The 49052-nt window shown below is 61.9% G+C and carries 40 protein-coding genes and 2 pseudogenes; 23 read left to right on the top strand and 19 right to left on the bottom strand.

Going from position 1 to position 49052, the window contains the following annotated elements:
• The first annotated feature begins 333 nt into the window (after nucleotides 1-333).
• A complete protein-coding gene (locus DYL59_RS25505; RefSeq protein WP_135291675.1) occupies nucleotides 334-1647 on the top strand; it encodes an IS4 family transposase in 1314 nt (437 codons plus the stop codon).
• 189 nt (nucleotides 1648-1836) lie between these two features.
• Here the strand turns inward: DYL59_RS25505 and DYL59_RS25500 are convergent, their stop codons facing one another.
• The 6 genes from DYL59_RS25500 to DYL59_RS25475 form a co-directional block, all read right to left on the bottom strand.
• Nucleotides 1837-2400, bottom strand: a complete 564-nt coding sequence (locus DYL59_RS25500) for an NUDIX hydrolase (protein WP_135291674.1) — start codon at nucleotides 2398-2400, stop codon at nucleotides 1837-1839.
• Nucleotides 2401-2402: 2 nt separating this feature from the next.
• On the bottom strand, nucleotides 2403-3155 hold the full coding sequence (locus DYL59_RS25495; RefSeq protein ID WP_135291673.1) for a GntR family transcriptional regulator: 753 nt from the start codon (nucleotides 3153-3155) through the stop codon (nucleotides 2403-2405).
• 115 nt (nucleotides 3156-3270) lie between these two features.
• Nucleotides 3271-3756, bottom strand: a complete 486-nt coding sequence (locus tag DYL59_RS25490) for a flavin reductase family protein (protein ID WP_135291672.1) — start codon at nucleotides 3754-3756, stop codon at nucleotides 3271-3273.
• 12 nt (nucleotides 3757-3768) lie between these two features.
• Nucleotides 3769-5250, bottom strand: a complete 1482-nt coding sequence (locus DYL59_RS25485; RefSeq protein ID WP_135291671.1) for an aldehyde dehydrogenase — start codon at nucleotides 5248-5250, stop codon at nucleotides 3769-3771.
• Nucleotides 5247-6080, bottom strand: a complete 834-nt coding sequence (locus DYL59_RS25480) for an alpha/beta fold hydrolase (RefSeq protein WP_135291670.1) — start codon at nucleotides 6078-6080, stop codon at nucleotides 5247-5249. The genes DYL59_RS25485 and DYL59_RS25480 overlap by 4 nt, the downstream gene beginning before the upstream one ends.
• Before the next feature lie 43 nt (nucleotides 6081-6123).
• Nucleotides 6124-6714, bottom strand: coding sequence for an amino acid synthesis family protein (locus DYL59_RS25475; RefSeq protein ID WP_135291669.1), 591 nt, complete (start codon nucleotides 6712-6714; stop codon nucleotides 6124-6126).
• Between the two features lie 229 nt (nucleotides 6715-6943).
• Between DYL59_RS25475 and ltnD the strand changes: the two genes are divergently transcribed.
• From ltnD to otnI, 5 genes are all read left to right on the top strand, one after another.
• Nucleotides 6944-7849: an L-threonate dehydrogenase gene (gene ltnD / locus DYL59_RS25470; RefSeq protein ID WP_135291668.1), complete on the top strand. Its 906-nt coding sequence runs from the start codon at nucleotides 6944-6946 to the stop codon at nucleotides 7847-7849.
• A gap of 10 nt (nucleotides 7850-7859) precedes the next feature.
• Nucleotides 7860-9152 carry a 3-oxo-tetronate kinase gene (gene otnK, locus DYL59_RS25465; protein WP_135291667.1) on the top strand — a complete coding sequence of 431 codons (1293 nt, stop codon included), beginning with the start codon at nucleotides 7860-7862 and terminating at the stop codon, nucleotides 9150-9152.
• Nucleotides 9149-9793, top strand: coding sequence for a 3-oxo-tetronate 4-phosphate decarboxylase (gene otnC / locus DYL59_RS25460; protein WP_135291666.1), 645 nt, complete (start codon nucleotides 9149-9151; stop codon nucleotides 9791-9793). Before otnK ends, otnC begins: the two co-directional genes overlap by 4 nt.
• Nucleotides 9794-9884: 91 nt before the next feature.
• Nucleotides 9885-11345: a GntT/GntP/DsdX family permease gene (locus tag DYL59_RS25455; RefSeq protein WP_135291665.1), complete on the top strand. Its 1461-nt coding sequence runs from the start codon at nucleotides 9885-9887 to the stop codon at nucleotides 11343-11345.
• A gap of 15 nt (nucleotides 11346-11360) precedes the next feature.
• Nucleotides 11361-12146, top strand: a complete 786-nt coding sequence (gene otnI / locus DYL59_RS25450) for a 2-oxo-tetronate isomerase (RefSeq protein ID WP_135291664.1) — start codon at nucleotides 11361-11363, stop codon at nucleotides 12144-12146.
• 134 nt (nucleotides 12147-12280) lie between these two features.
• Here the strand turns inward: otnI and DYL59_RS25445 are convergent, their stop codons facing one another.
• The 5 genes and pseudogenes from DYL59_RS25445 to DYL59_RS25430 form a co-directional block, all read right to left on the bottom strand.
• Entirely contained in the window at nucleotides 12281-13102 is an 822-nt protein-coding gene (locus DYL59_RS25445; RefSeq protein ID WP_135291663.1) for a DeoR/GlpR family DNA-binding transcription regulator, read from the bottom strand.
• Between the two features lie 105 nt (nucleotides 13103-13207).
• Nucleotides 13208-13723, bottom strand: a pseudogene (locus DYL59_RS32170) (methyl-accepting chemotaxis protein); the annotation flags it as partial.
• Between the two features lie 348 nt (nucleotides 13724-14071).
• A pseudogene (locus DYL59_RS32165) lies at nucleotides 14072-15070 on the bottom strand (HAMP domain-containing protein); the annotation flags it as partial.
• Nucleotides 15071-15293: 223 nt separating this feature from the next.
• On the bottom strand, nucleotides 15294-16184 hold the full coding sequence (locus DYL59_RS25435) for a bestrophin family protein (protein WP_135291661.1): 891 nt from the start codon (nucleotides 16182-16184) through the stop codon (nucleotides 15294-15296).
• Between the two features lie 89 nt (nucleotides 16185-16273).
• Nucleotides 16274-16573 carry an ArsR/SmtB family transcription factor gene (locus tag DYL59_RS25430; RefSeq protein ID WP_135291660.1) on the bottom strand — a complete coding sequence of 100 codons (300 nt, stop codon included), beginning with the start codon at nucleotides 16571-16573 and terminating at the stop codon, nucleotides 16274-16276.
• Nucleotides 16574-16663: 90 nt separating this feature from the next.
• Here DYL59_RS25430 and DYL59_RS25425 point away from each other — a divergent pair, with 90 nt between their 5' ends.
• Nucleotides 16664-17755: an NADH:flavin oxidoreductase/NADH oxidase gene (locus tag DYL59_RS25425; RefSeq protein WP_135291659.1), complete on the top strand. Its 1092-nt coding sequence runs from the start codon at nucleotides 16664-16666 to the stop codon at nucleotides 17753-17755.
• 219 nt (nucleotides 17756-17974) lie between these two features.
• Nucleotides 17975-20110 carry a TonB-dependent siderophore receptor gene (locus DYL59_RS25420; protein ID WP_135291658.1) on the top strand — a complete coding sequence of 712 codons (2136 nt, stop codon included), beginning with the start codon at nucleotides 17975-17977 and terminating at the stop codon, nucleotides 20108-20110.
• 151 nt (nucleotides 20111-20261) lie between these two features.
• Here DYL59_RS25420 and DYL59_RS25415 read toward each other — a convergent pair whose 3' ends face one another.
• Together DYL59_RS25415 and DYL59_RS25410 are read right to left on the bottom strand one after the other, a co-directional pair.
• Complete coding sequence (locus DYL59_RS25415) at nucleotides 20262-20984, bottom strand: FadR/GntR family transcriptional regulator (RefSeq protein WP_135291657.1); 723 nt, start codon at nucleotides 20982-20984, stop codon at nucleotides 20262-20264.
• A 48-nt stretch (nucleotides 20985-21032) separates the two neighbouring features.
• Entirely contained in the window at nucleotides 21033-22769 is a 1737-nt protein-coding gene (locus tag DYL59_RS25410; RefSeq protein ID WP_135291656.1) for an IlvD/Edd family dehydratase, read from the bottom strand.
• 192 nt (nucleotides 22770-22961) lie between these two features.
• Here DYL59_RS25410 and DYL59_RS25405 point away from each other — a divergent pair, with 192 nt between their 5' ends.
• Genes DYL59_RS25405 through araH form a run of 7 tightly spaced genes read left to right on the top strand, consistent with a single transcriptional unit; the run spans nucleotide 22962 to nucleotide 31312 of the window.
• Nucleotides 22962-24284 carry an MFS transporter gene (locus DYL59_RS25405; protein ID WP_135291655.1) on the top strand — a complete coding sequence of 441 codons (1323 nt, stop codon included), beginning with the start codon at nucleotides 22962-22964 and terminating at the stop codon, nucleotides 24282-24284.
• Between the two features lie 15 nt (nucleotides 24285-24299).
• Nucleotides 24300-25289, top strand: a complete 990-nt coding sequence (araD1, locus tag DYL59_RS25400; RefSeq protein WP_135291654.1) for an AraD1 family protein — start codon at nucleotides 24300-24302, stop codon at nucleotides 25287-25289.
• A 10-nt stretch (nucleotides 25290-25299) separates the two neighbouring features.
• Nucleotides 25300-26880: an aldehyde dehydrogenase (NADP(+)) gene (locus DYL59_RS25395; RefSeq protein ID WP_135291653.1), complete on the top strand. Its 1581-nt coding sequence runs from the start codon at nucleotides 25300-25302 to the stop codon at nucleotides 26878-26880.
• Between the two features lie 38 nt (nucleotides 26881-26918).
• Nucleotides 26919-27782 carry an SMP-30/gluconolactonase/LRE family protein gene (locus tag DYL59_RS25390; RefSeq protein ID WP_135291652.1) on the top strand — a complete coding sequence of 288 codons (864 nt, stop codon included), beginning with the start codon at nucleotides 26919-26921 and terminating at the stop codon, nucleotides 27780-27782.
• A 48-nt stretch (nucleotides 27783-27830) separates the two neighbouring features.
• On the top strand, nucleotides 27831-28835 hold the full coding sequence (locus DYL59_RS25385) for a substrate-binding domain-containing protein (RefSeq protein WP_135291651.1): 1005 nt from the start codon (nucleotides 27831-27833) through the stop codon (nucleotides 28833-28835).
• Nucleotides 28832-30334, top strand: a complete 1503-nt coding sequence (gene araG, locus DYL59_RS25380; protein ID WP_135291650.1) for an L-arabinose ABC transporter ATP-binding protein AraG — start codon at nucleotides 28832-28834, stop codon at nucleotides 30332-30334. Before DYL59_RS25385 ends, araG begins: the two co-directional genes overlap by 4 nt.
• A 9-nt stretch (nucleotides 30335-30343) precedes the next feature.
• A complete protein-coding gene (gene araH, locus DYL59_RS25375; protein ID WP_135291649.1) occupies nucleotides 30344-31312 on the top strand; it encodes an L-arabinose ABC transporter permease AraH in 969 nt (322 codons plus the stop codon).
• A gap of 145 nt (nucleotides 31313-31457) precedes the next feature.
• On the opposite strand, the gene DYL59_RS25370 is transcribed toward araH, so the two are convergent.
• Nucleotides 31458-32606: an aldose epimerase family protein gene (locus tag DYL59_RS25370; RefSeq protein WP_135291648.1), complete on the bottom strand. Its 1149-nt coding sequence runs from the start codon at nucleotides 32604-32606 to the stop codon at nucleotides 31458-31460.
• 137 nt (nucleotides 32607-32743) lie between these two features.
• On the opposite strand from DYL59_RS25370, the gene DYL59_RS25365 reads away from it, so the two are divergent.
• The 3 genes from DYL59_RS25365 (at nucleotide 32744) to DYL59_RS25355 (ending at nucleotide 35870) form a co-directional block, all read left to right on the top strand.
• On the top strand, nucleotides 32744-33511 hold the full coding sequence (locus tag DYL59_RS25365) for an SDR family NAD(P)-dependent oxidoreductase (RefSeq protein ID WP_135291647.1): 768 nt from the start codon (nucleotides 32744-32746) through the stop codon (nucleotides 33509-33511).
• Between the two features lie 200 nt (nucleotides 33512-33711).
• Nucleotides 33712-34623: a DMT family transporter gene (locus tag DYL59_RS25360; RefSeq protein ID WP_135291646.1), complete on the top strand. Its 912-nt coding sequence runs from the start codon at nucleotides 33712-33714 to the stop codon at nucleotides 34621-34623.
• Nucleotides 34620-35870: an ATP-grasp domain-containing protein gene (locus DYL59_RS25355; RefSeq protein ID WP_135291645.1), complete on the top strand. Its 1251-nt coding sequence runs from the start codon at nucleotides 34620-34622 to the stop codon at nucleotides 35868-35870. The genes DYL59_RS25360 and DYL59_RS25355 overlap by 4 nt, the downstream gene beginning before the upstream one ends.
• A 78-nt stretch (nucleotides 35871-35948) precedes the next feature.
• Here the strand turns inward: DYL59_RS25355 and DYL59_RS25350 are convergent, their stop codons facing one another.
• Nucleotides 35949-36545: a glutathione S-transferase family protein gene (locus DYL59_RS25350; RefSeq protein ID WP_135291644.1), complete on the bottom strand. Its 597-nt coding sequence runs from the start codon at nucleotides 36543-36545 to the stop codon at nucleotides 35949-35951.
• A 111-nt stretch (nucleotides 36546-36656) separates the two neighbouring features.
• Nucleotides 36657-37127, bottom strand: coding sequence for a MarR family winged helix-turn-helix transcriptional regulator (locus DYL59_RS25345; RefSeq protein ID WP_135291643.1), 471 nt, complete (start codon nucleotides 37125-37127; stop codon nucleotides 36657-36659).
• Between the two features lie 210 nt (nucleotides 37128-37337).
• Between DYL59_RS25345 and DYL59_RS25340 the strand changes: the two genes are divergently transcribed.
• From DYL59_RS25340 to yghU, 4 genes are read left to right on the top strand one after another with little or no spacing between them, the layout of a single operon-like run.
• Nucleotides 37338-40517: an efflux RND transporter permease subunit gene (locus DYL59_RS25340; protein ID WP_135291642.1), complete on the top strand. Its 3180-nt coding sequence runs from the start codon at nucleotides 37338-37340 to the stop codon at nucleotides 40515-40517.
• Nucleotide 40518: 1 nt separating this feature from the next.
• Nucleotides 40519-41691, top strand: coding sequence for an efflux RND transporter periplasmic adaptor subunit (locus DYL59_RS25335; protein ID WP_135291641.1), 1173 nt, complete (start codon nucleotides 40519-40521; stop codon nucleotides 41689-41691).
• A complete protein-coding gene (locus tag DYL59_RS25330) occupies nucleotides 41684-43129 on the top strand; it encodes an efflux transporter outer membrane subunit (protein WP_135291640.1) in 1446 nt (481 codons plus the stop codon). Before DYL59_RS25335 ends, DYL59_RS25330 begins: the two co-directional genes overlap by 8 nt.
• A 4-nt stretch (nucleotides 43130-43133) precedes the next feature.
• On the top strand, nucleotides 43134-43967 hold the full coding sequence (gene yghU / locus DYL59_RS25325) for a glutathione-dependent disulfide-bond oxidoreductase (protein WP_135291639.1): 834 nt from the start codon (nucleotides 43134-43136) through the stop codon (nucleotides 43965-43967).
• A 129-nt stretch (nucleotides 43968-44096) separates the two neighbouring features.
• Here yghU and DYL59_RS25320 read toward each other — a convergent pair whose 3' ends face one another.
• The 3 genes from DYL59_RS25320 to DYL59_RS25310 are packed head-to-tail and all read right to left on the bottom strand — an operon-like array spanning nucleotide 44097 to nucleotide 46823.
• Nucleotides 44097-45023, bottom strand: coding sequence for a sugar ABC transporter substrate-binding protein (locus DYL59_RS25320; RefSeq protein ID WP_135291638.1), 927 nt, complete (start codon nucleotides 45021-45023; stop codon nucleotides 44097-44099).
• Nucleotides 45024-45042: 19 nt separating this feature from the next.
• Nucleotides 45043-45822 (bottom strand): TIM barrel protein, encoded by a 780-nt coding sequence (locus DYL59_RS25315; RefSeq protein WP_135291637.1) that lies wholly within the window; start codon nucleotides 45820-45822, stop codon nucleotides 45043-45045.
• Nucleotides 45819-46823 carry a Gfo/Idh/MocA family oxidoreductase gene (locus DYL59_RS25310; protein WP_135291636.1) on the bottom strand — a complete coding sequence of 335 codons (1005 nt, stop codon included), beginning with the start codon at nucleotides 46821-46823 and terminating at the stop codon, nucleotides 45819-45821. The genes DYL59_RS25315 and DYL59_RS25310 overlap by 4 nt, the downstream gene beginning before the upstream one ends.
• Before the next feature lie 186 nt (nucleotides 46824-47009).
• Between DYL59_RS25310 and DYL59_RS25305 the strand changes: the two genes are divergently transcribed.
• Nucleotides 47010-48971 (top strand): sigma-54 interaction domain-containing protein, encoded by a 1962-nt coding sequence (locus DYL59_RS25305; protein ID WP_135291635.1) that lies wholly within the window; start codon nucleotides 47010-47012, stop codon nucleotides 48969-48971.
• The last annotated feature ends 81 nt before the right edge of the window (nucleotides 48972-49052 follow it).

Below are 49052 nucleotides of genomic sequence, written 5' to 3'. Positions count from 1 at the left end.
CTTAGGCGCCCCGTTAAACCACGCTGGCCGAACGCAGGCTTGAATCCGTGGGTAACCCGGCAGGACGCCGGGTTAGCCGCACTGGGCCATGGATGGCCCATTGCGGCGGCCCACGGATTCAAGCCGGAGAGAGGGCATGCCGAGCCTAGGCGAGGCACCGAGTGGTGGGGCGAAGCGTTTTGCTTACTTTTGCGCTTTTCAAAAGTGAGCCGCTGTAAGAGCCACGCCTTTCAAGGTCTTGGTTTAAAATCCCCCAACTATTTCAGTCAGGATGACGAAACGATGTGGGAAAAGGTTCTAGAGCGGTTTGAAAAACAAGCACCGGCCAGTGTCATGACCAAACTGGTATTAGAGCAGGCAGTGCCTGCTGAATGGGTTGACAAGGTGTTTGATGATTATCGCCAGCGTCAGTACTCCCGTGAGCTTTTGTTTTCAACCGTTGTTGAGCTGATGTCCCTTGTTTCATTGGGCCTAAGACCTTCACTACACGCAGCAGCGCGCAAGATGGAGGGGCTTTCGGTCAGCCTTGCAGCGGTCTATGACAAGATCAGCCGAACCGAGCCCGAGCTGCTGCGAGCGCTGATTTCAGGCAGCGCCGAGCGTTTGGAACCGACCATCAAAACGCTCGGCCACTCATCGATTCTGCCCGGCTGGCAGTTGCGCGTTGTCGATGGTAATCACTTGCCGTCTACAGAAAAGCGGCTAGGCCCTTTGCGCACAGAGCGTGGTGCCGCTCGCCCAGGATTTTCCGTGGTGGCCTACGACCCTGATCTGGATTTAGTCGTTGATCTTGAGCCTTGCGAGGACGCCTACGCCAGCGAGCGGGTCAGTTTTCTACCACTGCTGGCCCGCGCTAGCGCGGGTCAGCTGTGGATGGGTGACCGGCTCTACTGCACGCTGCCTGTCCTGCAGGCCTGCGAGGACACAGGGGCATCGTTCATCGTTCGCCAACCCGGCACGCATCCACGGGTGATCCAGGAAAGTGATTGGCAAGAGTCAGGGGCCGTCGAAAGCGGAACCGTTCGCGAACAAATCATCGAAGTTAAAAGTGGCCGCCGATGGCGGCGCGTTGAGTTGAGCCTGCAGACAGCCAATGACTCAGGTGATTCAGTGATGTGGTTCTGGAGCAATTTGCCCGACACCATCAACGCTCGCCAGATAGCGGATTTATACCGTCGACGGTGGAGCATTGAAGGGATGTTCCAGCGGCTTGAAGCGGTGCTGGAAAGTGAAATAAATAGCCTTGGCACCCCTAAAGCCGCACTGTTGGGCTTTGCCTCAGCGGTTCTGGCTTACAACGTTTTGTCAGTTCTCAAGCGTAGCGTTGACCAGGCGCACCGCGAAACGCAGCCAGAGGGTTGGGAGGCCTCGATGTTCCATTTGGCGGTACACGTACGCAGCGGTTATGAGGGCATGCAGATCGCCCTGCCGGCGGAATACTTCCCTCTCGAAAAAACTTCGCAAGGGCTGGCAGAGCGGTTACTGGCTTTGGCGAGGTTGATCAAGCCTAAGGCTATTGCGAAAAGCCCACGCGGCCCCAAAGTCGCCAAATCCAAGGAGTGGCTGGAAGGAAAAGCAGCGCGGGCTCATGTTTCAACCGATCGGGTGCTTAAGGCTGCCAAGTCGAATAAGCAGGCCAAAACATGACTTTAAACGGCTTTTTAAACGCAGACCTTGAAAGGCATGGCTGTAAGAGCGGAACCAATAGCCGCCGTTACCCAAATAACGGATATGTACTCCGACCCAAACGCTCTGGCGCCCACCACATAGCTATCGCAGCGATGCGGCGACCCGACAAGCCCGCTCCCACATTTTGAATCGTGCCCGACCGAAAGATCAGCGGATGAAATGGATCTTGCCGCTGTCATCATTGCCAATATAGATGCCATACACCCCAGCCTGCCGCTCCTCGATATACCGCTCAAGAATCTGCCGGATCGCCGGGTAGTAGATGCTCTCCCAAGGAATATCCTCCGGCGCGAAAAACTTGTAGTCCAACGTCTCCGGCCCAAACTGCCCAGTGATCTCCAGCGCAATGGCGCGAAAGATGATGTACACCTCGCTGATCCTGGGCACGCTGAAAATAGAGTAGGGCGAGACAATCTCCGCCCGCACACCGCTTTCTTCCCACACCTCCCGCAGCGCCGCCTGCTCGGTGGTCTCGCCGCCTTCCATAAAACCGGCCGGTAGCGTCCAGGTGCCGGGACGCGGTGGAATCGCCCGTTGGCACAGCAAGTACTTGCCGTCCTGCTCGATGATGCAGCCGGCAATGATCTTGGGGTTGATGTAGTGGATATAGCCGCAGCCCCGGCACATCAGGCGCTCATGGGTATCGCCCGGTGGCAACTGGTGACCTAAGTCACTGCCGCCGCAGGTCGGGCAAAAGCTGGGGCTGGGCACGGTCAGTGACCTATGCGCGGTTCTTTGAGGGCGATGGGCAGGGTGATTTCCGGCAGCTTGCCGGTTTCTTCCTGTTTGCGCTTGAGGTAGTCCAGGGCCACGGCGGCAGCGGCGCGTACGTGGTCGACACAGGCCTGGTGGGCGGCCAACGGGTCGCGGCTCTTGATGGCCTCGACCATGCGTTCCATTTCGTGGTTGCTGGCGTCGCGGCGGTTTTCCTGGGACACCGAGGTGGCCCGCAGGTAGCTGATGCGCGCCTGCAACTGGCGCAACTGGGTGGCGGCGACATGGTTGCCCGAGCCTTCCAGCAGCACGTCGTAGAAGCCTTGCACCGAGTCGATCACCTGTTGCAACTCGCCGTCCTTGAGGGCTTTGCGGTTGTCTTCCAGGGCTTTTTCCAGGGCCTTGATGTCCTTGGCCTTGGCGCGCAGGGTGAACAGCTGCACGATCAAGCCTTCGAGCACGCAACGCAGTTCATAGATATCGACCGCGTCCGCCAGGGTGATGATTGCCACCTGCGGGCCCTTGGCATCGGCGAATTCCACCAGGCCTTCGGACTCCAGGTGCCGCAAGGCTTCACGCACCGAGGTGCGGCTGACGCCAAGGCGGTCGCACAAGTCGCGCTCCACCAGGCGGTCGCCCGGCAACAGTTGGAAGTTCATGATCGCGCTGCGCAGTTTCTCCAGCACGATTTCCCGCAGGGTGACCGGGTTGTGGTTGACCTTGAAGCTGTCGTCGAGGGGCGCGCGTTTCATGGGGGCTGCTCTGTCTGTAACGGTTAACTGGGGGCCGACCAGGGGCCGAAAGTGTCGGCGAGTTTATCACGCTGCGTTCTTTAAGCGACAAACCCGCACGGCCCCCCGGTGCCCCTTAGGCCAAGGCGGGCAACGGACCCAGCTTGCCCTTGTGGTAGACCATCGGTGTGACCGGCTGCTCTGGCAAAATCAGGTTTTTCACCGCGCCGACGATGATCGCGTGGTCACCGCCGTCGTACTCGCGCCACAGCTCGCACTCGATGATCGCCGTGGCGTTGGCCAGCAGCGGGTTGCCCAACGCGCTCAGTTGCCACTCGATGCCCTTGGCCTTTTCCTTGCCCTTGCCCGCAAAGGCATAGGCTTCGGCGGTCTGGTCGGCGGACAGCAAGTGGATCGCAAAGCGCTTGCTGTCGCGCAGGATCGGGTAGGTGTCGGAGGCGTAGTTGGGGCAGAACAGCACCAGCGCCGGGTCAATCGACAGCGCGCTGAACGCACTGGCGGTGATGCCGACGATGCCGCCGTCCGGGTCCAGGGTGGTGACCACCGTGACGCCGGACGGGAACGAGCTCATCACGTCTTTGTAAATGCCGGGTTCGATCATGGCAGGGGCCTCTTAGCGCATCACAAAAGGGTCAGGCATAGGCGCCTGGGACAGGTTGATCCACACCGTTTTCAGCTCGGTGTAGGCCAGCACCGAATCGATGCCGCTTTCGCGTCCATAGCCACTGTTCTTGAAACCGCCAATCGGCGCCATCGCCGACACGGCGCGGTAGGTGTTGATCCAGATGATGCCTGAGCGCACATCCCGGGCCAGGCGGTGGGCGCGGCCCAGGTCACGGGTCCAGATACCGGCGGCAAGGCCGAACTGGGAGTCGTTGGCGATGGCCAGGGCTTCGGCTTCGTCCTTGAAGCGGATCACCGAGGCCACCGGGCCGAACACTTCTTCTTGCATGATCTTCATCGAGTTGCGGTCGCACTCGAACAGCGTCGGCTCGTAGAACCAGCCTTCGCCCAGGTTCTGCGGGCGTTTGCCGCCGGTGCGCAGGCGTGCGCCTTCGGCAATCGCGTCAGCCACCAGGCCTTCGACCACGGCCAACTGCTGCGCGGTGGCCATGGGGCCCATTTCGCTGGCGTCGTCCTGGGGGTTGCCGATGCGGATGCGCTGGGCGCGGGCGACCAGGCGTTCGACGAATTCGTCGTAGATCTCTTCCTGCACCAACAGGCGCGAACCGGACACGCAGCTTTGCCCGGACGCGGCATAGATCCCGGCAATCGCGCCGTTGATGGCGCTGTCGAGGTCGGCATCGGCAAAGATGATGTTCGGCGACTTGCCGCCCAGTTCCAGGGACAGCTTGGCGAAGTTCTCCGCGCTGCTGCGCACCACATGGCGTGCGGTGGCCGCGCCGCCGGTGAAGGCGATCTTGCGCACCAGCGGGTGGCGGGTGAGGGCGGCGCCGGTGCTGGGGCCGTAGCCCGTGACCACGTTGACCACGCCCGGCGGAATGCCGGCTTCGAGGGCCAGGCGCGCCAGTTCCAGGATAGTGGCCGAGGCATGTTCCGACGGCTTGATCACGATGGTATTGCCCGCCGCCAAGGCTGGGGCGAGTTTGATCGCGGTCAGGTACAGCGGGCTGTTCCACGGAATGATCGCGGCGACCACGCCCATGGCTTCGTGCACGGTGTAGGCGAACAGATCCGGTTTGTCGAGGGGCAGGGTGCCGCCTTCGAGCTTGTCGGCCAGGCCTGCGGTGTAGTGGAAAAACTCCGGCAGGTAGCTGACCTGGCCACGGGTTTCACGAATCAGCTTGCCGTTGTCGCGGCTCTCCAGCTGGGCCAGGTGTTCTTTGTTGTCGGCGATCAAATCACCCAGGCGTCGCAGCAGTTTGCCCCGCGCCGTGGCGGTAAGGCCACGCCAGGCCGGGCTGTCGAAAGCCGTTTGCGCAGCCTGCACGGCGCGCTCTACGTCGGCTTCGTCGGCGTCGGGCAGTTGCGCCCAGGGTTCGGCCAGGGCCGGGTTGAGGCTGTCGAAGGTCTTGCCGGACAGGGCATCGACCCATTGCCCGCCGATGCACATCTGGAAGCGTTCAAGCGTCATGCAACGATCCCCTTTATTGGAGTGTTTTGGGCGTACACCGTGTCAAGAAAGCCCAGCAGCAACTGGTTGACCAGGCGCGGCGATTCTACCGGCATCATATGCCGTTGTTCGGCCAGCACTGCAACGGTGGCGCCGGGAATACGGTCGGCCAGTTGCCGGGCCATTTCCGGGGTTGAGCCGGGGTCGAGTTCGCCGGTGGCGACCAGGGTAGGGGCGCGCAGGCTCTTGAGGTCATCGGCGCGGTACATATCCTGGGTCGCAAACAGCTCATAGGTGGTGAGGTAGCCCTGGGGGTCATTGCCCGCCAGGGTTTCACGCAAGGCCGCGATCTGCGCCGGGTTGGCCGCCTGGTATTCGCGGCTGAACCAGCGCGACAGCGCCGCTTCTGCGTTGGCATCCGGTCCGTGTTCGGCGGCCTGGGCGGTGCGGGCGATCACGCCGGCACGCTGCTCGGGGCTGCGGTTGAACACGCTGTTAAGTACCACCAAGCCTTTGAGGCGCTCGGGGTAATGCAGGGCAAACGCCCGGGCGACCAGGCCGCCCATGGAAAAGCCGATCACCGTGGCCTGGGGCAGTTCCAGGTGATCGAGCAGTTCCAGCAATTGGTCGGCATAGCCCAATAGCGGCGTGCCGGCGGCCGGGCGCGGGCTGGCGCCGTGGCCGAGCATGTCGTAGGTGATCACGCGGTAGTTCGTGGCCAGGCCAACGACTTGCCCGCCCCACATTTCTTTATTCAGGCCCACGCCGTGGATCAAAACCACAGGCTGGCCTTGGCCGGTCGCCAGATAACTGGTGCCAGCCGGGGTGCGTTCAGCGGTGAGCCGAATCATGGAGCGCTCCTGCATGCCTTTTTTATTGGGGGCCAAGCCGTTCTTACTGGGCCTTTTCGGCGGCCAGTTCTTCCAGGTCGATGTAACGGTTACCGATACGTGGGTGCAGGCGGCCGCCGTCGGCACAACCCAGTACCACGACGATTTCGTCGGCACGCGGCGAGTCTTCGATCTGCATTTCCAGGGTGATGTAGTGCGAACGCAGACCTTCGTCGTCCTTGTGCATCATCGGGATCTGGATCGAGGTGCCCGGGCCGCCGCGCTTGTTGGTGAAACTCAGGTAGCTCTTGGCCTTGACCGCTTCACGGTAGTGGTTGCCAAAGCGCAGGGTGTGGATGATCGCGGAGGCGTGCTCGATCTCGCCGTCGGCACCGACGACCGCTGCTTTACCGTAGGCCTCGATGTTTTCGGCACCGCCGATGATGCCCACCAAACGCTCGACCATCAGCGCACCGAGGTCCGAGCAGTTGGCGCGGATAACCGGCTTGAGGTCTTCGACGAAACCCTGGCCCAGCCATGGGTTTTTCAGCACGACGGCCAAGCCGACCATTTTTACCGGGGTGTCGGAGGCTTTGCCGCCTTCGATAAAGGTTTCTTCTACATAGCTGACGATTTTGCGAATTTCGAAACTCATGAGCGGCTCCATCTGATGTGGGGTGGTTTGCGTATGATGGTATACCATAATACGCAAAGCACAAGCATTGCGATGAGTTGCTCGACGGCGGCGGTTAACAGACTCAATGTTAAAAAATGTTAGACTGAAAAAATACTTCACATAATCTGTTCATTGGTGGATGATCGACTTCAATTCCAACGCGGCTCGCCGGTGTGGTGTGTGCCGCCGTTTTCCCCTGGAGTACCCCATGAATAATAAGAATGTTGGTGTTGTTGGTCTGGGCGCGATGGGGCTGGGCATAGCCCGCTCGCTGCTGCGTGCCGGCTTCAATGTGCATGCCTGTGACGTGCGTGACGCCGTCACCCAGCAGTTCGCCAACGAAGGCGGGGTGGCGTGCGCGTCGCCTGCGCAGATGGCTGAAGCCTGTGATGTGATCATCACCGTGGTGGTCAACGCCGAGCAGACCGAAACCGTGCTGTTCGGTGACAACGGTGCCGTCGCGGCCTTGCGCCCCGCCAGCCTGGTGATCGGTTGCGCCACCGTGGCACCAACCTACGCCGTTGAGTTGGGCCAGCGCCTGGCCGACCAGGGCCTGCTGTATATCGACGGGCCGATCTCCGGCGGCGCCGCCAAGGCCGCCGCTGGCGAAATGACCATGATGACCTCCGGCCCGCAAGCCGCCTATGCCAAGGCCGAAGCCGTACTGGCGGGCATGGCGGGCAAGGTCTATCGCCTGGGCGACGCCCACGGGCTGGGCTCCAAAGTCAAAATCATCAACCAGTTGCTGGCCGGTGTGCACATCGCTGCCTCCGCCGAAGCCATGGCCCTGGGCCTGCGCGAAGGTGTGGACGCCGATGCCTTGTACGAGGTGATCACCCACAGCGCCGGCAACTCCTGGATGTTCGAAAACCGCGTGCCGCACATCCTCAAGGCCGACTACACGCCGCTGTCGGCGGTGGATATTTTCGTCAAGGACCTGGGCCTGGTGCTCGATACTGCCCGCGCCAGCAAATTCCCGTTGCCGCTGTCGGCCACCGCGCACCAGATGTTCATGCAGGCCTCCAGTGCGGGTTTTGGCCGCGAGGACGACTCAGCGGTGATCAAGATTTTCCCCGGCATCGACCTGCCGACTGCCAAGCCCGACTCTGTTTAAGGAACGCGTCATGACTACCGTTAATGCGCGCCCCTTGCTGGGCTGCATCGCTGACGACTTCACCGGTGCCACTGACCTGGCCAACATGCTGGTGCGTGGCGGCATGCGCACGGTGCAGAGCATCGGCATTCCCAGCCGCGAAGTCGCGGCCGGGCTGGATGCCGACGCCATCGTCATCGCCCTCAAGTCCCGCACCACGCCCGCTGCCGAAGCCGTCGAGCAGTCCCTCGCCGCGCTGGCCTGGCTGCGTGAGCAGGGCTGCGAGCAGATCTTCTTCAAGTATTGCTCCACCTTTGATTCCACCGCCGCCGGCAACATTGGCCAGGTCAGCGAAGCGTTGCTCAAGGCCCTGGGCAGCGATTTCACCCTGGCGTGCCCGGCATTCCCGGAAAACGGCCGCACGATTTTCCGTGGTCACCTATTTGTGCAGGACCAGTTGCTCAGTGAATCCGGCATGCAGCATCACCCATTGACGCCGATGGTCGACGCCAACCTGGTGCGTGTGCTGCAAAGCCAGACCCAACTGCCTGTGGGCCTGTTGCGCTATGACAGCGTTGCGGCGGGCGTTGAAGCCACGCGCAACAAGATCGCCGAACTGCGCGCCCAAGGCGTCGGCATTGCCATCGCCGATGCGCTGTCGGATCAAGACCTCTACACCCTCGGCAGCGCCTGCGCCGACCTGCCACTGCTCACCGGCGGCTCGGGCCTGGCCCTGGGTTTGCCGGATAACTTCCGTCGCGCTGGCAAGTTGCGTGACTTCGATGTGGCGTCGTTGCCGGTGGTCGGTGGTGGTGAAGTGGTGCTGGCCGGCAGTGCGTCGGTGGCCACCCTCGGTCAAGTTGCGGCCTGGCGTGAGGCCGGTCGCCCGGCGCTGCGTATCGACCCGCTGGCCGTGGCCGCCGGTGAGCCAGTGGTAGAGCAGGCCCTGGCCTTTGCCCGCGACAGCGCGCAAACCGTGTTGATCTACGCCACCAGCACCCCGGACGAGGTCAAGGCGGTGCAGCAGCAACTGGGCGTCGAGCGCGCCGGTGCGTTGGTGGAGGATGCGCTGGGCGAGATCGCCCGGGGCCTGCGCGACAGCGGTGTGCGGCGCTTTGTGATTGCTGGCGGCGAAACCTCTGGCGCGGTGGTCAAGGCGCTGGGCGTCAACCTGTTGCAGATCGGCGCGCAGATCGATCCGGGCGTGCCGGCCACGATCAGCAGCTCGGCCGAGCCCCTGGCGTTGGCGCTCAAATCGGGCAACTTCGGTGGCCGTGATTTCTTCGCCAAAGCCCTCGCGCAATTGGCCGGAGGTGCCCAATGAGCGGTATCGACGAACAGGCCCAGCGCGAAGAAATCTGCGATGTCGGCCGCAGCCTGTATCAGCGCGGCTATACCGTCGGCAGCGCCGGCAATATCAGCGCGCGGCTCGACGACGGCTGGCTGATCACCCCCACGGACGTATGCCTGGGGCGCTTGACGCCCGAGGCAATCGCCAAGGTCAACCTCAACGGGGAGTGGGTCTCTGGCGACAAGCCGTCCAAGACCCTGGCCCTGCATCGCCAGGTGTACGACCGCAACCCCACGGTGGGCGGCGTGGTGCATACCCACTCCACCCATTTGGTGGCCTTGACCCTGGCGGGCGTGTGGCGTGCGGACGATATCTTGCCGCCACTCACGCCGTACCAGGTGATGAAGGTCGGGCACATTCCCTTGATCGGCTACCAGCGCCCCGGCTCGCCAAAGGTGGCCGAGCAGGTCGCGCAACTGGCCAACAGCGTGCGCGGCGTGATGCTCGAACGCCTGGGGCCGGTGGTCTGGGAAAGCTCGGTGGCCAAGGCCAGCTACGCCCTGGAAGAGTTGGAAGAAACCGCCCGCCTGTGGCTGATGAGCAACCCAAGGCCTGCGCCGATGGATCAGGCCGCACTGGATGAACTGCGCGAGACGTTCGGCGCGCACTGGTAATACCTACATTGCACGCGTTGCCCCGAACACCGGCCCAGGCGTTCGACGGCCCCGGCTTGCTTGAAAAACAATAACAACAGGACATTCTCGAATGAGCCCACTGATTTTGATGTTGACTGCCGGCGCCGGTATCGCGCTGCTGCTGTTTTTGGTTCTCAAGTACAAATTCCAGCCATTTGTCGCGCTGATGCTGGTGAGTATCGTGGTAGCGCTGGTGGCCGGGGTGAAACCCGCCGACCTGGTGGCAACCATCGAAGGCGGCATGGGCAAGACCCTGGGCCATATCGCGATCATCATTGCCCTGGGCGCGATGATCGGGCGGATCATCGAGTTGTCCGGTGGCGCCGAGGCGCTGGCCAAAACCCTGATTGAGCGTTTCGGTAACCGGCGCACACCGCTGGCGCTGACCATCGCCGGGTTCATCATCGGTGTGCCGGTGTTCTTTGAAGTCGGGGTGATCATCCTGATGCCGCTGGCCTATGGCGTGGCCCGCCGGGCGCGCAAGCCGCTGCTGGTGTTTGCGTTGCCGATGTGTGCCGCGCTGCTCACCGTGCATGCGTTCCTGCCGCCCCATCCGGGCGCGGTGGCCGCTGCCAGCCAACTGGGTGCGGACCTGGGCCGGGTGCTGATGTTTGGCCTGCCGATCACCGCGCTGCTGTGCTACATCGGCTACCGTGTCGCGGGGCGCATGACCCGTCGCTTCTACCCGATGACCGACGATATCCGCGCCGAAGTCTATGGGCCGCACGTCACCAATGCAGACTTGCAAGCCTGGACCAACGGCAATGACAGCGCGGTGCAGCAGGCCGCCGTGGCCGAGTCCCACATGGGCCTGGAAGAGTCCACCAGTGCTATCGCCGCCAAGCTGCCACCAGCGCCGGCGCCGGGTTTTGGCTTGATCGTCAGCCTGATCCTGCTGCCGATTGTGTTGATCTTGCTGGGAACCTTGGCCACTTCGCTGTTGCCGATCGAGTCGACCTTGCGTGGGGTGATGACGGTACTCGGCGCGCCACTGGTAGCGTTGCTGATCGATACCTTGCTGTGCGCCTGGCTGTTGGGCTCGCGCCGTGGCTGGAGCCGTAGCCAGGTCTCCGACGTGATCGGTTCGGCCTTGCCGGGGGTGGCCATGGTGATCCTGATCGCCGGCGCCGGCGGGGTGTTCGGCAAGGTGCTGGTAGATACTGGCATCGGCGCGGTAGTCTCCGACATGCTACGCACCACCGGCCTGCCGGTGTTGGCCCTGGGCTTCCTGTTGACCATGTTGCTGCGTGCGGTGCAGGGTTCCACCACGGTGGCGCTGGTGACCACGGCCGGTATCATCAGCCCGCTGATCGTGACCCTGGACCTTACGCCCAACCATATGGCGCTGCTGTGCCTGGCCATGGGCGGTGGCGGGTTGGCGATGTCCCATATCAACGATGCCGGCTACTGGATCTTCACCAAGCTGGCCGGGCTCAATGTGGCGGACGGCCTGCGCACCTGGACAGTGATCACTACTTTGCTCGGCACCTTGGGTTTCCTGATTACCCTGCTGATCTGGCCTTTTGTCTGACTCCTGGGAGTTTTTATGCCTCGTTTCGCTGCCAACCTGAGCATGCTGTACCCGCAACACGACTTTCTGGATCGCTTCGCTGCGGCGAAGGCCGATGGTTTTGACGCGGTGGAATACCTGTTTCCGTATGACTACAGCGCGGCTGAACTCAAGCAGCGCTTAAGTGATAACGGGCTGGTCCAGGCGCTGTTCAATGCGCCTCCGGGTGACTGGGCGGCGGGGGAGCGGGGTATTGCCACTTTGCCAGGGCGCGAGGCCGAGTTTCGTATCGGCTTTGACCGCGCGCTGGAATATGCCCAGGTGCTGGGCAATGACCGTGTGCATGTGATGGCCGGCTTGCTGCCGTCCGAGTCCCTGCGCCCGCGTCACCACGCCGTTTACCTGGAAAACCTTGCCTATGCCAGCGCAGCGGCGGCCAGGGTGGGGGTCACGGTGTTGCTCGAACCAATCAACACCCGCGACATGCCGGGCTTCTTCCTCAATCGCCAGGACCAGGCCCAAGCGATCTGCCGTGAAGTGGGCGCAAGCAACCTCAAGGTGCAGTTCGACTGCTACCACTGCCAGATTGTCGAGGGGGATGTGGCGACCAAACTGCGTCGCGACTTCAACGGCATTGGCCATATCCAGATAGCCGGTGTGCCGGATCGGCATGAGCCGGACCTGGGCGAGCTGAATTACGGTTATCTGTTCGACCTGATGGACCAGTTGGGCTACACCGGTTGGGTGGGTTGCGAGTACCGGCCGAAGGCTGATACCTCGGCTGGCCTGCAATGGTTGCGGGATTGGAAAGCGACCCGGTAACCGAGCCGAAGTGGGTTCAAATGTGGGAGGGGGCTTGCTCCCGATGACAGTGTGTCAGTCACTGCATGTGTTGACTGAACCACTGCTATCGGGAGCAAGCCCCCTCCCACATTTGATTGCATTCCAAGGAGGGTTCAGGTTGCCAGTGCGTCACCCGGCAGCATCAATTCAATCCCGCGCTTACGAATCCCATCCGCCGCAGCCGGGGCCAGGCCTTCGTCGCTGATGATCACGTCAAACGGTTCCAGCCCGGCAATGCGGTACATGCTGAATGTGCCGTACTTGGAACTGCTCGCCACCAGCACCACTTGGGACGCCGATTGCATTGCCACTTGCTTGACCTCCACCTTCAGCGCCGAAGGCGTGGTGATGCCGCGGTGCAGGTCCCAGGAGCTGGTAGAGACAAATGCAATATCCGTCACTATCTGGCGCAACGTCGCCACGGCCAGCCCGCCCACCGAAGAGTGGTTGTCATGGTCCAACTGGCCGCCGGTGTGAATCACCGTCACCTGTTGCGCATCCATCAACGCCTGCACGATCCCGAAGTCGTTGGTCACCACGGTCATGCCCGAGAGCGCCTTGATATACGGCACGATCTCCAGGGTGCTGGTGCCGGCGTCCAGGTACACCGTCATGTCCGCGTGCAGCAAACGCGCCGCCAGCCGCGCCATGGCTTGCTTTTGCGGCAGCTCCACCACGGCCTTGGACTGATGGCTCGGCTCGCTGTGCAACTGGCTGGCGATGCGCACACCACCGGTGACCGAATAGGCCAGGCCTTCCTGTTCCAACAGCGCGATATCGCGGCGCACGGTCATGTGCGAACAGTCGAACATCTCCATCAACTGGTGCACGCTCATGACCTGATGCTTGCGCAGTTGCCGCAGGATTTGCTCGCGACGCTGCTCGGGGATCATCGGGGCGCTGCTGTCGGGGGCGGTGTCCTTGGGGGTGGGCATTGAGGCTCCGGGGCGGTGTGGCTAAATTCGGGAAACGGCCGGCTTATAGTAGCGAATCCGCGTAACGTTCGCCTGCCCCGGCAGGCGAACGTTGATGCAAACAGCCTAGAACTTGAACCGCCCCACCAACCCCTTGAGTTGACCCGAGATATCCGTAAGCCGGCCTGACCCGGTCTGCGCCGAGTGGGCGAAGCCTTCAACCAATTGCGCATCGGCATGGATCTGCGCGATGTGCCGGTTGATCTCTTCGGCCACCTGGTGCTGCTCTTCGGCGGCGGTGGCGATCTGGGTGTTCTGGTCGCGGATCGAGTCCACCGAGCCACGGATCTTGTCGAAGCTGTCGCGGGCCTGCTGGATGCGTTCCACACTGGTGTGGGACACCAGCAGGCTGCCTTGCATCTGCTGGGTGACTTCCTGGGTGCGGCGGGCGAGGTTGCCCAGCAGGCTGTCGATTTCACCGGTGGAGTCGGCCGTGCGGCGGGCCAGGGCGCGGACTTCGTCGGCCACTACCGCAAAGCCTCGGCCCTGGTCACCGGCGCGGGCGGCTTCAATCGCCGCGTTAAGCGCCAACAGGTTGGTTTGCTCGGCAATCGAGCGGATGGTGTCGAGAATGGTGTTGATGTTCTGGCTGTCCTGCTCCAACAGCTGCATGGTCTGGGTCGACTTTTGCAGGTCTTCACTGAGCTTGAGCACGCTGCCGGTGGCTTCACCGATATGCTGCTGGCCATCGTGCACATCGCGGTAGCCTTCATCGGCGCTGGTGGCGGCGGCGCTGCAAGAGCGGGCGACTTCGTTGGCGGTGGCGACCATTTCGTTGAACGCAGTGCTCACCAGCTCTACGGCTTCGCGCTGGCGACCGGCGGCCTGGTTCATATTGTTGGCCACTTCGCTGGTGTCGGCGGCGGCGGTTTGCAGGTCGGAGGAGGCGTTGCCGATGCGTTGCACCAACTGCGCGATCATGCTCAGGAACTGGTTGAACCAACCGGCCAGGCTGGCGGTTTCGTCCTTGCCTTGCACCTTGAGCTGGCGGGTCAGGTCGCCTTCACCTTCGGCAATTTCTTGCAGGCCATCGGCCACACCACGGATCGGGCGTACGATCACGCTGGCGAAACTGGCGCCGACAATCGCGAATACCAAAGCCAATGCGGCGGCAATGGCGGCGATCAACCAGGTCAGGCGGGTGGCGCCGGCCATCACTTCGTCGCGCTTGATCAGGCCGATAAAGCGCCAGCCCAGGTCTTTGGAGCTGACCACGTTGGCCATGTAGGCCACGCCATCGATGTCGATTTGGGTCACCCCATCGCCGCGCTTGGCCAGCTCGGCGTAGTTGGGGCCCAGGTCGGCCAGGGGCTTGAAGTTGTGTTTGGCGTCGCTGGGGTCGACCAGTACGTTGCCGTTGGCTTCCACCAGCATCAGGTAGCCGCTGTCACCCAGCTTGATGTTGCGCACCAGTTCGGTGAGCTGCTTGAGGGACACGTCCAGGCCGACCACACCGAGGATGTTGCCGGCGGCATCGGCCACGGTGTGCACGGTGCCGATCAGTACCACGTCGTCTGGTGCCCAGTAGTAGGCGCCGGTCCGCACGGTGGTACCCGGCGCGGCGATGGCCGCCTTGTACCAGGGGCGTACGCGAGGGTCGTAGTTGTTCAGCTTGGTGTCGTCGGGGTAGCTGGCGTAGCCACCGTCGGCGAGGCCCAGGGACAGGTACGCGGTGCTGGGGTGGCTTTTGGCGAACTGGTCGAAGATCGCCAGCAGCTCTTTATTCGTTGGGGTGAGGGGGATTTGCGCAGCATCGGCGCCGGCGTAGTTCTTGAGGTCCTTGGCCGCGAGGATGCGCGGGTCCTTGGCCACAAATTCGACATTCTGGCTGATGCCGTCGAAAAATTGCTTCATGCCATTGTCGATCTGGCGGATCTCGCGGCCACTGCTGTCGAGGAAGTTGGCCAGGGCTCCGTCGCGCACATTCATCACGACCAACACGGCCACCAGGATGACTGGCAGGCACGCGATGGCCGCAAACGCCCAGGTCAGCTTTTGCTTGATGTTCATGATTTCTCCTGCGGGTATTTATAGTTTTGGCAAGGCAGAAACAGTAGCGGTGGGCGTCGCATGGGTTGTTATGGGGGTGAAGTCCATGCGTACCCCCGCTATATCGACTGCGGGGGCAAGCACTTGAGGGCCGGGAGCAGGTTTAACCGATGCGTTCGCCCCCCAGCGCATCACGCTGCATCGACTGCAGGTTTTTCTCGATGGTTTCGCAGATGGTGTCCATCTGGATCTGGTGCTCGCTGGCACGGAACGGGCTTTGCAAATCGGTGCCGATGCGCTCGATGGCCAGCAGCATAAAGCCCACAACGGTGGACGCCAGCGGGGTGAACCAACCGAGGGATTCCACCAGGCCTATTGGCACGATCAGGCAGAACAGCGAGATGAACAGCCGTGGGAAATACACGTAGGGGTAGGGCAGCGGGGTATTGGCGATACGTTCCATGCCGCCTTGGGCGTTGGACAAATCCACCAGGGTCGACTCCAACCGCGCCAGGCGAATGCTGTCCAGGTGGCCGGCCTTGTATTCCTGGGCCAGCAGCGCAGCGGAGCCGGTGAGGATATCGTTGGCAAAGTTATTGGTGGCGCCGCTGCGGGCGAATTCATCGGCGGGGATAAACGCACGCACCTCGTCGGGGCATGGCTCGCCCTTGAGGTGCGCGGCCAGGCAATTCACATAAGCGACATGACGGCGCAGTAGGGTAGCCTTGACCGGGTTCACGTCGTTGCCGGGGTCATCGAGCAAGGTGAGCACCTGGCGCGCAAAACTGCGGGAGTTGTTGACCATTGCCCCCCACAGCGTGCGCGCTTCCCACCAGCGGTTATAGGCGCTGCTGTTACGGAAACTGATGAGCACAATCAGGGCCGAACCCAGCAGGGTCAGGGGCATCAGCGGCAGATTGAGCTTGGCGTTGAGAAACAGCATGAAATCCACCGTTACGGCGATATCCCACAGCAATAGCCAGAACAGGGCCCAACCTACGTAGCCCATGGTCTTGATGATCAGGCGATATTTTTTGACGATGGCGGCTTTCAAACGAGGACCTCGCGGCGAGCGGTAAGCAACAGTGCCCTAGCTCGGACGCGGGTTTGCGGGGAAGGTTCGGTGCCTACCTGAAGCGAAACTTAATGCTGCGCCAGGATGCTCGCCAGCAGGCCGGGAAAGCGGTCTTCAAGATCTTCTGCCCGCAACGCGTTCATGTGGGTGGTGCCTACACTGCGGGTTTGCACCAGGCCAGCATCACGCAACACGCGAAAGTGGTGAGACATGCTGGACTTGGGCCGCCCGCCGTCCAGTTCGCCACAGGTGGCCTCGGGTACAGCGGCCAGGCAGCGCACGATTTCCAGGCGCACCGGGTCGCTCAGGGCGTAGAGCACGCGTTCGAGGGTAAGGTCTTGAGGTGGTGGATGTTTGAAGGCTCGCATGGGTCGCATGATAACGGGGGCTTTCGCTTAAGGCTATAGTTCGACTACTATCGAACTATCGAAACATTCACACACTTGCTGGAGTCCACCATGGCCGCATTGTTCGAACCGTTCAAACTCAAAGACGTCACCCTGCGCAATCGCATCGCTATTCCGCCGATGTGCCAATACATGGCCGATGACGGCATCCCCAATGATTGGCACCACGTGCACCTGGCCGGCATGGCCCGTGGCGGGGCAGGGCTGGTGGTGGTCGAGGCCACTGCGGTTGCGCCGGAAGGCCGGATTACCCCAGGTTGCACCGGTATCTGGAGCGATGCACACGCCGAGGCGTTCGTGCCGATGGTCAAGGCCATCAAGGCTGCGGGTTCCGTGCCGGGTATCCAGATCGCCCACGCCGGTCGCAAAGCCAGCGCCAACCGCCCATGGGAAGGCGACGACCACATGGCCGCTTCCGATGCACGCAGCTGGGAAACCATCGCGCCGTCAGCCATCGCCTTTGGTGCCAACCTGCCGCAAGTGCCCCGCGCCATGACCCTGGACGATATCGCCCGGGTCAAACAAAACTTCGTCGACGCTGCGCGCCGCGCCCGTGACGCAGGCTTTGAGTGGATCGAGCTGCACTTCGCCCACGGCTACCTGGGCCAGAGCTTCTTCTCCGAGCACTCCAACCAGCGCACCGACGCCTACGGTGGCAGCTTTGACAACCGCAGCCGTTTCCTCCTGGAAACCCTGGCGGCGGTACGTGAAGTCTGGCCGGAAAACCTGCCGCTGACCGCGCGTTTCGGCGTGCTCGAATACGACGGGCGCGACGAGCAGACCCTCGTCGAATCCATCGAACTGGCCCGCCGCTTCAAGGCCGGTGGCCTGGACCTGCTGAGCGTCAGCGTCGGTTTCACCATTCCTGACACCAACATCCCATGGGGCCCGGCCTTTATGGGCCCCATCGCAGAGCGTGTGCGCCGTGAAGCGGGCATCCCGGTGACATCGGCCTGGGGTTTCGGCACGCCGCAACTGGCTGAAGGAGCATTGCAGGCGGGGCATCTGGACGTGGTGTCGGTGGGCCGTGCGCATCTGGCCGACCCGCATTGGGCGTACTTTGCGGCGAAGGAACTGGGGGTTGAGAAAGCGTCCTGGACCTTGCCTGCGCCGTACGCGCACTGGCTGGAACGCTATCGCTGATTGGGAATAAGCAAACCGACTAACGGTGTATGAAAAACCCATGTGGGAGGGGGCTTGCCCCCTCCCACATTTGCTTTGCTTCAGTCTTGATACCAAGTGGTTACTAGAAAATTAGTGAATGAGAATAGATATCAATCGTCGATATCTTGGTATACCATCGCGCCGCGAAAATTGGCAGGTATCCCACCCCATTTGGCTCATTCACTAGGTTCATCATCCATGCGTCGTACCCTGGTTTCCATATGTGTGCTTCAGGCGTTTTCTCCGTTGAGTTGGGCAGAAGTCGAGCCGGTCGAAAAGGCCGCGCTTGAGTTGCAAGCCACCAGCATTACCGGCACCACCGACTACGAGACGGCCCAGGGCCCGGTCCAGGGTTATCGCGCCACCCGTTCAGCCAGTGCGACGCGCACCGACACTTCCATTCATGAAACCCCGCAGTCCATCAGTGTCGTGACCAAGGACGCTGTCGAAGACATCGGCGCCACCCGCTTGCAGGACGCACTGGACTACGCCGGCGGCGTGGGCCGTGCCAACAACTTTGGCGGGCAGGGCCTCACCACCTTTACCGTGCGTGGCTTCACCACCGGTGAGTTCTACCGCAACGGTTTCCCCATCAACCGTGGCTACCCGAACATGCCGGACGCCAATACCATCGAACGCCTCGAAGTGCTGCGTGGCCCGGCCACCATGCTCTATGGCCGTGGCGATCCCGGCGGCACATTCAATGTGGTGTCCAAACAACCACTGCCAGAACGCACCGTGACCCTGGGCAGCCAACTCAATGACCAAGGCATGAAGCGCGGCACGCTGGATGCCTCCGGGCCGCTGGATGATGAGGGTCGCCTGGCCTATCGCCTGAACGTGGTGGGCGAGGGGGGTGACACGTTCCGTGATCATGTGGAAACCGAGCGTTACGGCATCACTCCGGTGATCACTTGGCAGGCCACCGACGCCACCAAGGTGGTCTTCGAGGGCGACTTCATGCGCAACAATCACCCGCTGGACCGTGGCCTCACCCGGTTTGCCAACCAAAAAGGCACGGCGTCACGCGATACGTTCTGGGGCGACAAGGACGTGGGCAAGCTGCATAACGACAACAGCATGGCCCAGTTGCGTTTCGAGCATCTGCTCAACGAAAACTGGACCTTGGGCGGTGGTTTCCAGTGGTTGGATGGCACCCTTCAGGGCAATGGCATCGAGGCCAACAGCCCCACCAGCCTGGGCGCCGATGGCCGCACCCTGCAACGCAACTTCAACTACCGCAAGCTGGAGTGGACCGACAAAGACACGCAACTCAATCTCACCGGGCATTTCTCGACGGGCGGGTTTGAACACACCTTACTCACTGGCGTCGAGTTTGAGGATTACGACTACAAGTCGATCATTCAGCGCTCCAGCGCCGCAGCGGGCACTTACCCCATCGATATCTTCGACCCGGTGTACGGCCAGGCGCGGCCGCCGCTCACACGCACCCCGACCCATGACAAGGAAAACCTCAAGACCTACGCCGCGTTCGTGCAGGACCAGGTCGCCCTTACCGAGCGCCTCAAAGTGCTTGCCGGGGCTCGTTTCGAACGTTTCGAGCATGACTATCACACCTATGTGCCGGGCGGTAACAGCTGGGAGGCCAGTGACAACGCCGTCACCCCGCGTGTGGGCGTGACTTACGACCTCACCGACACCGTGGCGGTGTATGCCGACGCTGCACGCTCGTTCAAGCCCAACACCGGCGCTGCCCGTGTCGGTGGTGGGTTCGAGCCGGAAAAAGGCAAGTCCTATGAAATGGGCGTGAAGTGGGAGGCATTGGATCACCAGTTGAGCGTCGATGCGGCGATCTACCAGATCGAGAAGAAAAACGTCCTCACCACCGACCCTGTGGATTCAGCGTTCAGTGTTGCCGCCGGCCAGGTGCGTAGCCGTGGCTTGGACCTTAACGTAGCGGGCAACCTGACCCCCGAATGGCGCGTCATCGGCGGCTATGCCTATGTCGATGCCGAAGTCACCAAGGACAACACTATCCGCTCCGGCACCCGCTTGTTGAACATTCCGCGCAACAGCTTCAGCCTGCTTAACGTGTACGAGTTTCAGGACGGTACGTTCAAAGGCCTGGGCCTGGGATCGGGCGTCAAATACGTAGACGAGCGAGCAGGCCAGACCTCCAACACTGCGTTCGCAATGGACGCCTACACCGTCGTCGACCTGCTCAGCTACTACAAGGTCAACGAAAAGGTACGCCTTAACCTGGATGTAAAAAACCTGTTCAATCGCGAGTTTGAAGAAGGCGCATTCGGCAATATCTACGCCTACCCTGGCGCGCCGCGCACCGTCCAGGTCGGCATCGCTTACACCTTGTGAAACCCCGCGCGGCTTGCAGCCAATTGCAAGCCGCGTTACACCCCTGAAAATCTCACCGGAAATATTGACTGACCCGCCGCATTCGCGAGCAAGCCCGCTCCCACATTTGAATCAGGGTTAAACCTGATAAAGCCTCGTTGCCTGGCCTGTGTCAGAGCGGCGTGAGCACGTTCATCACCGTATCCAACGCCACCCGCGTGTCATCCAGCTGCACCAGCGAGGCATGCCGCGCGCCCAGTGCATCGCGGTTCTGGATCGCGGTGAGGATCGCCTTGTGCCGGGGCAGGCTCAGGCCCTGGATATCCGGGCGGCGGTTGGTGATGTTGATGGATTCGCGCAGCGGCAACGACAGCATGTTGCACATATAGGCCAGCAGGTCGTTGCGCGTGGCATCGGCAATGGCACGGTGGAAGTCCAGGTCGGCCTGCAACAAGTCTTCGTGGGTCTTCGCGGTTTCCATCCCCTGGTAGGCCTTTTCGATGGTGGCGATGTCTTCATCGGTGGCCGTGGTCGCGGCCATGGCCGCGATTTCCGGTTCCAGAATGCGCCGCACCCCCGCCAAGGTATTGAAGAACTCACTGTGGGGCGTGGACTGCATCAACCAGGACAGCACGTCCGGGTCGAGCAGGTGCCATTTCAAGCGGGGCCGCACCACCGCGCCCACCCGAGGCTTGGAGTACACCAGGCCCTTGGCGCTCAGCACGCGCGTGGCCTCGCGCAATACCGAGCGGCTGACCTGGTATTCCTCGCACAGCGTGGCCTCCATGGGCAGCCGTTCTTCGGGCTTGAAGCGGCCGGAAACGATGTGCATGCCCAAGTCTTGGACGATCTGGGCATGCTGGCTCTTGCGCGGCTTGGGCGGCTGGTGATCCATGACGGCGGGGAGGCTCTGGCTTAAAGACGCGGCATCATAGCATCCCAATTAGTGGGAATGCCTTGGCACTTCGGCGCCTCGGCAACCCACCAGGAAGTCGAAGTCGCAGCCTTGGTCGGCCTGCAGCACGTGGTCGATGTACAGCTGGCGATAGCCGCCGACGATGAGTTTCTGCGGTGGCGCAAGGTCGGCCATGCGCGCCGCCAGCTCTGCGTCGGGGATGTCCAGGTGCAGGCGGCCGTTGGCGCAGTCCAGTTCGATCCAGTCACCTTCCTTCACCGTGGCCAACGGCCCGCCGGCGGCGGCTTCCGGCGCCACATGCAGCACCACTGTGCCGTAGGCCGTGCCGCTCATGCGTGCGTCGGAAATGCGCACCATGTCCGTCACTCCCTGGGCCAATAGCTTGGCCGGCAGGCCCATGTTGCCGACCTCGGCCATGCCTGGGTAACCCTTGGGCCCGCAGTTTTTCATGACCAGAATCGAGTTGGCGTCCACGTCCAGTTCCGGGTCGTTGATGCGCGCCTTGTACATATCGAAGTTCTCGAACACCACGGCGCGGCCACGGTGCTGCATCAACTCGGGGCTGGCGGCGGACGGCTTGAGTACGGCGCCCAATGGCGCGAGGTTACCGCGCAATACGCAGATGCCGCCGTCGGCGCGGATCGGGTTATCCAGGGTGCGGATCACTTCGTCCTGGCCGTAGATCGGCGAGTCCTGGGTGTTCTCGCCCAGGGACTTGCCGTTGACGGTCAGGGCATTGGGATGAGGGATCAGGTTGGCTTCACCGAGGCGACGCAACACGGCGGGCAGGCCGCCGGCGTAGTAGAACTCTTCCATCAGGAAGCGCCCGGAAGGCTGCAGGTCGACGATGGTGGGCATGCCACGGCCAATGCGGGTCCAGTCGTCCAGGTCGAGTTCGACACCGATGCGTCCGGCGATGGCCTTGAGGTGGATCACGGCGTTGGTGGAGCCGCCAATGGCCGCGTTCACGCGGATCGCGTTTTCAAATGCTTCTTTCGTCAGGATCTTCGACAGCTTCAAATCTTCGCGCACCATCTCCACTGCACGCATGCCCGACATATGCGCCAGCACATAACGCCGCGCATCCACCGCCGGGATCGCCGCGTTGTGGGGCAGGGAGGTGCCCAGCGCTTCGGCCATGCAGGCCATGGTCGACGCCGTGCCCATGGTGTTGCAGGTGCCCGCCGAGCGGGACATGCCGCCCTCGGCCGCAAGAAAATCATCCAGCGTGATGGTGCCGGCTTTCACCTGCTCGCTGAGCTGCCACACCACGGTACCCGAGCCAATGTCCTGGCCCTTGTGCTTGCCGTTGAGCATCGGCCCGCCGGTGACCACGATGGCCGGCACGTCGCAACTGGCGGCGCCCATCAGCAGGGCTGGGGTGGTTTTGTCGCAGCCGGTCAGCAGGACCACGCCGTCAATGGGGTTGCCGCGAATGGCTTCTTCCACGTCCATGCTCGCCAAGTTGCGGGTGAGCATGGCGGTGGGGCGCAGGTTGGATTCGCCGTTGGAGAACACCGGGAACTCCACCGGGAAGCCACCGGCTTCGATCACGCCGCGTTTGACGTGCTCGGCGATCTGACGGAAATGCGCGTTGCACGGGGTCAGCTCCGACCAGGTGTTGCAGATGCCGATGATCGGCTTGCCATGGAACTGATGGTCGGCAATGCCCTGGTTCTTCATCCAGCTGCGGTACATGAAGCCGTTCTTGTCGGCGGTACCAAACCACTGGGCGGAGCGTAGGCCGGGCTTTTTATCAGACATGATCGATTCTCTTATTGTATGACTATATGTTCTATGCGTGCTTAAACATAAGCGCAAAATCGCTGCTTTGGAAGAGTTGTTTTGCAAATAGTCATACTATATAGTCGGTCCAATTGAGGTATGACCCTGGCGGATTTTGTGCCAGAGGCGTCCCCCGAGCTTCTATAAAAACAACAATTCGGAGATCGACCCATGAGCCAGGAACTGCGGCTTATTCGGCGCATCACGCTGAAACTGATTCCCTTCCTGATCCTGCTGTACCTGATTGCCTACGTGGACCGTTCCGCCGTGGGCTTTGCCAAGTTGCACATGGGCGCCGACGTCGGGATTGGTGATGCCGCCTACGGCCTGGGCGCGGGCTTGTTCTTCATTGGCTACTTCCTGTTCGAGATCCCCAGCAACCTGATGCTCGACCGCTTCGGCGCCCGGCGCTGGTTCGCGCGGATCATGATCACCTGGGGCGCCATCACCATCGGCATGGCCTTCGTGCAGGGGCCCCACAGCTTCTATGTGATGCGCTTTTTGCTGGGGGCGGCTGAAGCCGGGTTCTTCCCCGGTGTTCTCTACTACATCACCCAATGGTTTCCGGTGCGCCATCGCGGCAAGATCCTGGGGCTGTTCATCCTGTCCCAACCCATTGCGATGATGATCACCGGCCCCGTGTCCGGTGGCTTGCTGGGCATGGATGGCATCCTTGGCCTGCATGGCTGGCAGTGGCTGTTTATCGTGATCGGTACGCCGGCGATCCTGCTCACCTGGCCGGTGCTGCGTTACCTGCCGGACGGCCCCAAGCAGGTCAGCTGGATGAGCGAGGACGAAAAAACCTGGCTTACCGGCGAACTGGCCAAAGACCTGCAAGCCTACGGCCAGACCCGCCACGGCAACCCGTTGCATGCCTTGAAAGACAAGCGCGTGTTGCTGCTGGCGCTGTTCTACCTGCCGGTAACCCTGAGCATCTACGGCCTGGGCCTGTGGCTGCCGACCTTGATCAAACAGTTCGGCGGCAGCGACCTCACCACCGGTTTCGTCTCCGCCGTGCCCTACATTTTCGGGATCATTGGCCTGCTGATCATCCCGCGCAGTTCCGATCGCTTGAACGACCGCTACGGCCACCTCGCCGTGCTCTACGTGTTGGGTGCCATTGGGTTGTTCTTCAGTGCCTGGCTGAGTGTGCCGGTGCTGCAAATGGCAGCGCTGTGCCTGGCAGCGTTCGCGCTGTTTTCCTGCACGGCGGTGTTCTGGACCTTGCCGGGGCGGTTTTTTGCCGGTGCCAGTGCGGCGGCGGGTATTGCCTTGATCAACTCGGTGGGCAACCTGGGTGGTTACATCGGCCCGTTCGTGATCGGTGCACTCAAGGAATACACCGGCAACCTGGCGTCGGGCTTGTATTTCCTGTCCGCAGTGATGGTGTTCGGGCTGCTGCTCACCGGCGTGGTGTACCGCGTGCTGGAGCGCAAGCACGTCCTGCCCGCCGACCAATTTGCCGCCAGTGCCCGTGGCGCCACACGTACTTAATTCAGGAGAAAAGGCATGCGTTTAGTTCAGTTCCAATTGCACAACGGTGAGCGCCGGGTTGGCGTAGTGGACGGCACTCAATTGCGCGAAGTCCAGACCGCCCGCAGCGTGCGCGAGTTGGCCCTGGCGGCCATCGAGGCCGGTGTGGGCCTGGCGCAACAGGTCGATAGCCTGGGCCTGGGCGCCAGCCACGACTACGCGGCGTTGCTGGCGGATCTGAAAATCCTGCCGCCGCTGGACCATCCCGACCCGGCCCATATGCTGATCAGCGGCACCGGCCTGACCCACCTGGGCAGCGCCTCGGCACGGGACAAGATGCACCAGGCCGGTGACGACACCGCACTGACCGACACCATGCGCATTTTCAAATGGGGCGTGGAGGGCGGCAAACCTGCGGCCGGCGAGGCCGGGGTGCAACCGGAGTGGTTCTACAAGGGGGACGGCAGCATCGTGGTGCGCCCTGGTGAAGCTTTTCCGGTACCACCGTTTGCCGAGGACGCGGGTGAAGAGCCGGAAATCGGCGGCCTCTACGTTATCGGCCCGGATAGCAAGCCCTATCGCGTGGGCTTTGCGGTGGGCAACGAGTTCTCTGACCATGTGATGGAACGCAAGAACTACCTGTACCTGGCCCACTCCAAACTGCGCAGTTGCAGCTATGGGCCCGAGCTGCGCGTGGGCGAGTTGCCCCAGCACCTGGCGGGCACCAGCCGCATCCTGCGCGACGGCGAAGTGATCTGGCAAAACGAATTCCTCAGTGGCGAGGCCAATATGTGCCATAGCCTGGAAAACCTCGAATACCACCACTTCAAATACCGCCAGTTCCTCAAGCCTGGCGATGTGCATATTCACTTCTTCGGCACCGCCACCCTGTCATTTGCCGACGGTATACGTACCCAGCCGGGAGATGTGTTCGAGATCAGCCAGGCCGAGTTCGGCGCGCCGCTGGTCAACCCGGTCGGCAGCAGTGATACGGCGTTCGAACCCGGCCACGTCATCACCCTTTAAGGAGACCTTCATGACCCAGTTTCTCGGCCACAACTACATCGGCGGCCAGCGCAGCGCCAACGGCAGCATCCAGCTGCAAAGCGTCGATGCCAGCACCGGCGAAGCCTTGCCCCAGGCTTTCTTCCAGGCCACCGCGCAGGAGGTTGACGCTGCCGCCAAGGCTGCCGCCCAGGCTTACCCGACGTACCGGGCGTTGAGTGCGGCACGCCGTGCGCAGTTTCTGGATGCCATCGCCGATGAACTGGACGCCCTGGGGGATGATTTCGTCGAAGTCGTGTGCCGCGAGACCGCATTGCCGGCCGCCCGTATCAAGGGTGAGCGCGGGCGCACCAGCGGCCAGATGCGCCTGTTTGCCACGGTGCTGCGTCGCGGCGATTTTTACGGCGCGCGCATCGACAAGGCCTTGCCTGAGCGTCACCCGTTTCCGCGTCCAGACCTGCGCCAATACCGCATCGGCCTGGGGCCGGTGGCGGTGTTCGGGGCGAGCAACTTCCCCCTGGCATTTTCCACGGCAGGCGGCGACACCGCAGCGGCATTGGCCGCAGGCTGCCCGGTGGTGTTCAAGGCCCACAGCGGGCATATGGCGACGGCCGAGCAGGTGGCCGATGCGATCATCCGTGCGGCGGTCGCCACCGATATGCCCGCTGGCGTGTTCAATATGATCTTCGGCGGCGGCGTGGGTGAGGCACTGGTCAAGCACCCGGCGATCCAGGCAGTGGGCTTTACCGGTTCGCTCAAGGGCGGTCGCGCCCTGTGCGATATGGCGGCAGCGCGCCCGCAACCGATTCCGGTGTTTGCCGAGATGTCGAGCATCAACCCGGTGATCGTGCTGCCCCAGGCGCTGAGTGCGCGGGCCGACAGCATCGCCCGCGACCTGACCGCTTCGGTGGTGCAAGGCTGCGGGCAGTTCTGCACCAACCCTGGGCTGGTGATCGGTATCGCATCGCCTGCCTTTACCGCGTTCACCCAACAGGTGGCGCAATTGGTCGGCGACCAGCCGGCGCAAACCATGCTTAATTCCGGCACGTTGAGCAGCTACGGCAAGGGCCTGGACAAACTCCTCGCGCACCCTGGCATCCAGCATCTGGCGGGCGATCCACAGTCGGGCAACCAGGCCCAGCCGCAGCTGTTCAAGGCCGATGTACGCCTGCTGATCGACGGCGACGAAGTGCTGCAAGAAGAAGTCTTCGGCCCCACCACGGTGTTTGTCGAAGTCGCCGACCAGGCCCAGCTCAGCGCAGCCTTGCAGGGCCTGCACGGTCAACTCACGGCGACGATGATTGGCGAGCCTGCCGACCTGCAGCAATTTGACGAACTGACTGCGCTGCTGGAGCAGAAAGTCGGGCGCATCCTGCTCAATGGCTACCCCACGGGCGTGGAGGTCTGCGATTCGATGGTGCACGGCGGTCCGTATCCGGCGACTTCCGACGCCCGTGGCACCTCGGTCGGCACCTTGGCCATCGACCGTTTCCTGCGCCCCGTGTGCTTCCAGAACTACCCTGATAGCCTGCTGCCCGACGCGTTGAAAAACGCCAACCCGTTGCGTATCCAGCGGCTGGTCGATGGCACGCCCTCGCGCGAGCCGCTGTAAAACGCACACCTGAGAACAATAACAATCCAGGAGGCATCATGCTGTGGACCGCCGTTACTCCGCACCGCGCGCAATTGGGCGAGGGGCCGTTCTGGGATGGGCCGACCCAGGCGCTGTACTGGGTCAATATCGCCGGCAAGCAGGCGCTGCGTCTCAAGGACGGGCGATTGCAGGTGTGGCAATTGCCCGAGCACGTCTCGGCCTTTATCCCGTGTGAAAGCGGTGATGCACTGGTGACCTTGAGCAGCGGCGTGTATCGCCTCGACCTGGTCACCGAGGCCCTGACGTTGCTGTGCGTGGCCGACCCGCAAGCGGGTAACCGCGGCAATGAAGCGCGCTGTGATGCCCAGGGCCGTCTGTGGTTGGGCACCATGCAAAACAACATTGGCGAGCAGGGTGAGGACCTGCCCATCACCCGGCGTTCCGGTGGCCTGTTTCGCATCGACGCCGACGGGCAGGTCACGCCGTTGCTCAGCGGCCTGGGCATTCCCAATACCTTGCTGTGGAACGAAGAGGGCAGCCAGGTGCATTTCGGCGACAGCATGGACGCCACCTTGTATCGCCATGGGATTCAAGCCAACGGCCAACTCGACCCTGCGCACCCGTGGTTCGGCCCCCATGAACGCGGTGGGCCGGACGGATCGGCGATGGACGTTGAAGGCTATATCTGGAACGCCCGCTGGGACGGCAGCTGCCTGCTGCGCATCGCCCCGGATGGCAGCGTTGAGCGCATCCTCGAACTGCCCGTGAGCCGCCCCACCAGTTGCGTGTTTGGCGGGCCCGACCTCACCACCCTCTATATCACCAGTGCAGCCAGCCCGTTGGATCACCCATTGGATGGGGCGGTGCTGGCGATTGAAGTGGATGTCCCTGGAAAACCCTGCACTCGCTTTGCCGGATAACGCGGGCGCTTGCAGTGCTACTTAAAAACAACAACAAGGAGTCACCCTATGCATCGTCGTCGTGGTTTGCGTTCCCTGGCCTGCGCCGCAGTGGCGGTCTCGGCCATGAGCCTGAGCGGGCTGTTGCTGGCCGCTGAAGAAGTGAAGATCGGCTTTCTGGTCAAACAGGCAGAGGAGCCGTGGTTCCAGACCGAATGGGCCTTTGCCGAAAAAGCCGGCAAGGAACATGGCTTCACCGTGATCAAGATCGCCGTGCCCGATGGCGAAAAAACCCTCTCGGCCATCGACAGCCTGGCCGCCAACGGCGCCAAGGGTTTTGTGATCTGCCCGCCGGACGTGTCCCTGGGCCCGGCCATCGTCGCCAAAGCCAAGGCCAACGGCCTCAAAGTGATCGCCGTGGATGACCGTTTCGTCGACGCCAAGGGCAACTTCATGGAAGACGTGCCGTACCTGGGCATGGCCGCCTTTGAAGTGGGCCAGAAGCAGGGCGCGGCCATGGCGGCTGAAGCGAAGAAACGCGGCTGGGACTGGAAGGACACCTACGCGGTGATCAACACCTTCAACGAACTCGACACCGGCAAGAAGCGCACGGACGGCTCGGTCAAATCCCTGGAAGAGGCCGGCATACCCAAGGACCACATCCTGTTCACCGCCGCCAAGACCCTCGACGTACCGGGCAGCATGGACGCCACCAACTCGGCCCTGGTCAAACTGCCCAGCGGTGCGAAAAACCTGATCATCGGCGGCATGAACGACAACACCGTGCTGGGCGGCGTGCGCGCCACCGAAAGCGCCGGCTTCAAGGCGGCCAACGTGATCGGCATCGGCATCAACGGCACCGACGCCATTGGTGAACTTAAAAAGGCCGACAGCGGCTTCTTTGGCTCGATGCTGCCCAGCCCGCACATCGAGGGCTATAACACTGCGCTGATGATGTACGAGTGGGTCACCAAAGGCACCGAGCCGGCCAAGTACACCGCCATGGACGAAGTGACGCTGATCACCCGCGCCAACTTCCAGGAAGAGCTGACCAAAATCGGGCTGTGGCAATGACCGCTGCGGCCCTGCGGTTTGACGGCATCGGCAAAACCTTCCCTGGGGTCAAGGCGCTGGATGGCATCAGCTTCAGCGCCCAGCCCGGACAGGTGCATGCATTGATGGGCGAGAACGGTGCGGGCAAGTCCACGCTGCTCAAGATCCTTGGCGGCGCCTACATTCCCAGCAGTGGCTCGCTGCAGATTGGCGAGCAAACCATGGCGTTTAAAAACGCCGCTGACAGCATTGCCAGCGGTGTGGCGGTGATCCACCAGGAACTGCACCTGGTGCCGGAAATGACCGTGGCCGAGAACCTGTTCCTCGGCCATTTGCCCACGCGTTTCGGCGTGGTCAACCGGGGGCTGCTGCGCAAGCAGGCCCTCGCTTGCCTCAAGGGCCTGGCGGATGAAATTGACCCGGCTGAAAAACTCGGGCGCCTGTCCCTGGGCCAGCGCCAATTGGTGGAGATCGCCAAGGCGCTGTCCCGTGGCGCCCATGTGATTGCCTTCGACGAGCCCACCAGCAGCCTGTCGGCGCGGGAGATCGACCGCTTGATGGCGATCATCACGCGCCTGCGGGACGAGGGCAAAGTGGTGCTTTACGTGTCTCACCGCATGGAGGAAGTCTTCCGCATCTGTAATGCGGTCACGGTGTTCAAGGACGGGCGCTACGTGCGCACGTTTGACGACATGAGCGCGCTTACCCATGACCAGTTGGTGACCTGCATGGTCGGCCGGGATATCCAGGATATCTACGATTACCGGCCGCGCGAGCAGGGTGAGGTGGCACTCAAGGTCGACGGCCTGGTGGGGCCTGGCCTGCGTGAGCCCATCAGTTTCGAGGTGCGCAAGGGCGAGATTCTTGGGCTGTTCGGGCTGGTGGGGGCAGGGCGCACGGAGCTGTTCCGCCTGCTCAGCGGCCTGGAACGGGCCAGCGCCGGTCAGTTGGCGCTGTGTGGTGAACAACTGCAGCTGCGCTCACCCCGCGACGCCATCGCCGCTGGCGTGCTGCTGTGCCCGGAAGACCGCAAGAAGGAAGGCATCATCCCGCTGTCCAGCGTGGCCGAGAACATCAATATCAGTGCCCGTGGTGCGCATTCGGCCTTTGGCTGGCTGTTGCGTGACGGCTGGGAGAAGGGCAACGCCGACCACCAGATCAAGGCCATGAAAGTCAAAACGCCGAATGCGGCGCAGAAGATCATGTACCTGTCCGGCGGCAACCAGCAAAAGGCCATTTTGGGCCGTTGGCTGTCAATGCCGATGAAAGTCCTGCTGCTGGACGAACCCACCCGTGGCATCGACATCGGCGCCAAGGCCGAGATCTACCAGATCATCCATAACCTCGCGGCCCAGGGCATTGCGGTGATCGTGGTGTCCAGCGACCTGATGGAAGTGATGGGCATCAGCGATCGCATCCTGGTGCTGTGCGAAGGCGCGCTGCGCGGCGAACAAACCCGCGAACACGCCACTGAATCCAACTTGCTGCAACTGGCTTTGCCGCGCAGCGTGGCGAACTGAGAGACGACTATGACGATCCAACAAAACGCGCTGCCCACAGCGCGCAAGCCCCTGGATGTGCGCGCACTGCTCGACAACTGGGCAATGCTGCTGGCCGCAGTGAGCATCTTTTTGCTGTGTGCCTTGCTCATCGACAACTTCCTTTCGCCGCTGAACATGCGCGGGCTGGGCCTGGCGATTTCCACTGTGGGTATCGCCGCCTGCACCATGTTGTTTTGCCTGGCGTCGGGGCACTTCGACCTGTCGGTGGGCTCGGTGATTGCCTGCGCCGGCGTGGTGGCGGCCATTGTGATGCGCGATACCGACAGCGTCATGCTTGGCATCGGCGCAGCCTTGTTGATGGGCCTGGTGGTGGGGCTGATCAACGGCATCGTCATCGCCAAGCTGCGGGTCAATGCCTTGATCACCACCTTGGCGACCATGCAGATCGTGCGCGGCCTGGCCTATATCTTTGCCAACGGCAAGGCGGTGGGGGTGTCCGAGGAGCAGTTCTTCATCTTTGGCAACGGCCAGTTGCTGGGGGTGCCGGTGCCGATCCTGATCACCATCCTGTGCTTCCTGTTCTTCGGTTGGTTGCTCAACTACACCACTTACGGGCGCAACACCATGGCCATTGGCGGCAACCCGGAAGCGGCGTTGCTGGCAGGGGTGAACGTGGACCGCACCAAGATCCTGATCTTTGCCGTGCACGGTTTGATCGGCGCCTTGGCCGGGGTGATCCTGGCTTCGCGCATGACCTCGGGCCAGCCGATGATTGGCCAGGGATTTGAACTGACGGTGATCTCGGCGTGTGTGCTGGGCGGGGTGTCGCTCAGTGGTGGGGTTGGCATGATTCGCCATGTGATTGCCGGGGTGCTGATTTTGGCGATCATCGAGAATGCGATGAACCTGAAGAACATCGACACCTTCTACCAGTACGTGATCCGTGGCTCGATCCTGTTGCTGGCGGTGGTCATCGACCGCATGAAACAACGCTAAATCCCTGCATGTGAAAATCCAAATGCAGGAGAGGGCTAATGTGGGAGGGGGCTTGCTCCCGATTGCGGCGTGTCAGTCAAAGTTGCATCAACTGAACCACTGCTATCGGGAGCAAGTCGAATCGTCGCACCGCCCCTCCCACATTTTAATCAGCGCTGAACTTGAAAATTGTGTTCTGGCTATAAGTCTGGCCAGGGTTCAAACGGGTTGATTTAAAGCTCGGCTGGTTCGGCGCATCCGGAAAATGCTGGGTCTCCAACGTAAACCCACTCCAGTGCTGATACGTCTTCCCAGCCTTGCCCTTCACCGTCCCATCGAGGAAGTTACTGGTATAAAACTGCACCCCAGGCTCAGTGGTAAACAACTGCAAGCGCCGCCCCGACTCAGGGTCATGCACCTCGGCGGCCAACTGCTTCACATCGCCTTTGGTATCCAGCGCCCAGTTGAAATCGAACCCACCTTGCTTGGGTTCGGCGAACTTGAGCTGCGGATGATCCTCCTTGATGTGCTGGCCGATCGGCGTGGGTTTGAGGAAGTCCATCGGCGTGCCTTTTACCGGCGCCAGTTCGCCGGTGGGAATCAAGGTGGCATTCACCGGTGTGTAATGGCTGGCGTGCAAGGTGGCGACTTGCTTGAGAATGTCGCCATTGCCCGCGCCGGCCAGGTTGAAGTAGCTGTGGTTGGTCAGGTTGAGCACGGTGGGTTTGTCGGTGGTGGCCTTGTAGTCGATGTGCAGTTCGTTCTGGTCGTTCAGACGGTAGGTGACCTCGGTTTTCAGGTTGCCGGGGAAGCCCATCTCACCGTCCTTGGACAGGTAAGTGAGGGTCACGCCCACCGAGTCCTTGGCCTTGACCGGCGTGGCGGTCCAGACGTGCTTGTCGAAGCCCTCGGCGCCGCCGTGCAGTGAGTTGGGGCCGTCGTTGAGCGGCACCTGGTAGCGCTTGCCGTCGAGTTCAAACGCGCCGCCCGCCAGGCGATTGCCAAAGCGCCCGATGGTCGCGCCAAAAAACGCCGTGCCGGCCTGGTAGCCCTGCACATCGTCGAAGCCCAGCACCACGTCTTCGACCTTGCCGTGTTTGTCCGGCACCTTGAGCGACTGCAACACGCCGCCGTAGGTAATCACCGTGGCCTGCATGCCATGGCTGTTACGCAGGATGTATTGTTCGACGGCAGTGCCGTCGTTGGTTTTACCGAAGGGTTTGTGTTCGCTGCTAAGGCCTGCCGCCTGGGCGCCGCCACTGGCGATCAGCATGGACATGGCCAGGCCCGAGAGCAGGTATCGAGGGTGCTTCATGGTCGAACTTCCTTTTGTTGTTTTGAGTGGAATAGTTCTACTAATTTGCGATATTTTGTCGATTGGACAGCGAATTTATAGCCTTTAAAGCCGTTTTTGCAAAATAAAATAAGACTAATTAAGCGAGGCAGCATTGTATGACGACCCAGCACGCGGTTTATCCCGACCTTGAAGGCAAGACCGTACTGATCTCCGGAGGCGCCTCAGGCATTGGTGAATTCATGGTGCGCGCGTTCGCCGCCCAGGGCGCCAAAGTGGGCTTTGTCGACCGCGCCCAAAGCCAGGGCGAACGCCTGGCGGCGTTGTTGAGTTCCCGTGGGCACACCGTGGAATTCGTGTATTGCGACATCACTGACGAGATCGCCTACAAAGCGGCGATAGGGCGTTTTGAACACTCCCTGGGGCCGATCACGGTACTGGTCAACAATGCCGCCAACGACGTGCGCCACACCTTGGAGGAGGTCGACTCGGAAACCTTCGACAAACTCATCTCCGTCAACCTCAAGCACGCCTTCTTCGCCGCCAAGGCCGTGGTGCCAATGATGAAAAGTGCCGGCGGTGGCTCGATCATCAACCTCGGCTCTGTGGGCTGGATGATGGCCTCGGCCGGCTACCCGGTATACGCCGCCAGCAAAGCCGCCGCCCACGGCATGACCCGCGCCCTGGCCCGGGAACTGGGCCCAAGCCACATCCGCGTGAACACACTGGTACCGGGTTGGGTGATGACCGAGAAACAACTGGCCATGTGGGTCGACGACGCCGCCAAGGACCTGATCAGCCGCAGCCAATGCCTGCCGGGCAGTGTACTGCCGGAGCACATCGCCAATATGGCGTTGTTCTTGGCTTCCGATGCCTCGTCGATGTGCTCGGCGCAGAATTTTATTGTGGATGGGGGGTGGGTCTGAGTGGGCGCTGAGTTCCTCAGGTAGGGCTTGATGAGTGAGGTGGGAGGGGTAGGTCCCCTCCTTGCCGAAAAGGACTCCAAGGCAGTGCCACACGGTGGCAGGGGGCGGGTACTGCCTATCCGTTCAGCTAGTTGTTTGCATGGAAAATGATCTGTTAGCGTTTCAAGGATTCACGGGGTGTACATACGGAAATTTAAACGATGGTCCGTACAGGCGTATTGGTCGGTTTGATTTTTTGTTTGATCAGCGCGGCGTTTGATGTGTACGTAGCGTTTGCCACTCAGGCAATTAGTACGCTTCTGGTGATCTTTTATTGCTTTACCGTCTCGTCGGTTTTTTTTGCTGTGCTCACCCTCTGTCGTCGAGCGAATACTTTAACTTTTAAACTTATTGAACATTGGCAACTCGTCGCAACGGTCAATATTTCAGTGCTCCTCAACTGGGGAGGACTGTTTTACGCGTTGCGCTACCTGGAGCCTGCTGTAGTGGGCGTCGCTTCGGTCGCCTGCGGCCCCGCACTTACGTTGATCATTGCGCTCGTCAACAAACAGAGTGCCAAGGTCGCCTTCGTGGATGCACTGGTTTCATGCCTGGTGCTTATTTCGGTGGGTATCATGCTGTTTAATTCCTTTACGGGGGACAGCGGTATAGCCACTACGACTCTGGAGCAGCGGTTGTTGGGGATTGGCAGTGTGTTGGTGTGCGCTGTGGGTACGGTCATGTACACGGTGTTCTCCAAAGAGTTGTTCGAGCGGCGATGGTCCATCGATGAAATTCTCGCCGTCAGGAACATTGCGATGATCGGTGTGTGCGTCATTGCAATCCCGGCCACTGGCGGGAGTTTTGTACTGGGTCGTGAGTGGGTATTGCCGATGATAATGTTGGTGGTAGTGGGGCATTTGCTGCCGATCTATTTGATCCAGAAAACCATCTACTACCTCACTCCGATCCATGTCTCCCTGGTGCTGCTGACCCTTCCGGTATTTGTTTTGTTATTGCAGTTTTTCGATGCCCGGATCGAATTCTCCATTGCCAGCGTCGCGGCGGTCAGCGTCATAGTGTTTTTACTGGCGGGGCGAGCGCTATACGCCATGAAGCGAGGTGCAGCATGACAAGGGTGGTGGTAGTCGATGGTTTCTCGTCTGGAAAGTTTGTAGCCAAACGCTTGAATGATGCCGGTTGTGTGCTGATGCATGTGGCTTCATCGCAAGGGTTGGACAGCTACTACTACAAGGGGTTTGAACCCTTGATTTACGAGCAGATGATCGTGAATGCCGACTTCTCCACCACCTTGCAAGAGGTCAAGCGGTTTAGCCCGCAGTTCATTATTGCTGGCGCCGAAACCGGTGTACTGCTGGCGGATCAGTTGAATGACCTGCTCAAATTGCCGTACCGCAATGACATCGACAAGAGCAATGCCCGTCGAAACAAGTACGACATGATCCAATGCATTACGCGCTCTGGTCTACCGGCTGCTCGACAGTTTGTCGCCGGCACTTGGCCGCTTGCCAAAGGCTGGATCGATGATCACGGCCGTTTTCCAGTGGTGATCAAGCCGCTTGAAAGCGCCGGAGCCGACGGTGTGTTTATCTGTGATGACCTGCACGCTTGCGAGGTTGCGGTTGGCAGACTGCTGGGTACTACCAACAAGTTGAATATCGCCAACACCCAGGTGTTGATTCAGGAGTACCTGGCGGGGGTGGAGTACGTGGTCAACATGGTTTCGCTCGACGGTCAGCAACTGGTGACTGAGGTGGTGCGGTACCGAAAGCAGCGTACTCAGGCGGGTGGCATTCTGTATGACATCGATGAGCTGATCTGTAGTGATTGCCCAGAGTATTCCCAGTTGGTGGACTACACCCGAGCGGTAGTACGCAGCTTGGGGATTCGCAACGGCCCCAGCCATGCAGAAGTGATGCTGACGGATGATGGCCCGCGGCTGGTGGAGATAGCGGCAAGAACCGATGGCATTCTTCGCCCCGATGTATCCAGGCGAACCACCGGGCTTGGGCAAATCGAGGCCGTGGTTTTATCCGTCACGGCGCCCGAGGTATTCGCACAATGGCTGGCGAAGCCAGTGGCTTACCAACGCTTGCAACACACCTATAACGTCTGCTTGATCAGCCACGCGGATGGATGCTTTAAAAAAGACTTTTTCCTGACGGAGCTACTCAAGCTTGAATCCTTCTTCGATGCAGTGTTCTACGTTGATCAAGGGCAGCCCATAGGCGTGACTCAGGATGTGTTCAGTCAGCCGGGGACGGTGTATCTGGTACATGCCGATCCTGGAGTAATCGCAGCGGACTACCTCAAGATTCGCGTGCTTGAGGTGCAGGGGGCGTATCTGGCAGCAAGGTAGCCAGGTGCAGCGGTCCAAATGTGGGAGCGAGCAAGCCCGCTCCCACACCAGCCCATTCCAACATGTGATGGGTGGTGTTTATTCGATCGGGTATTTCTTGAAGGCTGGATGCTGCTCCAGGCGTTCAGCCAGGCGTTTCAACTTGGGAAACGCTTCAGCCTTCACTACCGACGCCACGGTGTATTGGCTGAAGGACCACGCCACGGCTGCGGTGAGGGTGGCCTGGTCCAGCGCCTCACGGTCATCCAATTGCTTCTCCAGCAGCGAATAAGCTGCCAGCAACTGGCCGCTGATGCGGTCGAGCCAGGGCGCATGCAGTTTTTCGGCAGGGCGCAGGTTGTGTTCATACACGATCTGCACGCTTTTCTCACAGGCCGCCAGGGCCAGGCCCAGCAGTTGCAGGTCGTGGGCGCGGGTGGCAGGTGCCTGGGGCAGCAGCTTTTTGTCGGCCGGGGCCAGGGTTTCCAGGTAGTCGAGGATCAGGCTGGAATCCATCAGCACCGTGCCGTCGTCCAGCACCAGGGTAGGGGCCTTGACCACCGGGTTGATCTGGGAAAACTCGTTGAAGGTGCTGAACACCGACAGCGATTGATGTTCAAAAACCACCCCGTACAGGTCCAGGGAGATGGCTACGCGGCGTACGTAGGGCGAGTCCAGCATGCCGATCAGTTTCATACAGCCTCCATTGCTCTCAACGTCATGGGCTCAGGAGATTAAGGGCTCTTGATTGTCCTGCGCAATGGCTTCGCGCAACTGCTGATACCTCTGCGCCTGTTCGCGTCTGGCTCAGTCATCCTTGGCCAGCAGCACCTGGGCAAACTCGTCGGAGGCAATAAAGTCCAGGGTCTGGCGCAGTTGGGCGGCGGCTTCCTGGCCAAATGCCTGGTCAAAACGCTCGGCCATTTGCAGCGCGATACGCCTGGCCTGGGCATGGGTGTGCGTGCCGTGTTCGGTCAACAACACACGGCGGGTGCGGCGGTCGAGTTCATCCACGCGCAATTGCACCAAACCGTCACGCACCAGGGGTTTGAGGGTGTGGCCGAGGGCGGACAGGTCCATCACCAGGCTTTGGGCCAGTTCGCCCATGGTGGGCGTGCCGGCCTTGGCGATGTGGTTGAGCACCGCGTATTGCGTGGCTTTCAAACCGCAGGGGGCGTAGGCCTCGTCATAGATCTGGGCCAGGCGGCGCGAGGTGCGGCGTACGGCACCGTTGACGCAAACACTGGGGCTCTCAGCGCAAGGCTTGGCGGTTTTCAAGGGCGGATACTCACTGATACAAAAATCGACATGGGCGATTATGCCCGTCGGACCCGTCAGGACAAGGCCTTTCAGACCGAAGATAGCCTGCCAGATGAAGACAGAGACAGCTTGAAACAATTTAGTTGCGTACGCCACTAAAATCGATATTGTGGCGTATGCCTCTTTTTTGGCGACTGGTCGTTCCACTCTCTGTCTGGATTCAACCCTATGCTGAGCCTCGTGCGCATCGCGTTGCGACGTCCTTATACCTTCCTGGTATTGGCCATTTTCATTCTGATCATCGGCCCGCTCGCGGCTTGGCGTACACCCACCGATATCTTTCCGGAAATCCGCATTCCGGTGATTGCCGTGATCTGGCAGTACACCGGCTTGCCGCCGGACCAGATGGCCGGGCGCATCACCTCGCCCTTCGAGCGGGTGCTGACCACCACCGTCAACGATGTGCGTCATATCGAAGCCCAGTCGATGAATGGCTACGGCATTGTGAAGATCTTCTTTCAGCCCGGTGTCAACATCGCCACGGCCAACGCCCAGGTCACCTCGGTGTCCCAGGCGATCTTGCGCCAGCTACCGCCCGCCACGGTGCCGCCGCTGGTGCTCAATTACAGCGCCTCCACCGTGCCGATCGTGCAACTGGCCTTGTCGGGCCCCGGCTTGAGTGAGCAGCGGCTGGGGGACATCGGTTTGAACCAGGTCCGCCTGATGCTCACCAGCGTGCCCGGCGCCGCCTTGCCATTCCCGTTCGGTGGCAAGAGCCGCCAGGTGCAGATCGATCTCGACTCGGCGCGCATGCAAGCCCGCGGCCTGTCGGCGCAGGATGTGGCCACCGCCCTGGCCACCCAGAACCTGATCACACCGGTCGGCACGCAGAAGATCGGCACCTATGAATTCAACCTGCAACTGAACAACGCCCCGTCGGACTTCCACGACCTGGAAAACCTGCCGATCAAGACTGCCGACGGCACCACTGTATTGATCCGCGACGTGGCCACGGTGCGCGATGGCAACCCGCCGCAATCCAATATCGTGCACGTCAACGGCAACCGCTCGGTGCTGTTGCCGGTGCTCAAGACCGGGTCGGCTTCTACCCTGGGCGTGATCGCCGGGGTCAAGGACAAGCTGGCCGACAACAAGGCGAGCTTGCCGCCCAACCTGAATATCGACCTGATCGGTGACCAGTCGCTGTTCGTGCGCTCGGCCATCGGCGGCGTGGCCCGTGAAGGCCTGATTGCAGCGGCACTGACCAGCCTGATGATCCTGCTGTTCCTCGGCAGTTGGCGCTCGACGGTGATCATCGCCACCTCGATTCCCCTGGCGATCCTCGCCTCCATTGCCACCCTGTCGGCCCTGGGCGAAACCCTGAATATCATGACCCTCGGCGGCCTGGCCCTGGCGGTGGGGATCCTGGTGGACGACGCCACGGTGACCATCGAAAACATCAACTGGCACCTGGAGCAGGGCAAGCCGGTGGACACGGCGATCCTCGATGGCGCGGCGCAAATCGTCACCCCCGCATTCGTCTCACTGCTGTGTATCTGCATTGTGTTTGTGCCGATGTTCTTCCTCGAAGGCGTGGCGCGCTTCCTGTTCGTGCCGATGGCCGAAGCGGTGATCTTCGCCATGATCGCTTCGTTCATCTTGTCGCGGACCCTGGTGCCGACCCTCGCCAACTACCTGCTCAAGCCCCATGTGCAGAGTGAAGGCGGGCAGGCGCCATCGCGCAATCCGCTGGTGAACTTGCAGCGCGGTTTCGAGCGGCGTTTCGAAGCCTTCCGCGAGCACTACCACCGCGTGCTCGAAAGCGCCTTGCACCATCGCCGCAGCGTGGTGATCGGTTTGCTGGCGTTTGTCGCGGTGTCGTTTGCGCTGGTGCCGTTCCTGGGGCGCAACTTCTTCCCGGACGTGGACTCCGGGCTGATCCTGCTGCACGTACGTGCCCCGGTGGGAACGCGGGTGGAAAGCAACGCCAACCTGATCGCCGATATCGAAAACGCGATCCGCCGCACCGTACCGCCCCAGGAGCTCAAGGCGTTGGTGGACAACATCGGTTTGTCCATCAGCGGTATCAACGTGGTGTACAACAACACCGGCACCGTGGGTTCCCAGGACAGCGACATCCAGATCAGCCTCAACGAGGGCCATCGCCCCACGGCCGACTACGTGCGCCAACTGCGCGAAAGCCTGCCACGGGAGTTTCCGAGCGCGGTGTTCTCGTTCCCGGCGTCGGACATCGTGGGGCAGATCCTCAACTTCGGCTCCTCGGCGCCGATTGACCTGCAAATCACCGGCAATAACCTGGCCGCCAACTTCACCTATGCCAGCGCGTTGCTGCGCGATATCCGCCGGGTGCCGGGGGTGGTGGATGCGCGTATCCAGCAGTCGCGGCAACAGCCGACGTTCAATATCGATGTGGATCGCACCCGCGCGCAATTGGTCGGCTTGACCGAGCGTGACGTGACCAACAGCCTGGTGGTCAACCTCGCCGGTTCCAGCCAGGTCGCGCCGACATTCTGGTTGAACCCCGCCAATGGCATTTCCTACCCGATTGTCATGCAAACCCCGCAGTACAGCCTGGAAAGCCTGGCGGCCCTGCATAACCTGCCATTGAGCGGCAGCAGCGGGGCCGCCAGCGACCAGACCCTGGGCGCCCTGGCCACGATCCAGCGCAGCCACAGCAACTCGGTGTTCAGCCAGTCGGATATCCAGCCGGTGGTGGAAGTGCTTACCGCCATCCAGGACCGCGACCTGGGGGGCGTCGCCGCCGATATCCAAAAAATCATCGCAGCCCATGCCGGTGAAGTGCCCACGGGCTCCAAGGTCATTCTGCAGGGCCAGGTGCAAACCATGAATGCGGCGTTCAGCGGCCTGCTGTTCGGTTTGCTGGGCGCGGTGGTGTTGATCTACCTGCTGATCGTGGTCAATTTCCAGTCCTGGTCCGACCCGTTCGTGATCATCACTGCCTTGCCGGCGGCACTGGCCGGCATTGTGTGGATGCTGTTCATCACCCACACGCCATTGTCGGTGCCGGCATTGACCGGGGCGATCATGTGCATGGGCGTGGCCACCGCTAACGCGATCCTGGTGGTGAGCTTCTGCCGTGAGCGCCTGGCCGTGCATGGCGATGCGGTGCAGGCAGCGCTGGAGGCCGGTTTTACCCGGTTGCGGCCGGTATTGATGACGGCCATTTCGATGATCATCGGCATGGCGCCCATGGCCTTGGGCCTGGGGGAGGGCGGCGAGCAGAACGCGCCGCTCGGCCGTGCGGTGATCGGCGGCCTGGCGTTTGCCACCCTGGCGACCTTGATTCTGGTTCCGTTGATTTTCAGTCTTGTCCACGGGCGTCGCCAGCACGCGCCGCTGGCGACCACCGTTACCCAAGGGGTTTGACATGTCCGCTTCTGTTTCTACGCCAAAATCCTCTCGCGGCCTGTTGTGGTTGATCGCCGGCGGGGTGGTTGTGGTCGCCATCGTCGGGGTTGGCCTGGGTGTGCGCGCCAATGAGTCCCGCGATCTCAAGCGCTGGACCGATGCCCAGGCGCTGCCCAGCGTCAACCTGATCAAGCCCGTGGTGCAAGCCCAGGGCCCCGTGCTCAACCTGCCAGGGCGGATGGAAGCCTACTCCCGTGCATCGATCTTTGCGCGGGTCAACGGCTACCTCAAATCCTGGAATGTCGACATTGGGACCCGCGTAAAGGCCGGCCAGGTATTGGCACTCATCGACACCCCGGAACTCGACCAGCAATTGCTGCAAGCCCGTGCCACCCTGGCTTCGGCCCAGGCTGACGCGCACCTGGCCGGCACCACCGCCCAGCGTTGGCAGGCGATGCTGGCGACTGATTCGGTGTCGCGCCAGGAGGTGGATGAACGGGCCGGCGACTTGGCCGCCAAGCAGGCCCGGGTGGCGGCGGCCAAGGCCAATGTCGACCAGTTGGTGGCGACCAAGGGGTTCCAGCAGTTGGTCGCGCCGTTCGCCGGTGTGGTCACGGCGCGCAGCACGGATGTGGGCGCGCTGATCAGTGCCGGAGGCAGCGCCGGCAAAGAGCTGTTTGCGGTGGCCGATGTCAGCCGCCTGCGCGTGTATGTGCAGGTGCCACAGACCTTTTCGCCGCAGATCCGTGAGGGCTCCACGGCGCGCCTGAGCGTGCCGGAGTATCGTGGCGAAACCTTCACCGGCAAAGTGATTGCCACCGCCGACGCCGTCAACGCCGCATCCGGCAGCACCCTGGTGCAATTGCTGGTGGATAACCCCGGTGGTCGCCTGCTGCCGGGGGGCTACACCAGCGTGCAGTTTGACTTGCCGGTACAGGCCGATGTCTTGCGGGTGCCGTCCAGTGCCCTGGTGTTCGATGACCACGGAATGCGCGTCGCTACCCTCGACAGCAACGACCGCGTGCACTTCAAGACCGTGAGCATCGCCCGCGACTTTGGCGACAGCGTGGAAATTGCCAGCGGCCTGCAAGCCAGCGACCGCGTGATCGACACACCGCCCGACGGCCTGGCCGACAACGACTCCGTGCAGTTGCCTGGCACGGCCGTCGCCGAGGCCAAACCCCATGGCTAAGCGCAACCTGCTGGGCCTGATCGCCACCCTGAGCCTGGGCGCCTGCTCGATGGCGCCGCCGCTGGCTGTGCCACCCATGCCCCTGGCGGCGCAGTTCCATACCCAGGGCCCGTGGACGGTCGGCGCCCCCGATGACCAGGCCAACCGTGACGGCTGGTGGCGCATCTACCACGACCCGCAGTTGGACGCGATGCAGCAGCAGTTGCTCAACCGCAACCCGGACCTGAGTGCGGCGTTCGCCCATTACCAGCAGTCCCAAGGCTATGTGGCCCAGGCACGCTCGGGGCTGTTGCCCACACTGTCGGGTATCGGCAGCGGCCAACGTATTCGCCAGTCCGACACCCGGCCGTTGCGGTCGGCCACGTCGTCGGATGTCTACAATTCCGCCACCCTAGGGGTGGAGTTGGACTATGAGGTCGACCTATGGGGCCGCGTGCGCGACACGGTCGCCGCCGGCACCCTAGATTCCGAGGCGGCCAAGGCTGATTTCGCCTCGGTGCGCTTGAGCCTGCAGGCCCGGTTGGCCGACAGCTATATGCGCCTGCGCGGTATCGATTGGCAGAACCAATTGCTCGAACAGACCCGTGACGCCTACGCCAAGGCCCTGAGCCTGACCGAAGGCCTGCACGGCGGTGGGATTGTCTCCGGCCTTGACGTGGCGCGAGCGCGCACGCAGCTGTCGACGGTCAAGTCCCAGCTCAGCCAGAGCCTGGTGCAACGGGCGGTGCTGGAGCATGCCATTGCCGCAATGTTGGGCGAGTCGGCCTCGACCTACACCGTGGCCGTCAACGTCGCCCCGATTGCCTTGCCCAACGTGCCCACGGGCGTGCCGTCCAGCTTGCTGCAACGTCGGCCGGACATCGCCGCTGCCCAACGGCGCATTGCGGCGGCGAACGCGCGCATCGGCGTGGCGAAGGCTGCGTGGTTTCCGCAGGTCACCCTGAGCGCCCAGGGCGGCTACCAGAGCGATGAGTTTGCGTACCTGCTGAGCGCGCCCAACCTGTTCTGGGCCATTGGCCCGTCGCTGGTGGGCACGTTGCTCGACGGTGGCGCGCGCCAGGCCAGGGTGGATATCGCCAAGGCCGGCACCGATGAAGCCGCCGCACAGTATCGTGGCGTGGTGTTGGCCGCATTCGAACAGGTAGAGGACAACCTCTCGCAGCTTGCCGGGCTGGGCAGCGCCCTGGATGATCAACGCGCTGCGGCCGCCGCCGCGCACTATGCCGAAGACCTTTCCACCTCTCGTTATCGCCAGGGCGCGGTGGCCTATCTGGACGTGGTGACCGCCCAGGTCGCTGCGCTGGAGGCTAAGCGCAGCGTGTTGCAACTGCAAACCCAGCAATTGAGCGCTAATGTGGGGCTCATCAAAGCCTTGGGCGGCGGATGGAACGTCGCGCAACTGGCCGCATCGAACAGTACTGACACCAAGGAGCAGTAACCTTATGACCGACTACGTACCCCCGAAAGTCTGGACCTGGGACACCGAAAGCGGCGGCACTTTCGCCAGTATCAACCGGCCTATCGCCGGCGCTACCCACGAAAAAGCGCTGCCGGTGGGCAAGCACCCGCTGCAGTTGTATTCCCTGGCCACGCCCAATGGGCAGAAGGTCACCATCCTGCTGGAAGAACTGTTGGCCCTGGGGCACAGCGGTGCGGAGTACGACGCCTGGCTGATCAAGATTGGCGATGGCGAGCAGTTCGGCAGTGGCTTTGTGGGGGGCAATCCCAACTCCAAGATCCCGGCCCTGCTGGACCGTAGCGGTGCCACGCCGATTCGGGTGTTCGAGTCGGGCGCGATCCTGCAGTACCTGGCGGAGAAATTCGGTGCGTTCTTCCCTACCGAGCCTGCCGCCCGTGCCGAGTGCCTGTCGTGGTTGTTCTGGCAGATGGGCAGCGCGCCTTACGTGGGCGGCGGCTTCGGGCATTTTTATGCGTATGCGCCGAGCAAGATGGAATACGCGATCAACCGCTTTGCCATGGAGACCAAGCGTCAACTCGACGTGCTAGACCAGCGCCTGGCGGTGAGCGAATACGTCGCCGGGGATGAATACACCATCGCCGATATCGCCATCTGGCCCTGGTACGGTGGCTTGGTCAAAGGTCGCTTGTATGGCGCGGCAGAGTTTTTGTCGGTGCATGAATACAAGCATGTGCTGCGCTGGGCCGATGCGATTGAAGCGCGGCCGGCGGTGCAAAGGGGGCGGCGGGTGAACCGGGTTTCGGGTGAGCCACATGAGCAACTCGCCGAGCGCCATAGTGCCAGCGACTTGGACTAAAGGCTCAACACAATCAAAATGTGGGAGCGGGCTTGCTCGCGAATGCGGTGTGAAGTCAACATTTTCATCAACTGACACACCGCCTTCGCGAGCAAGCCCGCTCCCACATTTGGAACAGTGTTTACAGGCCTATTTGTAGCGTTGCTCAAACATCGCCACCTGCTCCGGCTTGATCAGCTCAAACGGCACCCACACCTCCGCTTCAATCGGCTCGCCCTTGATCATCTTGATCGCCGACTCCACCGCCTTGGCCGCCTGGGCTTTCGGGTCCTGGAACACCGACGCCGCCAACAGCCCCCGCTTGACCGCCGCCAACCCGTCCGGCAACCCATCGATGCCCACAATCGCCACTTCACCCTTGGCCTTGCCCGCTTGCTGCAACGCCATTCCCGCGCCAATCGCCATTTCATCGTTATTGGCAATAATCGCGTCGAACTGCGTGCCCGCCAGCACCCAGTTGCTGGTCAGGTCCATGCCTTTGTTGCGCTGCCATTCGGCGCTTTGCTGCTCCACCACCTTGATGCCTGGATAGTCCTTGAGCACCTGCTTGGCGCCTTCGGTTCGGTCGTGGGTCGCATTTTGCGCAAGGTCGCCCATGATGATCGCCACATTGCCCTTGCCGCCGAGTTTTTCCGCGAGGAAGCGCATTTGCAACTGCCCGGCCTCGATGTCGTTGGACGCCACCGTCACCACGCCCTTGGGCAGGGTGCGCTCGTCCGGGTGGCGGTTGACGTACACCAGCGGCTTGTTGGCCGCCACGGCGGCGCGGGTCATGTTGGCGGTGGCGGAGGTGTCCACCGGCAGCACGATTACCGCATCGACTTTTTGGTTCAGAAAGCCTTCGACCTGGTTGAGCTGGCGCACCACGTCGCCTTGGGCGTCTTCGAACTGGATCTGCACACCCTGTTGCTTGGCGGCATCCTGCAGGCCGTTGCGCACGTAGGTCATGAAGTTGTCGTCCACCCGGGCAATGCTCACGCCGATGCGGTACTCGGCGAACGACCAGGGGCTGAACAGCAGTAACAGCGAGGCAACAATCAATGCATAGCGGTTCATAAGGGTGTTCCTTTTATTGTTATAGGGTGAACGCTTGACGGAATCGCTCCAGGGCCCGTTCGCTGTCGCCGCTGGCCCAGCCTTCGAGCCCCACCACGCCACGGTAGCCCATGGCATGCAAGGCCCTGGCAATGGCAGGGTAGTGGATTTCACCGGTGCCCGGCTCCTTGCGGCCGGGCACATCGGCCACCTGGATTTCACCGATGGCGGCGCCTGCGCGCTGGATCAGCTCGATCAAATTACCTTCGCCGATCTGCGCGTGGTACAGGTCCAGGTTCATCTTCAGGTGCGGGCTGCCCACCGCTTCGATCAGCGCCAGGGTGTCATCGGCGCGGGCGAACGGGGTGCCGGGGTGGTCGACTTCGGTATTGAGGTTTTCCAGCAGGAACACGCGGCCGGCGTCTTCCCCCAGGCGCGCGATTTTCTCCAGGGTCTTGCAGGCGCTCAGCCACATACGGCCGGTGGTGTGGCTCACCGGCTGCACGGGCAGGCCACCTTCGCCAAGGCCAGTGCCGTGCAGGTTGAGGCTGGGGCAGTTGAGTTGTTCGGCAACGCTCAGGGATTCGCGGGCGGTGTCCAGCAGTTGGCGGATGCCGTCCGGGTCGGTGAGGGTGCCGGTGATGTAGCCGGTCATCGAGGTGAAGTCTGCCCCGGTCGCGACCAGGGCGCCGATGTCCTTGTCGGTCCAGTTCCAGATCTCGGCGCTGAAGCCCAACTGATGAATGCGTTTGACCCGCTCAATGAACGGCAGGTCCAGAAACACCATCTCGGCACTGATCGCCAGCTTGAACGGGCTCATACGGCCACCGCCTGGCCTTGCTCGAACGACCGGATGCACGCGCGGGCAATCGCCAGGGCGGCGCGGGCGTCTTCGCCACTGGCCATCGGCTTGGCGCCGGTGCGCAGGCACTCGGCAAAGTGGTTGAGTTCGGCGATGTAGGCGTCGCGCAGCAGGTCGGTGTCCAGGCGTTGGGTGTCGGCCTGGATGCCTTGGGCCAGGTAGCGCACCAGGTCGGACTCGTTGACGCCACCCATGGTCAGCATGCCCGCGCTGCCGAACACTTCGCCGCGCACGTCGTAGCCATACACCGCCTGGAAGTTGGCCTCGGCGGTGGCAATCGCGCCGTTATCGAAGCGGATCGTCACTACGGCGGTGTCGAGGAAGCCTTTGCTCTTGAAGTCAGGGGCGATCAACGCGTCGGCCATCACATGCACCTGTACCGCCTCGGCGCCGGGGTTGAGGTAGCGCAGGGTGTCGAAATCGTGGATCAGGGTTTCGAGGAAGATTACCCACTGCGGCGAGTTGGCCGGGTTGTTCAGCGCTGGGTCGCGAGTCAGCGAGCGCAGCAGTTGCGGGGTGCCGATGCGGCCAGCCACGACATCCAGATGCGCGGTGCGAAAGCTCTTGGCAAAGCGCCGGTTGAACCCCACCTGCAACGGCACACGGGCATCGGCGGCAGCGGCGATGGCGCGGTCGGCTTCATCGAGGGTGATGGCCATGGGTTTTTCGCAGAAGATCCCCTTGCCGGCGCGTGCGGCGCTGATTACCAATTCGGCGTGGCTGCGGGCCGGGGCGGCGATGATCACGCCATCGATATCCGGGTCGTCCAGCAGGTGCTGCGGGTCGGTGTAGACCTTGCTCACACCCAGCTCTGCGGCGAGGCGGGCAGCCTGGCCAGGGGTGGGGTCGGCAATCGCCACCAGGTTGGCACCGGGGATGTGTCGCGCCGCCGTCAAACCGTGAAAGCTGCCCATGCGACCGGCGCCGATCAAGCCCAGGCGGATGTTCTGTGTACTCATGCAATAACCCCTTTTTTATTGTTGGCCTCAGGACGGTCCTGATGGGCAGTAGGGATAGAGCAAGGGCTGTGCCAATTTATAAGCTGCTGATATTTAAGGTTTTTATATGAATTTATAAACGGCAAGTGTTCATTTGGATGACATGTCTATACTGACATGTCAAAAATATGAACATGGGTGTTTCCGATGAGCATGGCGTTCAGCGTACAAGACCTCGATTACCTCACGGCCCTGGGGCCCGCTGCGTTGAATGACGGCCCAGTCGTCGCGTTGGAGCAGGCGTGGCGCGATTGCGTGGCCGGTCTGGCTGAACGTCCGGCAGGTGTGCGGCAAGTGATCTGGGATTCCTGGTGCCGCAGCGTCCAGGCCGGTATTGACCCGGCAGACAACGCCTACCGCTTCGTCGCCCCTGAAGCCCTGGCGGCGACCCTCGCCAGCCATCGCGTATTGATCACGGCTGCCGCACAGGTCATGCACGGCCTGCTGGCCTACAACCCCCGTGGCCATATCAACCTCACCGATGCGGACGGCATCACCCTGTACTTTTGCGGGCTGGACATCACCCCGGTGGGCAGTCGCCTGCTGGAGTCGATCCAAGGCACCAACTGCACCGGCCTGGCGCTGGCCGAAGATCATCTGGTGTATGTGCTCGCCGAGGAAAACTATGCCATCGGCCTGCGCCAACGCCGCATGCATTGCGCCGCCGCGCCGATCAAGAATGCCCAGGGCCAGACCTTGGCCATGCTGACCCTCACCGCTGAGCCCGGCTGGTTTCACTTTCATACCCTGGGCACCGTACAAGCAGCGGCCGATGCGGTGTCACGCCAGATGGCGTTGCAAGGCTTGCTGGAAGAACAACAAGCCGTGCTCGAAGTACTCAACGAAGGCCTGGTGGTGCTGGATGAGCGCGGTTGCATCAAGGCCCTCAACCGGTATGCCCGGCAGTTGTTCGGGGTGGGGCTGGAATTGATCGGCAGCCCGTTCCAGCGCCTGGGCCGCAGCGAGTTGGGTGACGTGCTGGGCGAGCCCGTGCGCGACCTCGATTGCACCTTCCACCTGCATGACCGCAGCCAGCTTGCCTGCCTGGTCTCGGTGTGCCCGCTGGAGCAGGGTGGGGTGATCGTGTCACTGCGGGAGAACCGCCGTATCCGCGAAATTACCCGGCGCATCATCGGCACCCAGGCCAGTTATACCTTCGACACCATCCAGGGCCACTCGCGGGCAATCCAGGATGCGCTGCACCTGGGGCGGATCGCCAGCCGCAGCGATTCCACCACTTTGATCCTTGGCGAAAGCGGCACCGGCAAGGAGCTGTTCGCCCAGGCGATCCATAACGGCAGTGATCGCCACAAGGGCCCGTTTGTGGCAGTGAACTGCGGCGCAATCCCACGGGACCTGGTGCAAAGCGAGCTGTTCGGGCATGTCGAAGGTGCGTTCACCGGCGCCGCCCGTGGCGGTTCGGCGGGCAAGTTTGAATTGGCGGATGGCGGCACGATTTTCCTGGATGAAATTGGCGACATGTCCTTCGATGCCCAGGTCAGTTTGTTGCGGGTGTTGCAGGAAGGTGAAGTGACCCGCGTCGGCGCGAAGACCTCGCGACGGGTGGATGTACGCATCATCGCGGCCACTCACCGCAACCTCAGCCAAGCGGTGGCGGAGGGGGCGTTTCGCGAAGACCTGTTTTACCGCCTCAACGTATTGAATTTGACCGTGCCGCCACTGCGCATGCGTCGTGAAGATATTGCCCTGCTGGCACGGCATTTTTTAGCGCGTTTTGCCCGTTCGTTGCGTAAATCGGTGCAGGATTTCTCGCCGGATGCCCTGGCATTGCTGTCGGCCTACGGCTGGCCGGGCAATGTGCGCGAGTTGGAAAACAGCATCGAACGGGCGACCAACTTGGCCACGGGTGAACTGATCCAACCGTCCGACCTGCCATTGGACACCCGGCATCGCGCCCCGGCGCGCCTGCTTGAGGCGCAACCGGCGCAAGACCTGAGCAGTCATGAAATGAATGCCATTGTCGCGGCACTGCAAGCGGCCGGCGGGAATATTCGCCTGGCTGCGCGGCAGCTCAACGTGTCCCGTGGCGGGTTGTACAACAAGATGAGCCGGTTTGGCCTGAATGCCGCAGATTTCCGCGGGAGTTAGTCCAACACCGATTATTAATCTTTGAAATGCAGTCAATGTAGGAGGGGCGGTGCGACGATTCGACTTGCTCCCGATGGCGGT

Source organism: Pseudomonas kairouanensis, from assembly GCF_004682055.1.
Classification (GTDB): domain Bacteria; phylum Pseudomonadota; class Gammaproteobacteria; order Pseudomonadales; family Pseudomonadaceae; genus Aquipseudomonas; species Aquipseudomonas kairouanensis.
The sequence above is the reverse complement of the archived record's forward strand: the minus strand, read 5'-3'. Positions and strand labels throughout refer to the sequence as shown.

What these genes read in the sequence shown, in the direction of transcription:
- DYL59_RS25505 (WP_135291675.1), top strand. Translation starts at nt 334, where the DNA reads ATGACCAAACTGGTATTAGAGCAGGCAGTGCCTGCTGAATGGGTTGAC.
- DYL59_RS25495 (WP_135291673.1), bottom strand. Translation starts at nt 3,155, where the DNA reads ATGAAACGCGCGCCCCTCGACGACAGCTTCAAGGTCAACCACAACCCG.
- DYL59_RS25490 (WP_135291672.1), bottom strand. Translation starts at nt 3,756, where the DNA reads ATGATCGAACCCGGCATTTACAAAGACGTGATGAGCTCGTTCCCGTCC.
- DYL59_RS25485 (WP_135291671.1), bottom strand. Translation starts at nt 5,250, where the DNA reads ATGACGCTTGAACGCTTCCAGATGTGCATCGGCGGGCAATGGGTCGAT.
- DYL59_RS25480 (WP_135291670.1), bottom strand. Translation starts at nt 6,080, where the DNA reads ATGATTCGGCTCACCGCTGAACGCACCCCGGCTGGCACCAGTTATCTG.
- DYL59_RS25475 (WP_135291669.1), bottom strand. Translation starts at nt 6,714, where the DNA reads ATGAGTTTCGAAATTCGCAAAATCGTCAGCTATGTAGAAGAAACCTTT.
- ltnD (WP_135291668.1), top strand. Translation starts at nt 6,944, where the DNA reads ATGAATAATAAGAATGTTGGTGTTGTTGGTCTGGGCGCGATGGGGCTG.
- otnK (WP_135291667.1), top strand. Translation starts at nt 7,860, where the DNA reads ATGACTACCGTTAATGCGCGCCCCTTGCTGGGCTGCATCGCTGACGAC.
- otnC (WP_135291666.1), top strand. Translation starts at nt 9,149, where the DNA reads ATGAGCGGTATCGACGAACAGGCCCAGCGCGAAGAAATCTGCGATGTC.
- DYL59_RS25455 (WP_135291665.1), top strand. Translation starts at nt 9,885, where the DNA reads ATGAGCCCACTGATTTTGATGTTGACTGCCGGCGCCGGTATCGCGCTG.
- otnI (WP_135291664.1), top strand. Translation starts at nt 11,361, where the DNA reads ATGCCTCGTTTCGCTGCCAACCTGAGCATGCTGTACCCGCAACACGAC.
- DYL59_RS25445 (WP_135291663.1), bottom strand. Translation starts at nt 13,102, where the DNA reads ATGCCCACCCCCAAGGACACCGCCCCCGACAGCAGCGCCCCGATGATC.
- DYL59_RS25430 (WP_135291660.1), bottom strand. Translation starts at nt 16,573, where the DNA reads ATGCGAGCCTTCAAACATCCACCACCTCAAGACCTTACCCTCGAACGC.
- DYL59_RS25425 (WP_135291659.1), top strand. Translation starts at nt 16,664, where the DNA reads ATGGCCGCATTGTTCGAACCGTTCAAACTCAAAGACGTCACCCTGCGC.
- DYL59_RS25420 (WP_135291658.1), top strand. Translation starts at nt 17,975, where the DNA reads ATGCGTCGTACCCTGGTTTCCATATGTGTGCTTCAGGCGTTTTCTCCG.
- DYL59_RS25415 (WP_135291657.1), bottom strand. Translation starts at nt 20,984, where the DNA reads ATGGATCACCAGCCGCCCAAGCCGCGCAAGAGCCAGCATGCCCAGATC.
- DYL59_RS25410 (WP_135291656.1), bottom strand. Translation starts at nt 22,769, where the DNA reads ATGTCTGATAAAAAGCCCGGCCTACGCTCCGCCCAGTGGTTTGGTACC.
- DYL59_RS25405 (WP_135291655.1), top strand. Translation starts at nt 22,962, where the DNA reads ATGAGCCAGGAACTGCGGCTTATTCGGCGCATCACGCTGAAACTGATT.
- araD1 (WP_135291654.1), top strand. Translation starts at nt 24,300, where the DNA reads ATGCGTTTAGTTCAGTTCCAATTGCACAACGGTGAGCGCCGGGTTGGC.
- DYL59_RS25395 (WP_135291653.1), top strand. Translation starts at nt 25,300, where the DNA reads ATGACCCAGTTTCTCGGCCACAACTACATCGGCGGCCAGCGCAGCGCC.
- DYL59_RS25390 (WP_135291652.1), top strand. Translation starts at nt 26,919, where the DNA reads ATGCTGTGGACCGCCGTTACTCCGCACCGCGCGCAATTGGGCGAGGGG.
- DYL59_RS25385 (WP_135291651.1), top strand. Translation starts at nt 27,831, where the DNA reads ATGCATCGTCGTCGTGGTTTGCGTTCCCTGGCCTGCGCCGCAGTGGCG.
- araG (WP_135291650.1), top strand. Translation starts at nt 28,832, where the DNA reads ATGACCGCTGCGGCCCTGCGGTTTGACGGCATCGGCAAAACCTTCCCT.
- araH (WP_135291649.1), top strand. Translation starts at nt 30,344, where the DNA reads ATGACGATCCAACAAAACGCGCTGCCCACAGCGCGCAAGCCCCTGGAT.
- DYL59_RS25370 (WP_135291648.1), bottom strand. Translation starts at nt 32,606, where the DNA reads ATGAAGCACCCTCGATACCTGCTCTCGGGCCTGGCCATGTCCATGCTG.
- DYL59_RS25365 (WP_135291647.1), top strand. Translation starts at nt 32,744, where the DNA reads ATGACGACCCAGCACGCGGTTTATCCCGACCTTGAAGGCAAGACCGTA.
- DYL59_RS25360 (WP_135291646.1), top strand. Translation starts at nt 33,712, where the DNA reads ATGGTCCGTACAGGCGTATTGGTCGGTTTGATTTTTTGTTTGATCAGC.
- DYL59_RS25355 (WP_135291645.1), top strand. Translation starts at nt 34,620, where the DNA reads ATGACAAGGGTGGTGGTAGTCGATGGTTTCTCGTCTGGAAAGTTTGTA.
- DYL59_RS25350 (WP_135291644.1), bottom strand. Translation starts at nt 36,545, where the DNA reads ATGAAACTGATCGGCATGCTGGACTCGCCCTACGTACGCCGCGTAGCC.
- DYL59_RS25340 (WP_135291642.1), top strand. Translation starts at nt 37,338, where the DNA reads ATGCTGAGCCTCGTGCGCATCGCGTTGCGACGTCCTTATACCTTCCTG.
- DYL59_RS25335 (WP_135291641.1), top strand. Translation starts at nt 40,519, where the DNA reads ATGTCCGCTTCTGTTTCTACGCCAAAATCCTCTCGCGGCCTGTTGTGG.
- DYL59_RS25330 (WP_135291640.1), top strand. Translation starts at nt 41,684, where the DNA reads ATGGCTAAGCGCAACCTGCTGGGCCTGATCGCCACCCTGAGCCTGGGC.
- yghU (WP_135291639.1), top strand. Translation starts at nt 43,134, where the DNA reads ATGACCGACTACGTACCCCCGAAAGTCTGGACCTGGGACACCGAAAGC.
- DYL59_RS25320 (WP_135291638.1), bottom strand. Translation starts at nt 45,023, where the DNA reads ATGAACCGCTATGCATTGATTGTTGCCTCGCTGTTACTGCTGTTCAGC.
- DYL59_RS25315 (WP_135291637.1), bottom strand. Translation starts at nt 45,822, where the DNA reads ATGAGCCCGTTCAAGCTGGCGATCAGTGCCGAGATGGTGTTTCTGGAC.
- DYL59_RS25310 (WP_135291636.1), bottom strand. Translation starts at nt 46,823, where the DNA reads ATGAGTACACAGAACATCCGCCTGGGCTTGATCGGCGCCGGTCGCATG.
- DYL59_RS25305 (WP_135291635.1), top strand. Translation starts at nt 47,010, where the DNA reads ATGAGCATGGCGTTCAGCGTACAAGACCTCGATTACCTCACGGCCCTG.